The organism is Anaerovibrio sp. (assembly GCF_045637405.1).
In the GTDB taxonomy this organism is placed as follows: domain Bacteria; phylum Bacillota; class Negativicutes; order Selenomonadales; family Selenomonadaceae; genus Anaerovibrio.
This window is the reverse complement of record NZ_JAZTZI010000066.1, coordinates 1-47,638: the sequence shown is the minus strand read 5'-3', so window position 1 is coordinate 47,638 and position 47,638 is coordinate 1. Positions and strand designations below refer to the sequence as shown.

General features: G+C 45.6%; 45 protein-coding genes, 1 tRNA gene, 1 other RNA gene, 3 pseudogenes and 3 riboswitches. Of the genes and pseudogenes, 3 read left to right on the top strand and 47 right to left on the bottom strand.

Translation table 11 applies throughout. The features are described from left to right. The 18 genes from ACKI5G_RS05160 to ACKI5G_RS05075 all read right to left on the bottom strand — a co-directional run. The coding region (locus tag ACKI5G_RS05160; protein ID WP_407398274.1) for a hypothetical protein at positions 1 to 1,074 on the bottom strand (1,074 nt) is incomplete at its 3' end. A gap of 129 nt (positions 1,075 to 1,203) precedes the next feature. After that, positions 1,204 to 1,827, bottom strand: coding sequence for a MotE family protein (locus ACKI5G_RS05155; protein ID WP_407398272.1), 624 nt, complete (start codon positions 1,825 to 1,827; stop codon positions 1,204 to 1,206). Positions 1,828 to 1,848: 21 nt separating this feature from the next. Next, entirely contained in the window at positions 1,849 to 2,415 is a 567-nt protein-coding gene (locus tag ACKI5G_RS05150) for a lytic transglycosylase domain-containing protein (protein ID WP_407398270.1), read from the bottom strand. Positions 2,416 to 2,444: 29 nt separating this feature from the next. Beyond that, on the bottom strand, positions 2,445 to 2,894 hold the full coding sequence (gene fliJ / locus ACKI5G_RS05145) for a flagellar export protein FliJ (RefSeq protein WP_407398269.1): 450 nt from the start codon (positions 2,892 to 2,894) through the stop codon (positions 2,445 to 2,447). A 26-nt stretch (positions 2,895 to 2,920) separates the two neighbouring features. After that, complete coding sequence (gene fliI / locus ACKI5G_RS05140) at positions 2,921 to 4,228, bottom strand: flagellar protein export ATPase FliI (RefSeq protein WP_407398267.1); 1,308 nt, start codon at positions 4,226 to 4,228, stop codon at positions 2,921 to 2,923. Continuing rightward, a complete protein-coding gene (locus tag ACKI5G_RS05135) occupies positions 4,228 to 4,971 on the bottom strand; it encodes a FliH/SctL family protein (RefSeq protein ID WP_407398266.1) in 744 nt (247 codons plus the stop codon). Before ACKI5G_RS05135 ends, fliI begins: the two co-directional genes overlap by 1 nt. Before the next feature lie 40 nt (positions 4,972 to 5,011). Beyond that, complete coding sequence (fliG, locus tag ACKI5G_RS05130) at positions 5,012 to 6,028, bottom strand: flagellar motor switch protein FliG (protein WP_407398278.1); 1,017 nt, start codon at positions 6,026 to 6,028, stop codon at positions 5,012 to 5,014. An 11-nt stretch (positions 6,029 to 6,039) separates the two neighbouring features. Further along, positions 6,040 to 7,629 carry a flagellar basal-body MS-ring/collar protein FliF gene (gene fliF / locus ACKI5G_RS05125; protein WP_407398264.1) on the bottom strand — a complete coding sequence of 530 codons (1,590 nt, stop codon included), beginning with the start codon at positions 7,627 to 7,629 and terminating at the stop codon, positions 6,040 to 6,042. 44 nt (positions 7,630 to 7,673) lie between these two features. Then, entirely contained in the window at positions 7,674 to 7,976 is a 303-nt protein-coding gene (gene fliE, locus ACKI5G_RS05120; protein WP_027397501.1) for a flagellar hook-basal body complex protein FliE, read from the bottom strand. 13 nt (positions 7,977 to 7,989) lie between these two features. Continuing rightward, a complete protein-coding gene (gene flgC / locus ACKI5G_RS05115; protein WP_407398262.1) occupies positions 7,990 to 8,448 on the bottom strand; it encodes a flagellar basal body rod protein FlgC in 459 nt (152 codons plus the stop codon). A gap of 66 nt (positions 8,449 to 8,514) precedes the next feature. After that, complete coding sequence (gene flgB, locus ACKI5G_RS05110; RefSeq protein ID WP_407398260.1) at positions 8,515 to 8,928, bottom strand: flagellar basal body rod protein FlgB; 414 nt, start codon at positions 8,926 to 8,928, stop codon at positions 8,515 to 8,517. Positions 8,929 to 9,234: 306 nt separating this feature from the next. After that, positions 9,235 to 10,026, bottom strand: coding sequence for a GTP-sensing pleiotropic transcriptional regulator CodY (gene codY, locus ACKI5G_RS05105; RefSeq protein ID WP_407398258.1), 792 nt, complete (start codon positions 10,024 to 10,026; stop codon positions 9,235 to 9,237). A 168-nt stretch (positions 10,027 to 10,194) separates the two neighbouring features. Next, positions 10,195 to 11,589, bottom strand: coding sequence for an ATP-dependent protease ATPase subunit HslU (gene hslU / locus ACKI5G_RS05100; RefSeq protein WP_407398256.1), 1,395 nt, complete (start codon positions 11,587 to 11,589; stop codon positions 10,195 to 10,197). 27 nt (positions 11,590 to 11,616) lie between these two features. Further along, the gene (gene hslV / locus ACKI5G_RS05095) at positions 11,617 to 12,159 is read right to left on the bottom strand and encodes an ATP-dependent protease subunit HslV (RefSeq protein ID WP_085022979.1); all 543 of its coding nucleotides are present in this window, start codon (positions 12,157 to 12,159) and stop codon (positions 11,617 to 11,619) included. A 141-nt stretch (positions 12,160 to 12,300) separates the two neighbouring features. Continuing rightward, the gene (trmFO, locus tag ACKI5G_RS05090) at positions 12,301 to 13,611 is read right to left on the bottom strand and encodes a methylenetetrahydrofolate--tRNA-(uracil(54)-C(5))-methyltransferase (FADH(2)-oxidizing) TrmFO (protein ID WP_407398254.1); all 1,311 of its coding nucleotides are present in this window, start codon (positions 13,609 to 13,611) and stop codon (positions 12,301 to 12,303) included. Next, positions 13,604 to 15,901 carry a type I DNA topoisomerase gene (topA, locus tag ACKI5G_RS05085; RefSeq protein WP_407398252.1) on the bottom strand — a complete coding sequence of 766 codons (2,298 nt, stop codon included), beginning with the start codon at positions 15,899 to 15,901 and terminating at the stop codon, positions 13,604 to 13,606. Before topA ends, trmFO begins: the two co-directional genes overlap by 8 nt. 13 nt (positions 15,902 to 15,914) lie before the next feature. Further along, positions 15,915 to 17,018 (bottom strand): DNA-processing protein DprA, encoded by a 1,104-nt coding sequence (gene dprA / locus ACKI5G_RS05080; protein ID WP_407398251.1) that lies wholly within the window; start codon positions 17,016 to 17,018, stop codon positions 15,915 to 15,917. 231 nt (positions 17,019 to 17,249) lie between these two features. Beyond that, positions 17,250 to 18,305 carry a nicotinate phosphoribosyltransferase gene (locus ACKI5G_RS05075; RefSeq protein ID WP_407398249.1) on the bottom strand — a complete coding sequence of 352 codons (1,056 nt, stop codon included), beginning with the start codon at positions 18,303 to 18,305 and terminating at the stop codon, positions 17,250 to 17,252. Positions 18,306 to 18,432: 127 nt separating this feature from the next. On the opposite strand from ACKI5G_RS05075, the gene ACKI5G_RS05070 reads away from it, so the two are divergent. After that, the gene (locus ACKI5G_RS05070; protein WP_407398247.1) at positions 18,433 to 18,786 is read left to right on the top strand and encodes a dihydropteroate synthase; all 354 of its coding nucleotides are present in this window, start codon (positions 18,433 to 18,435) and stop codon (positions 18,784 to 18,786) included. A gap of 94 nt (positions 18,787 to 18,880) precedes the next feature. Then, positions 18,881 to 19,243: a dihydroneopterin aldolase gene (gene folB, locus ACKI5G_RS05065; RefSeq protein WP_407398245.1), complete on the top strand. Its 363-nt coding sequence runs from the start codon at positions 18,881 to 18,883 to the stop codon at positions 19,241 to 19,243. Between the two features lie 130 nt (positions 19,244 to 19,373). Here folB and ACKI5G_RS05060 read toward each other — a convergent pair whose 3' ends face one another. The 9 genes and pseudogenes from ACKI5G_RS05060 to ACKI5G_RS05020 form a co-directional block, all read right to left on the bottom strand. Continuing rightward, a complete protein-coding gene (locus ACKI5G_RS05060; RefSeq protein ID WP_407398276.1) occupies positions 19,374 to 20,024 on the bottom strand; it encodes an NlpC/P60 family protein in 651 nt (216 codons plus the stop codon). Positions 20,025 to 20,041: 17 nt separating this feature from the next. Further along, a riboswitch (cyclic di-AMP (ydaO/yuaA leader) is annotated at positions 20,042 to 20,206 on the bottom strand. A gap of 30 nt (positions 20,207 to 20,236) precedes the next feature. Further along, an RNA gene (rnpB, locus tag ACKI5G_RS05055) (RNase P RNA component class A) lies at positions 20,237 to 20,588 on the bottom strand. Between the two features lie 81 nt (positions 20,589 to 20,669). Beyond that, positions 20,670 to 21,320: a thiamine phosphate synthase gene (gene thiE / locus ACKI5G_RS05050; protein ID WP_407398243.1), complete on the bottom strand. Its 651-nt coding sequence runs from the start codon at positions 21,318 to 21,320 to the stop codon at positions 20,670 to 20,672. A gap of 2 nt (positions 21,321 to 21,322) precedes the next feature. After that, positions 21,323 to 22,144, bottom strand: coding sequence for a Nif3-like dinuclear metal center hexameric protein (locus ACKI5G_RS05045; RefSeq protein ID WP_407398241.1), 822 nt, complete (start codon positions 22,142 to 22,144; stop codon positions 21,323 to 21,325). Then, positions 22,144 to 22,818 (bottom strand): tRNA (adenine(22)-N(1))-methyltransferase, encoded by a 675-nt coding sequence (locus ACKI5G_RS05040; protein ID WP_407398239.1) that lies wholly within the window; start codon positions 22,816 to 22,818, stop codon positions 22,144 to 22,146. The genes ACKI5G_RS05045 and ACKI5G_RS05040 overlap by 1 nt, the downstream gene beginning before the upstream one ends. A gap of 446 nt (positions 22,819 to 23,264) precedes the next feature. After that, positions 23,265 to 23,990 (bottom strand): annotated as a pseudogene (gene rpoD, locus ACKI5G_RS05035) (RNA polymerase sigma factor RpoD); the annotation flags it as partial. Between the two features lie 318 nt (positions 23,991 to 24,308). Next, a pseudogene (locus ACKI5G_RS05030) lies at positions 24,309 to 24,668 on the bottom strand (sigma-70 factor domain-containing protein); the annotation flags it as partial. A gap of 371 nt (positions 24,669 to 25,039) precedes the next feature. Then, positions 25,040 to 26,836, bottom strand: coding sequence for a DNA primase (gene dnaG / locus ACKI5G_RS05025; protein ID WP_407398237.1), 1,797 nt, complete (start codon positions 26,834 to 26,836; stop codon positions 25,040 to 25,042). Between the two features lie 307 nt (positions 26,837 to 27,143). Next, the gene (locus ACKI5G_RS05020; RefSeq protein WP_407398235.1) at positions 27,144 to 28,142 is read right to left on the bottom strand and encodes a deoxyguanosinetriphosphate triphosphohydrolase; all 999 of its coding nucleotides are present in this window, start codon (positions 28,140 to 28,142) and stop codon (positions 27,144 to 27,146) included. A 189-nt stretch (positions 28,143 to 28,331) separates the two neighbouring features. Here ACKI5G_RS05020 and ACKI5G_RS05015 point away from each other — a divergent pair, with 189 nt between their 5' ends. Next, positions 28,332 to 28,544, top strand: coding sequence for a hypothetical protein (locus ACKI5G_RS05015; RefSeq protein WP_027397484.1), 213 nt, complete (start codon positions 28,332 to 28,334; stop codon positions 28,542 to 28,544). 283 nt (positions 28,545 to 28,827) lie between these two features. Here the strand turns inward: ACKI5G_RS05015 and glyS are convergent, their stop codons facing one another. From glyS to ACKI5G_RS04915, 20 genes and pseudogenes are all read right to left on the bottom strand, one after another. Further along, positions 28,828 to 30,891, bottom strand: coding sequence for a glycine--tRNA ligase subunit beta (gene glyS, locus ACKI5G_RS05010; protein ID WP_407398232.1), 2,064 nt, complete (start codon positions 30,889 to 30,891; stop codon positions 28,828 to 28,830). Further along, positions 30,891 to 31,772 carry a glycine--tRNA ligase subunit alpha gene (glyQ, locus tag ACKI5G_RS05005; RefSeq protein ID WP_407398230.1) on the bottom strand — a complete coding sequence of 294 codons (882 nt, stop codon included), beginning with the start codon at positions 31,770 to 31,772 and terminating at the stop codon, positions 30,891 to 30,893. The genes glyS and glyQ overlap by 1 nt, the downstream gene beginning before the upstream one ends. Before the next feature lie 305 nt (positions 31,773 to 32,077). Continuing rightward, on the bottom strand, positions 32,078 to 33,115 hold the full coding sequence (locus ACKI5G_RS05000; protein ID WP_407398228.1) for a virulence RhuM family protein: 1,038 nt from the start codon (positions 33,113 to 33,115) through the stop codon (positions 32,078 to 32,080). Between the two features lie 88 nt (positions 33,116 to 33,203). After that, complete coding sequence (locus ACKI5G_RS04995) at positions 33,204 to 33,731, bottom strand: restriction endonuclease subunit S (RefSeq protein ID WP_407398226.1); 528 nt, start codon at positions 33,729 to 33,731, stop codon at positions 33,204 to 33,206. Continuing rightward, complete coding sequence (locus ACKI5G_RS04990) at positions 33,647 to 33,928, bottom strand: hypothetical protein (protein ID WP_407398224.1); 282 nt, start codon at positions 33,926 to 33,928, stop codon at positions 33,647 to 33,649. The genes ACKI5G_RS04995 and ACKI5G_RS04990 overlap by 85 nt, the downstream gene beginning before the upstream one ends. A gap of 285 nt (positions 33,929 to 34,213) precedes the next feature. Further along, positions 34,214 to 34,351, bottom strand: a complete 138-nt coding sequence (locus tag ACKI5G_RS04985) for a hypothetical protein (protein ID WP_407398222.1) — start codon at positions 34,349 to 34,351, stop codon at positions 34,214 to 34,216. 46 nt (positions 34,352 to 34,397) lie between these two features. Continuing rightward, positions 34,398 to 34,472: transfer RNA gene (locus ACKI5G_RS04980), tRNA-Arg, on the bottom strand. A gap of 123 nt (positions 34,473 to 34,595) precedes the next feature. Further along, a complete protein-coding gene (locus ACKI5G_RS04975; protein ID WP_407398220.1) occupies positions 34,596 to 35,435 on the bottom strand; it encodes a metal ABC transporter permease in 840 nt (279 codons plus the stop codon). Next, positions 35,435 to 36,304 (bottom strand): metal ABC transporter ATP-binding protein, encoded by an 870-nt coding sequence (locus tag ACKI5G_RS04970; RefSeq protein ID WP_407398218.1) that lies wholly within the window; start codon positions 36,302 to 36,304, stop codon positions 35,435 to 35,437. Before ACKI5G_RS04970 ends, ACKI5G_RS04975 begins: the two co-directional genes overlap by 1 nt. Before the next feature lie 11 nt (positions 36,305 to 36,315). Continuing rightward, positions 36,316 to 37,053 carry an ABC transporter permease gene (locus tag ACKI5G_RS04965; protein ID WP_407398216.1) on the bottom strand — a complete coding sequence of 246 codons (738 nt, stop codon included), beginning with the start codon at positions 37,051 to 37,053 and terminating at the stop codon, positions 36,316 to 36,318. Beyond that, the gene (locus ACKI5G_RS04960) at positions 37,053 to 37,919 is read right to left on the bottom strand and encodes an ABC transporter ATP-binding protein (protein WP_407398214.1); all 867 of its coding nucleotides are present in this window, start codon (positions 37,917 to 37,919) and stop codon (positions 37,053 to 37,055) included. The genes ACKI5G_RS04965 and ACKI5G_RS04960 overlap by 1 nt, the downstream gene beginning before the upstream one ends. Positions 37,920 to 37,947: 28 nt before the next feature. Then, the gene (locus ACKI5G_RS04955; protein WP_407398212.1) at positions 37,948 to 38,769 is read right to left on the bottom strand and encodes an energy transducer TonB; all 822 of its coding nucleotides are present in this window, start codon (positions 38,767 to 38,769) and stop codon (positions 37,948 to 37,950) included. A 1-nt stretch (position 38,770) separates the two neighbouring features. After that, positions 38,771 to 39,181, bottom strand: coding sequence for an ExbD/TolR family protein (locus tag ACKI5G_RS04950; RefSeq protein WP_407398210.1), 411 nt, complete (start codon positions 39,179 to 39,181; stop codon positions 38,771 to 38,773). 2 nt (positions 39,182 to 39,183) lie between these two features. Further along, on the bottom strand, positions 39,184 to 39,801 hold the full coding sequence (locus ACKI5G_RS04945) for a MotA/TolQ/ExbB proton channel family protein (protein WP_407398208.1): 618 nt from the start codon (positions 39,799 to 39,801) through the stop codon (positions 39,184 to 39,186). 87 nt (positions 39,802 to 39,888) lie between these two features. Then, on the bottom strand, positions 39,889 to 40,884 hold the full coding sequence (locus tag ACKI5G_RS04940; protein ID WP_407398206.1) for a sirohydrochlorin cobaltochelatase: 996 nt from the start codon (positions 40,882 to 40,884) through the stop codon (positions 39,889 to 39,891). 132 nt (positions 40,885 to 41,016) lie between these two features. Then, positions 41,017 to 41,211: riboswitch (cobalamin riboswitch) on the bottom strand. A gap of 27 nt (positions 41,212 to 41,238) precedes the next feature. Then, entirely contained in the window at positions 41,239 to 42,654 is a 1,416-nt protein-coding gene (locus ACKI5G_RS04935) for a GntP family permease (RefSeq protein ID WP_407398204.1), read from the bottom strand. Positions 42,655 to 43,147: 493 nt separating this feature from the next. Then, positions 43,148 to 43,323: riboswitch (cobalamin riboswitch) on the bottom strand. Positions 43,324 to 43,403: 80 nt separating this feature from the next. After that, entirely contained in the window at positions 43,404 to 44,558 is a 1,155-nt protein-coding gene (locus tag ACKI5G_RS04930; protein WP_407398202.1) for a cation diffusion facilitator family transporter, read from the bottom strand. Then, the gene (locus tag ACKI5G_RS04925; RefSeq protein WP_407398200.1) at positions 44,548 to 46,011 is read right to left on the bottom strand and encodes a protein O-GlcNAcase; all 1,464 of its coding nucleotides are present in this window, start codon (positions 46,009 to 46,011) and stop codon (positions 44,548 to 44,550) included. The genes ACKI5G_RS04930 and ACKI5G_RS04925 overlap by 11 nt, the downstream gene beginning before the upstream one ends. Before the next feature lie 25 nt (positions 46,012 to 46,036). Next, complete coding sequence (locus ACKI5G_RS04920; RefSeq protein ID WP_407398198.1) at positions 46,037 to 47,440, bottom strand: aminopeptidase; 1,404 nt, start codon at positions 47,438 to 47,440, stop codon at positions 46,037 to 46,039. Further along, positions 47,436 to 47,638: pseudogene (locus ACKI5G_RS04915) on the bottom strand (aminopeptidase); the annotation flags it as partial. The gene ACKI5G_RS04920 and the pseudogene ACKI5G_RS04915, both read right to left, overlap by 5 nt.

Sequence of the window (47,638 nt, the reverse complement as noted above, 5' to 3'; positions counted from 1 at the left end):
CGGCGGCATCCTGCTGGCGTGCATGACCGGAAACGTGGGCGTCAGCGGCGGCTGGGCCTGTGGTACTGCCATGTTTTCTGTTTCCGTTGCCTGTGAAAAGCCCTGCTGGGACTGCTGTCCATCCGGATTTAGGCCCTGTTTGGCACCATTGCCAGTCACCACCTGAGTCTGCTGACCAATAAGGTTGTTCATGTCCTCCACAGTAGTTTTCTGAGGAGCCGTTTCAACAGCCTTTGTGTCCTGGGCTACAACTCTGCCGGACAAAACTGCCAGCATCTGCTGCTCCTTGGTCATATCACCTGAATTCACTACCTGAGAGCCATCTGGTGCAGTAACCTTTTCCACTGGCTGTACTGGTTTTAACAGTGCCTCAATGGACTTAGGCTGGTGCATCTCCGGCTGATTAACCTGTGGCTGGGCATTTTCGCTCTGGGCCATTGGCTGTGCCTCTACCTCAGCTACTACAGTGTCATTTACCACTACATTTGTTTTAGCAGTATCCTGAGCCTTTGCCTCAGTCTGAATGGACTGCTGCTGGAGCTGGGTAGCTGCTGTTGGCTGCTGTAATTCCTGGGCTGCTGCACTAATCTCCGGTGCTGTGGTATCCACCTGTGCCATCTGCTGAACTTGCTGTTCTGAAGCTGCCTCAGTCTGTACTGGCTTAACGGAAGCTGTCAGCTCTGCTAACGGAAGCTGAACCACCGTGGTAGCCATGGCTTCGGCTGCTATTTCTTCTGTGGCCTCATCCACCACCTCAGCTACTGCCTCTTTGGCATCAGCATCTGTGTTGGTATCAACCTTTTCAGAGTTTTTCTGCACTGCTTTTTCGTCTACAGGATTCTCTACAGCTTCCTTGACAGCCTGGTCCAGCTTATCATCCTTAATTACATCTTTAGTAGCATCTTTGGTGGCGTCTTTGGTAACGTCCTTCAGCTCAGATGAAAAGTCCTTGCCCTGCCTGCCAGTGGATGCCTTGCGGCCCTCAAAGGCTGTGTTGACATTTTTCTGCTGTACGTTGGCCTGTGGCGCAGCGGGTGCAGCAGTAAAGAGATTTGTATTTACGTTTGTTCCCATGAATTCACCTCCTTAAAAAAATTAATAATATATGGAAGGCACCGTATTGGTGCTTAACCATCAGGATTATTTTATCATAAGAAGATTAAACCATAATTAAGAAAGATTATTAATTGATTAATTATATCCTTATTCAGGATTACCACTCTGCCCCTGTTCGGTCTGTGGTGGATTCTGCATAACCCGCTTTGGTGCGCCATTATACATAATCTTGGTAATATTTGCTGCCCGGTCTGTATCAAATTTAGTCAAAACCTGGGATACCTGGGACTCATCCATACGCTGAAGGATGGAGATAACAATATCATCGTCCATGGTTTCCATAATCTTGGCAGCTTCCTCCGGCTTCATTTCATTGTAGAGACGGGCCAGCTTGGAAACACGTTTCTTTTCTGCAGCCTGTCTTTCCTTGGTCTGCTTTTCAATTTCTTCCTTGGAAAGAACCACCGGTTTAGACTTGGTCTTGGCATCATCCTTCTTTTCATCCTTCTTGGTTTCGGTACGCTTTTCCGCCTCATCCACAGAGGATTCACCATCTTCCACCGGTCTTACAAAATATTCTCCAATAATTGGCAACTCATAAAGACCATACTTTTCATTGGCTTCATTGGTATCAATAATTCTGAAGTAGATGCCTAAAAAGAAGCCGGCAATAATTATTATAAACAGCACCAGGGCTATCAGAAGAAACTTCAATATTTTTTTGAATTTACTTGGCTTTTTCTCAGCTTCGCCATTCTGATTCTCGTCCATTAAATCCACCCTATATATTTATTATCGATAAATATCCAGTACCTTATTTACATAATTTTGGGTCTCAATATAAGGAGGAACCCCACCATAATCCTTGACGGCCTGAGGACCGGCATTGTATGCGGCCACAGCCTTCTTCACATCTCCGTTGAAGGTATCCAGCATTTCCTTTATATACTTGGCACCACCATCAATGTTCTGTTGCTTGTTATATGGATCAACTCCCAAAGAGGCGGCGGTGTCAGGCATAAGCTGCATAATACCAACGGCTCCTGCGGAGGATACGGCCTCCTGATTGCCACCTGATTCAGTCTGGGCAATGGCTGCCACAAGGCGTGGATCAACGTGATACTTGGAGGCGGCTTCATTTATAAGTGCAGAGGTATCTCCCCCAAAGGATGTGGCCTCCACCTTGGTACCACTAAAATCTTTTGTAGGGTCCAGCTTGCCCTCCGCTGCCTTCAGCTCTGCGGCAAAGGAGTTCTTACCTGCAGCATTGGCATTGTAGGCAGGCTTGCTGATACCAAATCTATCATTGAGTTCATTAATGCGCTGGAATACACCTTCCAGCCCTTCTATTCTCATCATATTAAATCACCTTCACATGTACAGATGTGTTAACCCATATTTCGGAAATAGAGCTGACCGCCAATTTCATCCAGCACCTTCTGTTCCTCAAAGAGGACCTCAGCCATGTACTGCTGAAAACGTTTTTCCTTCAGCTGCTCAATGCTCTTCAGCTTGTTCATTATCTTCACCAGTTCTGTCATACGCTTTTGCCTTTCAGCCTGGCATTCCATAATGTGATGCTGCTGTTGCTCTATCTGTTCACGCTTGTAATTGAAGAAGCTGTTATAGGTCATCAGAGTTCCCACAGTAATGGTTCCCTTGCTGGTAAGGGCATCGTAATCCTTATGTCCCTGGGCCATCTGCTCCAGCAATTCCTCCAGATGATGTCTCGCTTTTTCAAGCTTTTTGGTGGCGGTGGCCAGTTCAACCTGGGCCTGGTCCTTATTCATTTTGGTAACCTTCAGCAGGGTTTCCAACTGGAACCGAAACTTTTTCATGTTTCACTGCCTCCACCGTTTTTATACTAAATGGCTTCCAATCTCTCTATGGTTTCATCGAAGCCCTGAACCTCGAATACCCCCTGACATAGGAAGTCATTAATGGCATCTATTTTCTGTATTGCCTCGTCAATTTTCTGGCTGGAGCCCTTGACGTAGGCACCAATGTGTATCAAATCCTCGGCATCCTTATATACTGCCATAAGAGCCCTTAGTTTTCGGTTGGCATCCATGTGTTCATTCGGCACAACGGCTGACATTACACGGGATACACTGGCCAATACATCTATGGCCGGGAAGTGATTCTGGGCCGCAATATTTCTGGAAAGCACTATATGTCCATCAAGAATACTTCGCACCGCATCGGCTATTGGCTCATTCATATCATCACCATCAACCAGTACGGTATAAATCCCAGTTATGGAACCCTTTTCGCTGGTGCCGGCTCTCTCCAAAAGTCTTGGAAGAAGGGCAAATACGGAAGGGGTGTAGCCTCTTGTGGCTGGTGGCTCACCAACTGTAAGCCCCACCTCACGCTGAGCCATGGCAAATCGGGTTACTGAGTCCATCATAAGGATAACCTTGCGTCCTCTGTCACGGAAATACTCCGCTATCGCAGTGGCTGTCATGGCACCTTTAATGCGCACCAAAGCAGGCTTGTCCGAGGTAGCTACTACAACTACAGAACGCTTTAAGCCCTCTTCACCCAAATCGCGCTCGATAAATTCCTTTACCTCACGGCCACGCTCACCCACCAGCGATATTATACTGATGTCGGCTTCAGTATTACGGGCTATCATGGACAAAAGGGTGGATTTACCAACGCCGCTGCCGGCCATAATACCAATTCGCTGACCCTGTCCCATGGTTATAAGGCCATCAATGGCCCTTACGCCAACATAAAGGGACTCCTTGATAACCGGCCTGTCAAGAGGGGCCGGTGGATCAGCCTGAAGGGGATATTCCTCCTTACAAAGGATAGGTCCCTTGCCATCTATAGGGTTTCCCAGACCGTCGATTACCCGTCCCAAAAGCTCCGGGCCAACCTTGACTTGGAGAACCTTCTGGGCTGATACGACCTCACAGCCTGGGCCAATCCCCTTGGAATCCCCCAAGGGCATGAGAAGAACCTTACCATCCCGAAAGCCTACTACTTCAGAAGGAACTGGCTCCACATCGGGAAAATGTGACTTAACATAGCACAATTCCCCCATGCTGACATTTGGTCCCTGGCACTCAATAACCAGACCAACCATCTGTACCACCTTGCCTATCATACGCATAGGCTTGCTGTTTTCAACTGCGTTAGTAAACTTTTTCAGGTTGATTTCCATTATTTCATAACATCCCTAATAGACTGCTCAATTACTTCAAGCTGAGTGCTCAGCTTGGCATCTATAGTTCCATTAGGTGATTCAATAACCACATCACCTAATTTCAAGGTTTCATCGGATTCAATGGTCAGCTCACATTTTCCCTCCATTGTGGTAAGGTAATCGGAGCGGGCCATAAGCACCAATTCATAGGCCTCAGGGCAAACCCGGACCGTAATCTGGGGCTGGTCCTTAACCTTTTCGATGGCATTTTGCACCAACGGCAATACCATCTGTGGTATATCAATAAAATGCTGGGGAATAACCTTATTGGCGATTTCAATAACCATTTCAGCAATGGTATTTTCAGCCTTGGTCACATAATCCAGAGCCTCCTGCTGGGCCACCTTTACGGTGTTCTCAGCTTTGGCATTGGCATCAACAATAATATGATGCTGTTCCTCCTGGATCTGCTCCATGCCCTCCTGACGTCCGGCTTCAATGCCTTCCTGTCTTCCGGCTTCCCTAGCTTCATCTTTTATCTTATCAGCCTGGGTGGTGGCTTCAGAAATAATTTTTTCTGCCTCAACCCGGGCTTCCTGTCTTGTAATCTCACTGGCAATTTCAGCATCCTTGAGCTTCTGAATGGCTGCCTCCTCCTTACGGCGGATGTTGGCCAACATATTTTCACGAGCTTCTTCGCTCATGGCAGATGAATCTTCCTCCACCTGCTCCTTGGGACGCTCAAACTTGGGAGTCTCCACTATATGGGGATCCTCCTTCCAGACTACACCTTTCAGCACCCTAGACAATCATTTCGTCACCCTTTCCACGGGAAATAACAATCTCGCCCTTTTCTTCCAGACGACGGATGACATTTACGATACGCTGCTGAGCTTCCTCAACATCACGAATCTTAACAGGTCCCATGAACTCGATTTCTTCACGCAGCATATCGCCGGCACGTTTGGACATATTCTTGAAAACCTTGCCCTGAACATCGGAGTTGGTAGCCTTGAGGGCCAAGGAAAGGTCCTTGGTATCCACCTCGCGGAGTACCATCTGAAGGGAACGGTCGTCGATCATTACAATGTCCTCGAATACGAACATGAGCTTCTTGATTTCTTCGGTGAGCTCTGGGTTGTCCACTTCCAGGGCATCTACAATGCCCTTCTCTGTAGCACGGTCTACGCGGTTCAGTACCTCTACGATAGCCTTTACACCACCGGCATCGGTGAAGTCCTGAGTTACCAGAGCAGACAGCTTACGCTCCAAAACTCTTTCCACCTCACGGAGTACATCTGGTGATGTACGGTCCATGATGGCAATTCTCTTGGCAACCTCAGCCTGCCGTTCCGTTGGCAATGAAGACAAAATAGTAGCAGCCTGATCCGGGTCAAGATAGGCCATAATCAGAGCTATGGTCTGAGGATGCTCATTCTGAATGAAGTTTAACAGCTGGCTTGGGTCAGTCTTATGCAGGAAGTCAAATGGACGCACCTGAAGGCTGGTAGTAAGACGACTGATAATAGCAGACGCCTTTTCGGAGCCCAATGCTTTTTCCAGTACGTTCTGTGCATATTCCAGACCACCGGAGGACAAGTAGCTCTTGGCCATGGCCATCTGATAAAATTCACTGATTACGGCTCTTTTCTGCTCCGGAGAAATCTGCTTCTGATTGGCAATTTCCAATGTAAGCTTTTCAATTTCTTCATCGTTCATGTGCTTGAACAGCATGGCAGAATACTCTGGGCCGAGGGTTATAAACAAAATCGCAGCTTTTTGCTGATTTGTCATTTCTGGTTCTTTGTCACCATACATATCCATAGTCTTTAGTCCTCCGACAGCCAAGTCTTAACAAGCAAAGCAATCTCGGCAGGTTTGTTGCGGATGAGTTCTTCGATAACCTGGCGCTCGTTGATATGTTCCTGCTCCTCTGGTGTGAGCTCGTCTGGCTCAACAGTACCAGCCTCAATAGCAGCAGCACGTTCTGCTTCCAAACGCAATCTCTCTTCCTCTTCCAGTCTTGCCTGTTCCTCGGCAGCCTCCCTTGCCAAACGCTCCTTTTCCCGCTTTCTTCTAATATAGAAGCCAACAATAAGAGCAATTATCAGGAGTATCAAGCCGATGGCAATATACATATTTCTGGCCTGACGATCCTTTTCTGCCTGTTCCTCAGCTGCACGCTTGTCAGCCAGTTCAGTGCTGAATGGCAACGGCTCAACGGATACGGTATCACCGCGCTCCTGATTGATGCCTACGGCAGAGGATACAGAACGGGAAATGCTTTCCTGCTGGGCAGGAGTGATATCGTCATTTACCAGAACGGCAATATTCACACGCTTAATAGAACCAGGTGAAGCAATTGTCTTCGCCTTGGCTTCGTTAATTTCGTAGTTCTTGGTGGTTTCCTTCTTGGAATACTCAGCATTGGAATTATTCTCAGTAGCCACATAACCTGGTACGTTAGCCTGAGTGCCCGCAGGACCACCTGGAGTATTGGAAGTACCATTATAGGACTCATTGACGGTCTGCTCACTGCGGATAATTCCAGAATCATCTACTACAGGAGTAAAGGTCTGAGTATCAGTCTGACGCTGGTCAAAGTCAAGCTCAACATTGACGCGGACATAGGAACGCCCCTCACCCAAGGCCTGATCCAGCATGGTCTGAACATCCTTCTGCATACGGTCCTGAACCTTGCGGGTCATTTCCAGCTGAGTCATGGTCTTGACGCTTACGCTATTTTCCTCTTCATCATCCGGATCGTTGAGTATTTTACCAGTTTCGTCAACAACAGTAATATTTTCAGGCGAAAGCCCCTGGATACTATTGGAAGCCAGGTTAACAATGCCCTTTATTTCTTTTTTATTTAACTGAGTGTTTGCCTTCAGCTTCAGCATAATAGATGCTGTTGCCGGTTTTTCATTCTTCTTGTAAAGGCTATCCTCCGGGAGTACTATATGTACTCTGGCCTTTTCTACAGCCTCAATTTGTTCAATAGTACGGGTCAGCTCGCCCTGCAACGCCTGAAGATAGTTGACCTTGTTCTGGAACTCAGTAACGCCCAGCTTGCTGTCATCAAAAATCTCAAAGCCCTTGTTTCCATGAGGGAGGCCCTCGGTAGCAAGCTGCAGTCTGGCTTCATGAACATTGGCAGATGGAACCAAAATAGTGGTACCCTGCTTAGTCTCCTGAACCTCGTATTCTATTTTATCTTCCTTGAGCTTTGCCGCTACTTCACCAGCATCCTTTGTTTCCATATTAGTAAACAAAGGAACCATATCAGGCTTGCCGCCATACATGAAGCTGGCACCAATAATCAGAAGCACCAGCAGTACAATACCGCCGATGGCCATATAACGCTGTTTTTTAGTGGTTTTTTCCCAAAGCTGAAGGTATTTTTCTTTCCACTCGCCCATTATCTCAATCCCTTCGCTGTGTTTTGCATGATTTTACCAAAAAATTATACCTGCATGCGCATAATTTCCTGATAAGCTTCCACAGCTTTGTTGCGAACCTGAAGGGTAAGCTGCAATGCGATATCAGCCTTTTCAGCTGCCACTACAACCTGAGATATATCTTCCACCCGGCCGGCTGCCAGCAGGGCATTCATTTTCTCTGATTCTTTTTCAAGGGCATTTACATTACCCAGGGCATCCCCAAGATATTCTCCAAAGGTCTTTACCACGGGAGCTTCCTGAGTTTCGCCCAAATGACTCTCAGCATGCATAGAAACCGGAGTCATTTTTAATGCTTCTATCTGCATCATGTCACCTCATTTATTTACTGATACTCAAGGCCTGTGTAGCCATACTTTTCGCTGCATTAATGGTAGTAACATTGGCCTCATAGGCGCGGGAGGCAGTAATCATATCCACCATCTCATTTACAATATTAACATTTGGCAGCTCAACATAGCCATCTGCATTTGCATCCGGATGGCCTGGATCATATACCAGCTTGCCCTGAGTCGGATCCTCCTGAATAGCAACAGCTCGAACACCATCGCCACTCTTTTTTCCAAACTCAGACTTGGAAATCTCACCAGAGAGAACTCTGGCAAAATTCTTGTTGTGCATTTCTCTAGGTTCAAATACCACGAACTTACGCTTGAACGGTGTACCGTTCTCAGTACGGGTAGTATTAACATTAGCAATGTTGTTGGATATAACATCCATTCTGAGACGCTCAGCTGTCAAACCGGAAGCAGCTGCATCTATGCCACCAAACATACTCATAAGCTGTTCTCCATTCTGTAATATATATAATGAAAGAATTAATTATTTCCTCTGTAATTTACAATCTTATTTGCTGGTAATAGTAGTCTTCAGCTTTTGAATAAAGCTACCCATTTCCTTGGTCATGGCATTATAATAAATCTGGTTTTTGGCCATGTTTGCCATTTCCTTATCAATATCAACATTATTCTTGTCCGTTCTCATTGTGGTACTTTCGTCCATGACAACAGTCGCCTCTGCCCGCTCTCTCATAGGAATAGGTAAATGACGGTCATGGGTACGCACCATCTCAAGACCCAGCTTTTTATCCAGGCCCATTTCCTTGGCCAACAGACTTTCAAATACAACGTCGCTTTTTTTAAACTTAGGAGTATTTACGTTGGCTATATTGTTACTGATTACTTCATGTCTGAGGTTAGCTGCTGACATGCCTCGGGACAGATAATCCATAGTAGAAACATTAAAAATCTGGTCCAACATGGGTTTATATCCTCCTAAAACAATTATCTTATAACGCAATTAGGCGCAATTCGATATACTACTAAAATTCTACATATAATTAAAAAATCCTTGTCTATTCTAACATATTTATTGAGAATCAAGAAGATTTTTTCATACTTTTTCCATAAATCACCAGTAAATGTGACTATTGTCCACTATACTTTATAACCATCTTTGGTTAATTATAATTATATTTTTTTGATTAAAAAAACAAGGAGATTGTAACCTAAAGATAACAAGCTCCTTGCTTTTAAAATCGTCACAAATGATAACAATCCATTATTATCACTCAGATTCCTTTGCCAATTCTTCAATACCCTTCCAAAGATACTCATTCAGTACCTTAATATGAGTTCCCTTCATACCCTGGGATTTCGGTTCAACAACCCCGGCAGACTCCAGCTTGCGAAGGGCATTAACGATAACTGAACGGGTAATATCCAGGTTGGCAGCAATCTTGGAAGCGTTAACAGCGCCGTCCTTGCCGCCCAGTTCACGGAATATTTCAATGGTGGCAAGTGCTTCAGATATGGACAGAGTGCCCAGAGCCATGCGGACATTTTCCTTCTTCTGGGTCTCTTCCTGATTTTTCCTGGAACGATCATGGAGCATTTCCATACCAACTACAGCCGCACTGTACTCAGCCAAGAGAAGGTCATCATTGGTAAAATCCTCATTGTATCGTGCCACCACCAGTGTGCCAATGCGTTCACCTACGCCATAAATAGGAACAATGGTGGTATTCTTTCCATGGAACTTGCACTTGGTTTCGCTGTCATCCACAAAAGCACAAAGGCCGGACTTGGAACGAAGGTTAGCAGAGGTCTCATCGATCTTGTTGAGCCAATTTACATAATGGCGGGGAAATTTGCCAACAGCCACTACATTATCAACCATCAAATCACATTCAAAATCATCCTGAAACGAATAGCCATAAATGCTGCCATCTGTATCTACAATATATACATTTGCATCAATAACATTGCTGAGTACCGTGGCAATTTCCTTATATTCCACATTGTGAAACCGCTGCAATACTCTGTTAATTTTTCTTGTTCTCTCCAAAAGAGTAGCCATACTCTTTTCCCTCCTAGTTATATATTATCTTTCCTTTTTAGTGCAATTTATTCTACCACAAAAAACAAAAATAATCACATAAAATTGTGATTATTTTTGTTTTAATTATTTATATTTTAAATATTCTTCTTTTTTGATACATTTCCTATTTCTGGCTTTTTATCTTTATTAGAGAATAAACTGGCTTACATCCTGATTAACAACAATCTCAGAAAGTGCTTCCTTTACATAGGCCTCATCCACAACCACATGCTTTTCCTCCAGATCAGGTGCATCGAAGGAAAGGTTTTCCAGCAGCTTCTCCAGAATAGTATGGAGGCGGCGGGCACCTATATTTTCATTCTGGTTGTTTACATCGCAGGCCAGCTTTGCCAGACAGTCAATAGCCTCATCGGTAAATTCCAGATCGATGCCTTCAGTTCCCATAAGAGCCTTATACTGCTTAATAAGGGCATTCTGTGGCTCCGTGAGAATACGCTTGAAATCCTCCTTGTCCAGGGAAGTAAGCTCAACGCGAATAGGGAAACGGCCCTGAAGCTCCGGAATCAAATCAGATGGCTTGGAGGTGTGGAAGGCACCGGCGGCAATAAAGAGTATATGATCAGTCTTAACAGGACCATACTTGGTCATTACAGTGGAGCCTTCGACGATTGGCAGAATATCACGCTGTACACCGTCACGGGCCACGTCATGATTACTGCCATGACCACCGCTGGAGGCCACCTTGTCAATTTCATCAAGGAATACAATACCGCTGGTTTCTGCCACCTTTACGGCTTCCTCGGTAACCTCTTCCATATCCACCAGCTTCATAGCTTCTTCCTGCTGGAACAGCTTACGGGCTGCCTCCACGGTGACCTTCCGCTTTTTATGCTTCTTTGGCATCATACTGCCAATAATATCCTGAATATTGTCACCCATTCCCTCTAAGGAAGAACCGGCAAACATACCCACCATTGGCTTATTGTTATCCTCGATATCAATTTCAATCATCTTGTCTTCGTACTCACCGGCCAAGAGCTTTTTACGGCACCATTCACGGCCAGCCTGATACTGCTTTGGTTCCTCATCAGAATTCCCCTCGGCTTCCTCATCATTGGAACCGCCAAAGAGCTGGCCAAACGGATTCACCACGGATTTCTTTGGCTGTGGCACCATAACATCAAGGATGCGTTCCTCTGCCATTTCCGCAGCCTTTTCCTGTACCTCCTCCAGGCGGGAAGAACGTACCATACGCACAGAGGTTTCAGCCAGATCACGGATAATTGATTCCACATCACGGCCCACATAACCTACCTCGGTAAATTTGGTAGCCTCCACCTTAATAAACGGTGCCTTGACCATTTTGGCCAGGCGGCGGGCAATCTCAGTTTTGCCCACACCTGTGGAGCCAATCATCAGGATGTTCTTTGGAATGATATCATCCTTCATGCTTTCACTGTCCAGCTGACGGCTGCGCCAACGATTTCTGAGGGCAATAGCCACAGAGCGCTTGGCTGCCTTCTGCCCAACTATATATTTATCTAATTCCTCAACAATTTGCTTTGGAGTCTGTTCATTCATTTATAAAATCCTCCGTATCTCGTACTGTTAGTCCAATTCTTCAACCTTAATATTGTGGTTGGTATATACACAAATATCTGCGGCAATGGTAAGGGCTTCCTTGGCAATTTCCGCAGCAGAGAGCTCAGTATGCTTTACAAGAGCCCGGGCTGCAGAAAGGGCGTAAAAGCCGCCAGAACCGATAGCACCAACTCCGCCATCCGGCTCAATGACCTCGCCATTACCGGAAATCATTAAGAGATTTTCCTTGTCAGCCACCAAAAGGAGTGCCTCCAGCTTGCGCAGCACCTTATCAGTGCGCCACTGCTTGGCCAGCTCCACAGAGGCTCTTGGCAGATTACCGTTATAGGCCTCCAGGGTTGCCTCAAATTTTTCAAAAAGGGTGAAGGCGTCAGCCACAGAACCGGCAAAGCCGGCCAGTACCTTACCATGGTACAGACGGCGCACCTTTCTGGCACTTGCCTTCATTATGGTATTCTGACCAAAGGTAACCTGGCCATCACCGGCGATGGCGGTTTTGCCATTATGTTTAACTGCAACTATTGTGGTTGCGTGAAATTGTGTTTCCATTTATTTCTCCTCATATTATTACTTTAGAATGAGACTGCTGTCTTTCACGCCGTATCAGTCCCATTCCAAACTATAAGCATTTCGCGAAATCATCTATTATCCCTTGCCTAACATAATCCACGAATAAAAAATCTAATTCCTTTATAAACTCTGCTTAAACTCTTCCAGTGTTGCCAGTGCCCGCTCAGCGATGCGCTGTTTTTTCAGCTTCTTGTCACGGATTTTTTCCTTTATAGGTGACATAATGCCAAAGTTTACGTTCATAGGCTGAAAGTGCTTTGCAGGCGCGGTGGTAATGTAATGGCACAGGGAACCATGGGCGGTTTCCTGCGGGAATACTACCGGCTCCAACCCCTTACAGATACGTGCTGCATTAATACCAGCCACCAAGCCGGAGGAGGCGGATTCCACATATCCCTCAACGCCTGTCATCTGACCTGCAAAGAAAAGATTATCATTGCCCTTGAACTGCATGGTAGGCCGCATAGTTTCCGGGGAATTAATAAAGGTGTTTCTGTGCATTACCCCATAGCGGACAAATTCTGCATTTTCAAGTCCCGGAATCATTCCAAATACGCGACGTTGCTCCGGCCACTTAAGATGTGTCTGAAAGCCTACAATATTATAGAGGGTACCATCTGCATTATCCTGACGAAGCTGTACCACTGCATAAGGCAGCCTGCCATCAGCAGGATTTTCCAGCCCCACCGGCTTCAGTGGCCCAAAAAGCAGGGTATCTTCACCTCGGGAGGCCATTTCCTCCACTGGCATACAGCCCTCAAAAAATTTTTCCTTTTCAAAATTGTGGGTAGGTGCCTTCTCGGAATTAACCAGCTCTGTCCAGAATCTATGGTATTCTTCCTTATTCATTGGGCAATTAATATAAGCCGCTTCACCCTTGCCATAACGGGAAGCCTTCCAGGCCTTGGTCATATCAATAGACTCAAGGGTAACTATTGGCGCAGCAGCATCATAGAAATAGAGATACTCCTGTCCCATAAGCTCCCCAATATTTTCCGCCAGCTTGCCTTCCGTAAGAGGCCCACTGGCAATAATGGTAACGGCATTATCTTCATAAGGAATTTCTTCCAGCTCCTTATGAATGACGTTGATTAATGGATGATTGGAAACCTTTTCAGTTATATAACGGCTGAAGCCCAAACGGTCCACAGCCAACGCCCCACCGGCCGGAACCTTGGTGGCATCAGCAGCTTCCATAATAATGGAGCCAAGACGGCGCATTTCCTCCTTGAGAACACCTACGGCATTTTCCAGACCAGCCCCTCTAAGGGAGTTGCTGCAAACAAGCTCCGCAAACAGGTCAGTCTTATGAGCCGGGGTATTCTTTACCGGGCGCATCTCATATAAATCAACTTTTATACCTCTGCTGGCAGCCTGCCAGGCAGCTTCACTGCCTGCCATTCCGGCTCCAACTACGATTATTTTATCCATTCTGTTCCTCTTTTGCCTTTTGGGCTTCCTCTGCCTTTTGGGCTTTCTTGGCCTGCTTTAAAAGCTCCTTGTTGATTGGATGGTCAATTCTGGTCTTGCAGTCTGCATTATAGCAGTATACCAATCCACGACCATTTCTGTAATAATGCTTAAGCTGCAACGAACCGCACTCAGGGCATGGCTCTGGAATTGGTGCATCCCAGCTTACAAAATCACACTCCGGATATTTGTTGCAACCGTAGAAGCCTTTGCCACGACGGGATTTGCGCTCTACGATATGGCCGTCACACTTAGGGCACTTTACACCGGTATCCTTTAAAATCGCCTTGGTATTGCGACATTCAGGGAAGCCCGGACAAGCCAGGAACTTACCAAAGCGGCCCTGCTTAACCACCATCATGCGGCCGCAGATATCACATGGCACATCGGAAACCTCCACCGGAAGCTCTACATGACCAATGGCCTCATCAGCCTTCTCCAGTGTCTCTGCAAAGGGCTCATAAAATTCGCGAAGGAGATCCGTCTTATTCACCTTGCCCACGGCAACGCTGTCCAGCTTGCCCTCCAAATCAGCGGTGAACTTGGCATCTACTATATCCTTGAAATATTCCTTCAGCATATCCACAACAATATCTCCCAGCTCAGTTGGCTGGAAGGATTTACTGATACGCTGTACATAGCCACGGGCCAATATTGTTTCGATAATTGGGGCATAGGTGCTTGGTCGGCCAATGCCCATTTCCTCCAGGGTTTTAACCAGAGAAGCATCATTATAGCGAGGTGGTGGCTCGGTAAAGTGCTGGACTGGATTTACCTTAAAGAGGTTAATATCATCACCTACGGTCATATCCGGCAGAATTACATCCTTGTCGTTGGTGTCTGCCATGGTATAAACGGCTGTAAAGCCGGCAAATTTCATTTTGGAGCCAGTGGACTTCAGGGTAAACTCTTCCTTAACGTCCTTGGCCTTGCCATCGTTTTTAATGGTAACAGTGAGTCTGTCAAATACAGCTGGAACCATCTGGCTGGCCACAAAGCGCTGCCAAATGAGCTGATACAGCTTAAACTGGTCCTTGCTGAGATATTTTTCAATCTGCTGCGGTACCATCATGGCACTGGTAGGGCGAATAGCCTCATGGGCATCCTGGGCCTTCTTTCCAACGGAATAAATATTGGCTTTGGCAGGATAATACTTATCACCGAAGTTTTCAAGTATATATTCCTTTGCCTCCTGCTGTGCCTGCTCTGAAATACGAACGGAATCAGTACGCATATATGTAATAAGACCCACAGGGCCCTTGCGTCCCAAATCAATACCTTCGTAGAGCTGCTGTGCCACCATCATGGTACGCTTGGAGGTAAAACCAAGCTTTCTGGCAGCATCCTGCTGTAGGCTGGAGGTGGTAAAAGGCGGTGCCGCCTTGCGGGAGGTCTGACGTTCCTTGATGTCGCTAACCTTCCATTTGCAGGCTTCCATTTTCTCCTGAATAGCCCTGGCCTGGTCCCCCTTGCTGATTTCCAGCTTTTTCCCGTTAATCTGGGAAAGCTCCGCCTCAAACTGGGGAGATGTACCCTTTTTCAGCTTGGTGCCGATAGTCCAATACTCTACAGAAACAAAGTCCTGTATTTCCTTTTCACGGTCGCAAATAAGCTTTACAGTTACTGACTGTACACGACCGGCACTAAGGCCCTTTCTGACCTTGCGCCAAAGAAGCGGGCTCAGCTTGTAACCCACTATACGGTCCAGCATACGGCGGGCCTGCTGGGCATCCACCATATCCAAATCGATGGAGTGAGGTTCCTTGACAGCTGCCTGAATAGCTGGTTTGGTTATTTCATTAAATACAATACGACAATCTGAATCACTGTCGATATCAAAGATGTGTGCTAAATGCCAGGCAATGGCCTCGCCCTCGCGGTCAGGGTCGCTTGCCAGATATATTTTATCAGCCTTCTTGGCTTCTTTTTTCAGTTCCTTTATAAGATCACCCTTGCCGCGGATGTTAATATACTTTGGTTCAAAGTTATTGTCCACATCTATGGCAAACTGGCTCTTGGGCAGGTCGCGAAGATGCCCCATGGAGGCCTTAACCACATACCCCTTGCCAAGGTAACGCTCAATGGTCTTAGCCTTGGTAGGCGACTCCACCAACACCAAGGTATTCTTGGTATCCTTGGTCTTCTTGGACTTGGCAGTGGTCTTTTTTGCAGTTTTCTTGGTGGTCTTTTTAGCAGCAGTTTTTTGGGCTGCTGTTTTCTTCTTTACGTCTTCATTTTGCGTTGCAGTCACAAAATGTCCCCCTTTATTTCCTTACATACAAATGAGCCTCATTACTTTTTATTATCCCCCGAATTTCCAACTGGAGCAGCAAAAAGGCTATGCTGGCAGGGTCACCGCCATGCAAATTGTATATAATTTCATCAACTGATAATGGTCTGTCAGGAGTAAGGAGGCTGTATATACGCCTTTCTTCCTCCGATAATGCAAATTTCTTTTCCATATTATCATTTTTTGCTGATAAAGTCTTGTTTTTTATAAAATCACCGTACTCTGATATTATATCGCCAATGTCAAGTACCAGCTTGGCCCCCTGCTGAATCAGCTTATTACACCCAATACTCCCCTGGGTAAAGATGCCACCGGGAATGGCAAAAACATCACGATTTTCCTTAAGGGCATAATCCACAGTAATAAGGGCACCGCTTCTTTGGGCCGCCTCCACCACCAGGGTACCACGGCACATGCCGGCAATAATTCGGTTACGGGCCGGGAACGTATACCTTGTTGGCTGGGTACCGGGTAAGTATTCAGATATAACCGCCCCTATTTCGGAAATTTCTTCCAATAATTTTTTGTTAGAAGGGGGATAGGCCACATCCACTCCACAGCCCAAAACGGCATGCGTAATCCCACCAACGGATAATGCTCCTTTATGGCTTTCAGTATCCACCCCATAGGCTGCACCACTGACAATAGTGATTCCCAAGGACGCAAGGCCGGAGGAAAATCTTTCAGCCACTGCTCTACCATAGGGGCTTATTTTTCGTGAGCCCACCACAGCAATTTGTGGCTGGGTGTTATCCAAGTGACCTCTGTAAAATAAAATGTGGGGTGGCGCGAAGGTTTCCTTCAATAAAATTGGGTAATCCTCATCCTCCTGTGATACCAGCTTGATATGCTGCTTATGGCATATATCCGGCAGTTTCTCCGGATAGGAGGAATTGTCCCGGCGAAATTGCCGTAAGCTATCCAATTTATTATCTGTTAAGAGGTTGGTATGGGCCAACTCACTGTCTGAGGCTTTCCAAATGCCCGAGCCTGTTTTAAAGACATCCAAAAGCTGCGTGAGTATAGCGTTGGTCATGCCTGGAATATTTTGTAAAACTGATAAATAATATTTTTCCATCTTTATCTCCACTTACTATATTTTTGTATTATAGTTATATTTTATTAAATAATTAGTTGGTTGTGAAGTGTTTAATTGTTATATAAGCGCAACTTATAAATTTGGATAAAAAAAGACAGACTACAATAATTGCAGTCTGTCGAAAAATTATTTAATTTGTAAACAGCTTATCCCAATATGCGTAGAGAATCATCAGGAACACCAATATTAAGATGATAACATCACCCATAATCAATCCACATCCTCAAGTCTTGGGTTGTCGCTAAAGGCCCGACCAGCCTTGGCACATGGCTTGCCATTAACCAAAACAATATCAGCGGTGAAATCAGCGTTGGTGGCAAAAATATTACTGCCCACAGCATATACATCCACAGGGACGTTATTAGTCTCAAAGAGACGGATACGCTCAGGATTAAAGCCACCGGAAACCATGATCTTCACATTGTTGAAGCCCTCAGCATCCAATGCCTCACGGACATTTCTTACCAGCTGCTCATTTACACCAGTTGGCTTGAAATGACCCATCTGGCCAATAAGGGACTTATCCACCATCTTGTCCGAGGTATCAAGGCGCACACCGTAGAGCTTATCCCCCAGAGCATGGGCCACCTTCAGGCTGGTGCCTACACAGTCATTGTTGAAATCCACCAGGGCTACACGACCGATTTTAGGGTCGATGTACTTATCAAACATCTCAGTGGCCTTCAGGGTATCACCTTCACAAGCAGCAATAAGAGCATGAGGAATAGTGCCTGCTGCTTCGATTCCCCAGCTAATGGCATTGGCAGGAGTGGAAACATTGGTCATGCCACCGATCTTGGCTGCATAGCCGTCACCCTTTTGAACTGCATAATGGTCAAAACGGGAAGGAAAGAACAATACAGGCTTACCATTGGCTGCCTCCACTGCCTTGGCGCAATTGGTTGCCACCTTGGTCTGGCGGGCAATAATGCCCAGATATACAGTCTCCAAATGGCTGAAGTCAGCCAAATCGCCTTCAATAGTCATAACTGTCTCCCATGGCTCAATTTTGTCGCCATCGTGGAGAGCGCGAATCTTGATTTTTTCCGGATGATAGGCACAACGCTTAATAAGTGCAATGGCCTCATCGATACCGCAGAGGGTGGCATAGTCACGCTGGAAAATCTGCATGGTTACAGTTGGATGATAGTCAGCATGATTGAGAATCTCCTGAGTACGGAGAAAATATATGTCACTATACAGTCCGCTCTTAATCTCGTCTACCGGAAAGTCAAAGCTTTCTGGATTAAGCCGCTTCTTTGTCATAAAATATGCCTCCTAAAAATTAACCAGCTTCAAATTACTCTCGATAAGCTAGTTTTATTTTATCTCGTACTGTCTTATGATACAATGAAAAGGACAACAAACCAAAATAAAATAATGAGATTTTCCCATGGAAAGCCATATTATAACTTTATCCCCCCTATCATCCGATGACATTGAAAAGGAAATGCAAAGCATCAATGTTTCTGCACGGGGTATAGAAATAATGAAGGAAAAGCTGATTTTCCGCTGTTTTAGAATAACCGATGTGGATACCAGAGCAGCCAACATTTTAAAGCAAACCATGCTGAGCCAGGGGGCCGAGGCAGCTGTTTCTGCAGGTACGGTAAATCTAAGTGCCAGCCACACAGATGTAATAGTCGGAGCCACCCTGCACCAGCTCAGACACGCTGTAGCCCGTCTCAAGGAACAGCCCTGGGGACTGAAAGACATCGCCCATAACATCGAAAAAGAGTATTTGTAATTATATCTTTATTTATATCTTTTTAGGCAGGAATTAAAAATCCTTTGGCGAATAAGTACCTATACGACAAAATATTCCAAAGGAGTTGGTTTATGTGGCAAAAATCAGAATAAACAATATGATGTTTTATGGGTTCCACGGTCAGTACGAGTATGAGCGTGAGCAGGGCCAGAAATTCTACTTTGATGTGGAAGTAACCACAAAGAATGACAAGGTTGTGGAAAGTGATGATGTGGCAGACACCATCAACTCCAGTACTATTTATTCCATAGTAAAGGAGGCAGTGGAAAACAAAAAGTTCCACCTGCTACAGGCTCTGGGCGGTCATATTGGCGATAAGCTGATTGCCCACAGTGACGTGGTGGCCGAAGTAAAGGTTACCATCCGCAAACAGTATGTTCCTATCTCCGGTGCCTTGGATTTCGTTGAGATAGAAGTCATCCGTAAGTCTCAATAATTTAATAATTTTTGATGAAATACAAAGAACCTGTACATCACATCAGTACGGGTTCTTTTTATGTACACTTTTGCATTAAATATAAATAAAGAAAAAAAGACGGAGCGTTAAGCTCCGCCAAATAGAAGTTTTAAATTACTCTGCGTGCGCCGATGTAGCATGAACCCCAGTAACCACTGTACAGGGAATCTACAGCAACACCACGGCTGGAAGATGCATTGATGAAGGAACCATCGCCGAGATAGATACCAACATGGGATGCACCATAATCGTAAGTGGAGAAGAATACCAAATCACCTGGGATTAACTCACCACGGGATACTGGCATACCAACCTCATACTGTGCATCTGCAGTGCGTGGAAGATAAATTCCGGCATTTGCAAATACATAGCGTACATAACCAGAACAATCGAAACCACTTGGGGAAGTACCACCGAATACATAAGGTACACCAATGTAGTTCATTGAATTGGAAATGATACGGCGGGAAATGGAGTTGAAGCTACGGCTTACCTGTGGCATCTCTCTACCCATCAATGCAGAATAGGTAGAAGGGCCAACAAGGCCATCAGCGTCAAGGCCCTGATTGCTCTGGAACATCTTAACTGCAGCTACAGTAGCTGGTCCAAAGTCACCATCAGCGGCAACATCATATCCAAGGTTAGCTAACTGACCTTGAATCTCTGCCACCTCACTTCCCTGATCTCCCATACGAAATGCTGTGGCATTGCACACGGAAAAAACGCACACAAACATCATGGATAGCGCGAAAATACGCATAACCTTACCCAAAAAGACACTCCTCTCTCTATGCGCCTACGAGGTTAGCTGTCGGGTTAGGGTTGAGAAAGACTACCCTTTAAGATCCACTTGTGCAGCATCCATACTGCAACAGCTGATTTTCATTCACCCCAAAAATTTGGTTCCCCCGCTCCATGGGCTGGATTAGGCTTTTTATAGATATATATGCCCATTATATTAGATTATAAAATGCTATGAGTGATCAATAAGCCGAGTTCTGTTCCGCCGAAGCGGTGACAATCATTTATCTGGACTGCCAGTTGCCTGACAGCTCTAGCGACACACCCGGAAGGTCAGCGGGCCGCCTCATACCCTTCCCTATTCGGTCTTGCTCCATGTGGGGTTTATCAAGCCAGCCAGTCACCTGACTGCTGGTGCGCTCTTACCGCACCTTTCCACCCTTACCTAGCGAACCAGGCGGTTTCCTTTTCTATGACACTTTCCCTAAGGTCACCCTCGCTGGACGTTATCCAGCACACTGCCCTGTGGAGCCCGGACTTTCCTCAAACGAAGTAAATCGTCAGCGATTGTCTTTCACGCTCATAACACGTTAATTATAACATTCTGAAAAATAGGTGTCAAACGACATAGGACAAAATTGGTCATATAATGAGTATATGTTGATTATCTTTTGATGTCATTGACCAACTCGTGTACTTTTTGTTCGATATTATCAGACTGCGTTATTTCGGTAACCACAGCCATATTTTTAGCTCCATGTTCCCATACATGAAAAATATTTTGAGTTTTTATACCACCAATTGCTACAAAAGGCACAAGAGAATTTTGAGCTGCATACTCCACATAGGAAAAACCAACGGGCTCAGCAGTGGCCTTGGTTTGAGTAGCAAAGACAGGACCAACTCCCACATAATCTATCACGTCTTTTAAGCGGTTTGCTGCCTCTAATTGGTCCGGGTTATGGGTCGAAAGTCCGATAACCATGTCTTTACCCACGATTTGTCTGACAACTTCCACCGGCAAATCATCCTGACCCACATGAATTCCGTCAGCTTCCACCGCCAAGGCCAAATCCACAAAATCATCAATAATAAATGCCGCCCCATATTCACGGGTGAGTTTTCGCAGCTCCACACATTCCCTGTAACGGGCCAAACCGCTTTTTTCCTTTTCCCGGTACTGCACAAAGCGAATACCAGCTTCCAGCATGGCCCTTACTACTTCATAGTTGCTTCTCCCCAATGATGCTTTTTCAGCAGTGATTCCATAAATTGGGAAGCTCTTAAATAGCTCCATGGTTTCCTGTCTTGTCATAATCAGCCTTCTTTCTCGCCAACTACCTTAAAGAAATCTTCGGATATATTATCCTCACAAATCTCCACATCAGTGCCATGCTTCATGGAAGCCAGCTCCTGACGAAGATATTTCGCCACGGCCTCTACCATGGGAAACTCAGTGGCAAAATGACCAGCGTCGATAAGATTAATGCCCTGCTTTACAGCCTGTTGGGCTTCATGGTACTTAATATCACCGGTTACATACACATCTGCTCCCTTAAGCACCGCTTTGCTTATAAATTCAGCACCGGCACCACTGCAAAGGGCCACTTTTTTTACCATATCCTTGCCACCCTTCACAAGGCGCACATGATGACATCTAAGGGTCTTACACAGCATTTTGGAAAATGCTTCTATGGACATCGGCCCGGAAAGATAGCCAATTCGTCCCAAACTATCACCTGTTTCCGGATCTGTAAGGGCAAGTCCTTCTACCTTTTCCAGATTCCATAACTGTGCCAAAATATCATTACATCCGCCCTGAGCAATATCCAGATTTGTGTGGGCAGAATATACGGCAATGTTATGGGTTAGTATTTTTTGGAGCATCTCACCATCATAGGTATCTGTTCTGATGCTAAGGAGTCCTTTAAAGAGCATTACTGGATGATGGGATATTATCATATCTGCTCCCATCTCAATGGCCTTATCCACCACTGGCATACTCACATCAAGGCACACCAAAATCTTACTTATCTCCTGCTCGGGACTTCCCAGCTGAAGGCCAGGGTTATCCCAGTTCTCAGCCAGCTTTTTGGGAGCCAGCTTTTCCATAATTCCCATTATAGTCTGACACTTCATTATAAATACGCCTCCAAAAGCTTTATCCGTCTCTCTATCTCTGCCAACTTGTCCCTGGTGTGACTGCCACCCTTTCGAAGTCCCTGACGAATTTTGTCAAGCTGCTCTATGTTATTTTGAACATGGTCAGCAAACAGTGCAGGGCGTTTTTTTATCAGGATAGGGCCCAAAATAAGCTCCGCCTCCGTAAGGGGTTCTTTCTTCCCCTGAGTGGCCTTTATTATCTGATATACCCTGCCTTCAACCTTGGCCAGCTTCTCATCCTCTATATGCCAATTATGGTCATAAATCCAGCCCCTAAGATACTCAAAGCCATTCTGTGGCTGAAGCACCAGGCATTGCAGCCGGGCCGTTACTTCAGGACGTACCTCCAGGATATCAGCCTCCAGCTTGCCACCCATGCCGGCAATGCAGACAGTGTCCACCTCACCCGGATTAATGGCAGCCAGTCCATCCCCCTGACGGACCTCTATGGAGTCACTGAAGCCAGCCTCAGAAATGGTGCGACGGGCAGCCTGGCAGGGGCCAGCATTTAAATCCGCAGCGATTACTCTACGGGCGTTATTTGTTTTAAAAAGCTCAATGGCCAGATAACCGTGGTCGGTACCGATGTCGGCCACACTTGAGTCATCTTGTACAAAATCCGCCACAGCCTGCAAGCGGTCATCTAACATAAGTTCACCTCTTTTGTTTATTAAGGGCAGTAGGGCTGATGTTTTGAGCAATACGGCACGGTACGTAAAGAAACTTTTTATTGCAAACCTTAATATTAGTGGAAAAAATCATTTGTCTGAGCGACGCGAGTTATGATTTTTTTCGCTATATAAATGCAAGAAAAAGTTTTAGAACCGGGACCGTCGCGAAAAACACAGCCCCACTGCCTAATATAACGAGCTTTAAGATGACCCCCACCTCTTTAGGTGGGGGAAAACAAACTATAACAGCTGGTGAGCATATCTCCCAGCTCGTTGCGACACGAACGAAGTGAGTTAGTCCTTTAGGGAAACTCTAATTGGAAGATTTTTCTTTTAAAGAAGAAAAATTTGAACAATGGCGTTATAAAACATTAAAGGGGACAGCATAAGCAGTCCCCTTTGAATATTAACGATATATGCAGAACTTAGTCAAGGAAATCCTTCAGCTTCTTGCTGCGGGTTGGATGACGCAGCTTTCTCAGGGCCTTGGCCTCAATCTGACGGATACGCTCACGGGTTACACCGAAGCTCTGCCCAACCTCCTCAAGAGTACGGGCACGACCATCCTCAATACCGAAGCGCAGAACCAAAACCTTCCGTTCACGCTCTGTAAGGGTGTCAAGAACCTCTGCCAGCTGCTCCTTCAGCATCATGAAGGATGCCTGCTCTGCAGGTGCCGGTGCATCGTGGTCCTCAATGAAGTCACCAAGATGGGAGTCCTCCTCCTCACCAATAGGAGTTTCCAGGGAAACTGGCTCCTGAGCAATCTTCATGATTTCCCGAACACGCTCAACGCTGATATCCATCTTTTTGGCAATCTCGTTAGGCTTAGGGTCACGGCCCAAATCCTGAACTAATTGTCTGGTAACACGAATCAGCTTGTTGATGGTCTCCACCATGTGAACCGGAATACGGATAGTTCTGGCCTGATCCGCAATGGCTCTGGTAATAGCCTGTCTAATCCACCAGGTAGCATAGGTACTGAACTTATACCCCTTGGTGTGGTCAAACTTCTCCACAGCCTTTATAAGACCCAAATTACCTTCCTGAATCAAATCAAGGAAAAGCATCCCGCGGCCCACGTAACGCTTGGCGATACTTACAACCAGACGAAGGTTAGCCTCTGCCAGACGCTTCTGGGCATCCTCACCAAAGGCCTTGGCGGTATTCATAGCGATAATATCAGTCTTTGAAAGTGGCTCCACCTCAAGCTCAGCATAGCCTAATGCTTCATTATAATTGGTGAAGAGCTCACTATCGAAGTCCTCCAGACCGTCAATATCCTCCTTGTACTGCTCCACAATGGCATTTACGCTGTCATTGTCCACATGAAGATATTTACGGGTAACATCATTGTTGTCCAGCTTCAGCAGCTCCGTCCACTCTGACAGTGGTCTTACACTATCAGTGCCGGCCTCAGCATCCTGCTTAACAACCTCATCGGCAGCCAAACGAATTTCAGCGGATACGCCGTCCTCCATACGCTCTGCCAGTTCCTTTTCCTCAGAGCCTGTGAGAAGTGGCACACGGCCAATCTCCTTCAGATACATACGAACTGGGTCATCTATATTTACACCGTCAGGTATGTTAATACCAACCTCAACGTCGACGTCTTCTTCATCTTCAGGTTTATCAACATCATCATCCGAGTCGTTATCGTCAAAAGAAACTTCCACACCATTCTTACTGAACTTGTCAACGATAATCTCATCCAGCTCTTCTGGAGATATATCCTGTTTCTGTAATGCTTCCATAATCTCCCCTGCTGTTATCCTATTCCCATTATCACGGGCACGTTCCACTAAATCAGCTAAATTGCCAGTCTCCATATCTGTGGCATTGTCCACAGTGTTCTCTGCTTCGACTGAAGCCTTTGGCTTAACACTTTCTTTAGCTTTGGTGCTCTTTGCTGTTTTGCTGTTTTTTGTAGCTTTGGTTGCCGTGGCATCCTTTGCAGCCTTGGCGGTTGACGTTGTCTTCTTTTCTACAGTTTTGGCAGCTGTTTTGGTAGTTGCAGTTTTGGTAGATTTCTTGGCGGTAGTCTTGCCAGACTTCTTCTCCGTAGGCTCAGCTGCCTTGGTGGTTTTTGTTTTTTTCTGGGTTGCTACTGCCTTAGCTTCTTCCTGTTCAGTAGTGGTTGTCTTTTTCTTTTTCTCAGCCATTGATAAACCTCCTTTCTCAGAATTTTGGTAGTTGATTGTCAATTAACACCTTGCAATTCATCCATTTCATTTTTTATTTTCTGACTGGCGGCCAGCTCCTCCAAATACTTTGCATCACCCTGCCGATACAATTCCTCGGCATTTTTTGAATGCACTTCATACTGACTCACCAGATAATTTCTTCGTAATTGGCGCACACAAGCTTCATATAAAACAGAGTGGTCTTCCTCTCCCAAATCCTCGACTACAGCCCGGGATAATTCCTCTACCGCCTCGTCGCCTAAATTGGCCAACCCCATTATGTCGCTTATTTTCTCACCCGCCCTGTACTTTTCATACAGAGCCTCCAATATTCTTTTGTGAATCTCGTCAGGCACTGACTCCATAGGCACCAGACTTACAAAATGATCCAGGATAGCAGGCTCATCCCATACCATGCGAATGATTACCCTGCCAGCCCGACGGCCTGCATCATCAACCTGACGCACCACACTTCTGACTGTCCTGCCAGAGCTGAGCTGGTTCACTGGCCAGCGACTTTTTTTGCCTAACTCTACAAGTATATCATTTTCTGACACACTTAGCAATTGGGCAACCTTAGAAACATAGGCCGACCGTTCAGCGGTATTTTTAATGGTGCCCAAAATCGGAAGCATTTCTGACAAGGCTTTAAGTCTGCCCTCCAAACTGGATACATCACTGTGGGTCATAACGTGTCTTAGGCGGAATTCCACCACAGAAACAGCTTGGCTCACAACCCTTCTGAACTCATCGGCTCCATGCTTTCTGATATATTCATCAGGGTCCTTGCAATCCGGAAGCTGGACTACCTTGACTATGGCAGAGGTTTCAGCAGCTATGCCTATGGCCCTTGCGATGGCTTCCTGTCCGGCACTATCACTGTCATAGCAAAAATAAATTGCAGGAGCATATCGCAACAGCTTTTTGCACTGATCTATGGTAAATGCCGTTCCCAGAGAAGCAACCACATTTTTGATGCCAGCAGCAGCCACGGAAATAACATCCATATAGCCTTCTACCACGAGGGAAAAGCCTTCCTGGCTAATGGCCCTATGGGCCTTGTCCAGTCCAAAGAGGAGTCTGCGCTTGTTAAACAAAGCAGTCTCAGGGGAATTTAAATACTTGGGATTGCCATTATCGATAACACGGCCTCCGAAACCGCATACACGGCCCCGTTCATCCCTAATTGGAATCATGACCCTGTTGCGGAATCTGTCATATTCCCCCTGGCCCTTCTGCCTTTTTACCACCAAACCGCTTTCCAGCAAGAGCCCGGTATCAATACCACGCTTTGCAAAGGCGGTGGTGAGCTTATCCCAAGCATCAGGGGCAAAACCAAGGTTAAATTCTTCTATTATATTGTCGTTTATACCACGATGGTGAAAGTAATCCAAACCGGCGGTTCCATATTTTGTCATGGTAAGACAATTATGGAAGAATTTACCAGCCAGCTCATGGGCCTCACGGAGCTTTTTCAGCTTTTCCTCACGGGCTATTTCCTCAGGAGTCCGCTCTCTTTCAGGAAGGGGAATGTTCAGCTTCTCCGCCTGAAAAATTATGGCCTCCCTGTAGGAAAGGCTTTCAATCATAGATATAAACTTAAAAACATCCCCACCTGCGTGACAGCCAAAGCAGTAAAAAAATCCCTTCTCCGGGGTCACTGCAAAGGAAGGTGTTTTTTCATTGTGAAAAGGGCAGCAGCCCCAAAACTGTTTTCCTTTGCGCTTCAGCGGTACATAAGTGGAGATTACAGATACAAGATCTGATTCTGACCGAACCCTTTCCACGAATTCGTCTGTCAGCCAGGTTGCCATGTATACTCATCCTTTTCAAACGCATAAAAACAGTGCAAAGATTTGTCATACCTTTATACTTGATACCAGAAAGTACACAGTATAATTCGAGGCTAAACATGAAAATCCTGCAAGATTCTACTAAAAAATCGTCTAGCCCTATTCAAATCCCTTGCACTATTAATATTCAATATAAATCCAAAATATCCTTTTTTTATCTTGACAAAATCATATTAGTATCTCGACTAATGATAACAGCCCTTGATTCTGCTACCAAAAGCCTTGCTAATCTGAACAAAAATCACAATGATGAGCCTTGGATATCATCCTACTTCACCATTACGCCCACAGGTGGCATAAAAATATCATTAAAAAGCTGTACGGCATAGCTGTCAGTAATGCCGGCCACATAATCCACCACAGTCTGCTCAAGGCCCCATTGGTCCTGACGGGCCTGAAACTCACTGGGCATATTGGCAGGATTCTCCATAAAATACTTAAAAAGCTGCTCAATAACAAAAACTGCCTGTCCCCGCTCCTTGGCCAGTCGCTCTGAGTGGTATATATTATTGAACATAAACTTTCTGAAAATACTCATGGCTTCAGTCATTTCCTCAGAGAAGGTAATATCTCCTGCCTTTTCCGAGGAACGAATCATATCTGATACCATGGCGGTTATCATCTTTGAGGTATCAGTGCCGATTTTTTCAATGACAATCTTTGGCAAGCCCTCAGGCTTTAATATATCCGCCCGCATACTGTCGTCATAATCATGGCAAAGATAGGCTATGCGGTCCGCCCAATGGATAATTTTTCCTTCCATAGTAAAAGGTATTCCCTTGCCGCTATGATTAAGGATACCATCCATGGTTTCCTTGGTCAAATTAAGTCCCTTACCGCCCTTTTCCAAATATTTTACCACACGCAAGCTCTGCTCATTGTGGGCAAAGTGACCTGTAAGGCGGTCAAGAACAGCTTCCCCGGCGTGTCCGAAGGCTGTATGCCCCACATCATGCCCCAAGGCAATGGCCTCTGTAAGGTCTTCGTTAAGGCGCAGACTTCTGGCAATGGTGCGTCCTATCTGGGACACTTCAAGGCTATGGGTCATGCGGGTGCGGTAATGATCACCGGAGATAATATATACCTGTGTCTTGTGCTTCAAACGGCGAAAGGCCTTGGAATGTATAATCCTATCCCTATCCCGCTGGAATCTGGTACGGAATTCGCAATCCTCCTCAGGGCGTTCCCTTTCCGCATCGCGACTTTTGGCCGCCAACGAAGAAAGCATCTGGTATTCGTTTTCCTCAGTTCGTTCCCTAACCTTCATATATAACACCGCCTTTTGCATAGTCTCTATACGTGTTAAACGAAATCTCATTTTATGGTTTATCATTTTAACCCACTTCTGTCAAGGGTTGCGGTTTTCTTTCATCAAAAACAGTGTACACAAAAGTATTTTTCTATGATATAATATAGCATATTATGTTTATTATGAATTTAGAGGGGAGAGTTTTAAATGACTCAGGAATCTATCGAAGCAATTCTCAAAGCAAAGATTGCTGAAGAGCGCGGCAAGCTGCCAGTTCATGAATATATCGACCTGAACGCTGTTTCTAATGGTCGTGGTGTTGCTGACGGCGGTCTGATGTTCCTCAAGGCTGTTGATACTGCTCTGGACATCATGAGCAAGTCTGTAGCAGCTACCTTGGCTGAGGTTGTAAAAGACTAATTACAAGCACTATCAAAAAAATGCTGTTCCATCAGGAGCAGCATTTTTTATTTACTATTAATAATAAAGCGCAGGAGCTACAGTTTTTCACCTCGGTACCGTCGCTAAAACTTTTTCTTGCTCCTATATAGTGTAAAAAATCATAACTCGCGTCGTCCCGACGGGACTAGCTCAAACAAATGATTTTTTTCCACTAATATATAGGTTTAGCAACAAAAAGTTTCTTAACGCTCCGGACCTAATGGTTCAAACCAGCAGCTCCTGCGCTTATATTATCTAAAAATTATGAAAGTACGATTTTGCTGAAGTCTGCCACCTTGCAGATAAGCTGGTCCACAGCCTTTAAGAGCCCCAGACGATTATTCTTGATTTTTTCGTCCTTATCCATAACCATAACCGCATCAAAGAAGCCGTCAATTGGTGCTGCCAGCTTGGTAAGCTCCGCAATGGCTCCGGCATAATCCTGATTATTAAGGAGGCCCTCCACCTTGGCAGATGCTACCTTAAATTCATCGTTAAGCACACCCTCTGCTGCCTCTACAAACAGGGAAGCGTCACAACCAGGGGCAACGGTTTCATCCTTGCGGGAAATATTGCCGGCACGGTTGAATGCCTGAATATGCTCTTCCATACCATCCTGCTTAACAGCCTCATTTACTGCCTGGGCCCGCAGGGTTACAGAATAAATGTCATCTATATCCACAAATACGGCATCCACTACATCGTAGCGAATCTCAGCATCAGAAAGAACATTCTTCAAACGCAGCTTCATAAAGTCAGCCACATCATCCTGCATCTTGGCCTGATCCTTGGAATCAGTGATATTAAGAAGCTCCATAGCCTTTGCCACAAGACCGGAAAGGGAAATGTGGTACTTGGCCTCCACCAGCATATTTACCATACCTAAAGCCTGACGGCGCAGGGCAAATGGATCCTGGGAGCCTGTTGGAATAAGACCACGGCTAAAGGTTGCCACCAGATTATCAATCTTATCTGCCAAGGAAACGATACGGCCAGCTACAGAAGCAGGCTGTCCATCAGAGGCGCTTCTAGGCATATAATGCTCGTCAATAGCCTGGGCTACTGCTTCGTTCTCACCATCAAGGAGAGCATACTCGCGGCCCATGATGCCCTGCAGCTCAGTGAACTCGGTAACCATACCGGTTACCAAATCAGCCTTACAGAGCTTGGCAGCCCGAACAGCATCCTTCTTGTCCTGCTCAGATACCTTTAACTCGTCGGCGATATAAGCAGACAATTTCTCCAGACGGCCGGCCTTATCATAGATAGAGCCAAGGCCCTCCTGGAATACTACAGTCTTAAGCTTGTCACAATGCTCCTCCAGGGACTTCTTGCGGTCCTCATCGAAGAAGAACTGGGCATCCTCCAGACGGGCACGCAGAACGCGCTCATTGCCGTGCTGAACGATTTCCAAATGTTCACTGCCACCGTTGCGGATAGTAATAAAGAGCGGCATCAGCTTGCCGTCCTTCAATACAGGGAAATAACGCTGATGGTCACGCATTGGGGTAATAACAGCCTCAGCCGGGAGTTTCAGATACTTGTCATCAATAGAACCGCAGAGAGCTGTTGGATATTCTACCAGATAGAGAACCTCCTCCAGCAGACCTTCCTCAATCTGGGCCTTGCCACCCTTGGACTCAGCCAGCTCTACTATCTGCTGACGAATCATCTCACGGCGACGGTTATGGTCAACGATAACGAACTGCTCCTCGCAAGCCTTTTCATAGCTGCAGGCACATTTAATTTCAAAATCTCCCTCAGAGAGGAAACGATGACCACGGGAAACGCGGCCGGACTTTACATTGGCAGTTTCAAAATCAATAACATCCTCACCATAGAGGCCCACCAGCCAACGCAGCGGACGGATGAACTTGTAGTCAAGGTCAGCCCAGTGCATATTGTTTGGGAAATTCAGGCCATCAACCAAACCCTTTAAGGTATCGCTGAGCAGGTCAACGGTCTTGCCGCCCACCTCGTGAACCATGGCATATACATAGCCGTCCTTGGTAACCAGATCCTTTGCATCAATACCCTGACCACGGGCAAAGCCCTGAGCAGCCTTGGTAGGATTGCCATCGGCATCAAAGGCGATATTTACAGCCGGACCACGGTTTTCCTTGGAAAGGTCCTCCTGATTTTCAGCCAGTCCCTCAACGATAAGGGCCAGACGGCGTGGAGTACCCATTGTTTTTACATTGTCATAGGAAAGACGCAGGTCAGCGAAGGTCTTTTCAGCATTTTCCTTAAGCTGAGAGATGATACCAGGCATTGCATAAGCTGGAATTTCCTCAGTACCAATTTCTAATAATAAAGTCTTGCTCATTATGCCTTATTCCCCTTTCCCATCATTGGATAACCCAGCTCCTCACGCTGCTTCAGGTAGCATGCGGCACACATACGGGCGAGCTTACGAACGCGGCCGATGAAGGCAGCACGCTCAGATACGGAAATAGCACCACGGGCATCCAACATGTTGAATGCATGGGAGCACTTTAATACATAGTCATAGGCTGGATGAACATAACCCTTGTCGATTATGCGAACTGCCTCTTTTTCATACTTGTCGAAGAGCTCAAAGAGCAAATCCGAATCAGATAAATCAAATGCATAAGTGGACTGCTCAAACTCATTCTGATGGAATACATCACCATAGGTGTAGTTGCCAACCCACTGAATGTCGTATACGTTTTCCACGCCCTGAATATACATGGCAAGGCGCTCCAAACCATAGGTAATCTCTACAGCCGTTGGCTTGATATCCTGGCTGCCCACCTGCTGGAAATAGGTGAACTGGGTGATTTCCATTCCATCAAGCCAAACCTCCCAGCCAAGGCCCCAGGCACCAAGGGTAGGGGATTCCCAGTTATCCTCTACAAAGCGGATATCATGCTCCTTTGGATTAATGCCAAGGCGCTCCAATGAAGCCAGATACAACTCCTGAATGTTGTCAGGGGATGGCTTCATGATTACCTGGAACTGATGATGCTGATACAAACGGTTTGGATTGTCACCGTAACGGCCATCAGCCGGACGGCGGGAAGGCTCTACATAAGCCACATTCCAAGGCTCAGGCCCAAGAACTCTGAGGAAGGTGAAAGGGTTCATAGTACCGGCACCCTTTTCCACGTCATAAGGTTCGCCCAGAATACAGCCCTGCTCGGACCAGAACTGCTGAAGGGCCAGGATTATTTCCTGATATTTCATAAGAGTATGCCTCCTTCTAATTTGTTACAGCTGCATATAAAAACGCCCCTGTAACATTGGTTAATAATGTTACAGGGACGAGATAACCCGCGGTTCCACCCTGCTTGAATGCCGAAGCATTCCGCCTCAATGGATATTTACTTTATGCTCCAAAGTGCCTTTCATCCCAATAGCAGGCTCACACCATCCCTGCATCGCTTGCGGAGAGACTACTTTTCTTCTTCATCGCTAGGCTGAATTTTAGCAAAAATATGGACATGTGTCAATGTTACATCTACAAAACTACTTGCAATATGGCAGAAGTCTTAGTTCTTCTTGTCGTTTTCCAATTCCAATAAATATTTATCAAAATCGGACATAAACTGCCTATCCTGAATTATCCTATATTTTTCAAATTCCGCTTCTGCCTTTGACTTGGAGATTTCAGCAGTTATCTTGCCGGCATCTTTGAGCACCTCTCTATCATCTGCCATTAAAAATAAATCGAGACGCTTCGACCAGTCCTGCATGGTCATCGGGATATGGCGCTCTGCACGATCCTCTGCCAAATCCAGATAGGCTGATACTATACGCTCCAGCGAACGCATTTCCTGTTGAGAAAGATAGTTCTTTGCAATACTGACATCACTTTTTACAATTTTACCTTCCGGTGCCGCTGCCCAAGTCGTAAGCCCCATGTGTGGTTTTTGGGCATTTGCCCGTTCATATATCAATTCTGCTGCGGTATGACCATGAACCGCGTAGTGCATTTTATTTTGTACTTTAGCAAAAAACACCTTTGTTGTTTTTGCTGTACGGTCATAATCGAGTGCTGTCGCATAAATATCCGTAATTTTCTGATAAAATCTACGTTCTGAAATGCGAATTTCCCGTATCTGTTCAAGCAGACGATCAAAATATTCCTTAGTCAGCGCAGAACCACCATTTTTCATGCGTTCATTATCTATAGCCCAGCCTTTAATGGTATAATCCTTTGCTATTTCATTAATCCATTTTCTAAACTGAACTGCACGGACAGAATTTACTTTAAATCCTACCGCAATAATCATCTCTAATGAATAATGATTTGTATGGTATTTTTTTCCATCCGAAGCAGTTATCCAAAATTTTCGGATAACTGCCTGCTCCTGTAATTCACTATCAACAAAAATCTTCTTTATGTGATAATTTATTGTGCGTACATCAACATCATACAATGTTGCCATCATCTTCTGTGTTAGCCAGATATTTTCATCCTCGTAGCGCATTTCAACGCTTTCCTGCTGTTCACCAATAGAGGCCACATAAGTTAGATATTCAGCCGCACTGGAACGGATATTAATTTCTTCTTTTTTTTCTCGCAAAACCTGTACCTCCTTTGCTACATTATCCAGCTACTCAAAAAATGGCAGGAGCTGTTACAGCTTGGCTACAATTCGCGTTTCCGATATCTCAGTTCAATACTGCCAATTTATAGCATAATGGCAATAGCTCCTCTAGCTTGCCCACAATGCGTTTTTGCTCGGATAATGGTGGGAGAGGAATTGGATAATTTCCTAATTTTTGAGCATTAACATTGGATTGATTTATACCATCTGACTTAACACATTTACAATAATTTCTACCATATTCAGAGTTCATAATGAAATTTACAAAAGAACTATCTGATAATATAGGTTTTACTTGTATCAAATAACCAGCAAATATAGCCGGCCACTCAGCACGATAAATAGCTGTTTTGCCAACTAATTCACGACTATTAGTTCTATTAAAGAGCAAATCGTATTTTTCAAGAATATATTTTTCAATTTCACTCTCATCGCTTGTATATACAAGATTAGACCAGTCAATTTCACCATTTTGAATATTACCCATTCTTAAAACAGGTACTTTCCCTACTTTAGCAGATTTGGCTGATGTTCCATAACGAAATGGTTGACATACATCCCCAAGCCGTACCCATTCCCAGCTTTCCGGCACATCGAAGGGTATTTTCTCCTCGCTGATAGGTGGCAATGGTTGGGATTTTTTTTCCCGTCCTTTATGAGCTGGGCTTTTTCTGCCTTGATGGCTTTTAAAAGCTCCTTGGCTGTTCCTTCCTCTGGGCGCTGTTCCACCAGCTTTCCCTCAATAGCCCGCTGGAGTATGCTGTTCTTTAGTTGCTGTGGTGTCATCATTTACTTTATATCCTTTATTATAATTGGTATATTTCTTGATAAAATAAAGAATTACGTCAACTATTATACTATAATTAAAAGTGCAAGACCCTCGAAGATGAGTAGTTTTCCAGGCCATTCATCTATCGAGGGTCTTTTTTCGTGTTAATATGTCCTTAACATATTCTCTAAGGTCATTATAGTTTTTTTAAAACAATACGTCAAGAACCCCCACAACGAGAGTTTACCAGACCACTCATCGCAAGGGTTCATATACTTACCGTGATGAAATATGAAAACAAGTTATCACCCATGCAATTTTGCCGTTATTGCCTCCAACACCTTATCAATCTTTGCATTTAGTGCTTGGCGGTGCTCCTGATAGCTCTTTATCAGTTCCATTGGCTCCAGTATTTCTTCCTCCTCATGGGGGAAGCCGCACAATTAAAATAGCCTGCCACAAAAAAGTGACAGGCTCAAATTTTAATAATGGTGCGCTCGGCGGGAGTCGAACCCACGCTTTCAGCTCCGGAGGCTAACGTCCTATCCACTGGACTACGAGCGCAAAAACATATTTCGTTGTGAAATGAAAATTCTCACAAGGGACATTATACCATCCAGTGGTACAATCCGCAAGAATATACAGTTCAGAATTATTTTATTTCGCAGGGCTGCACCACTGTGAAGTCTAGCGGACAAAACGTGGCTTTAACAGCAGGGTAATAAAGAAAATCACGGCGGCTATTACCACAATGGTGGCACCGGCAGCCATATTGAAATAGTATGCCAGTATAAGTCCAGCAACACCGGAAATCATGGCACTGCCAATGGATACAGCGTGATATTGCTTTACGCTGTTGGACACGTTGCGGGCGGCAGCAGCAGGGAGTACAAGCAGGGAGTTAATAATCAAAAGCCCTACCCACTGAATACTAATGGCCACCACCACCGCTACCATGGCGGCAAAGATCCCTTCAGTAAGCATCACATCAATACCGCGGCTACGGGCAAATGACTGATTTATGCTAAGCACCAACAGCTTATTGAACATCAGCCCCCAGAGGACAAAAACCAGCACCAGCACCAATAGCAGGGAGACCAGCTCCTGAGTGGTAATGCTCAGCACATCACCAATAAGGTAATTGCTGAACTTATTAAAGCCGCCACCATAAGACATCATCATAAGGCCAAGAGCAATGCCAGTAGATGAAAATACACCAATAATGGTATCTGTGGAGGCTGAGCTTTTATTCTTAATCCATGTAATAAGCAGGGCAAAGACCACAGAAAACAATATCAGTGACTGCATGGGTGAAATAATCCCCACAACAGCACCAATTGCCAGTCCGGTAAAAGCACCATGACCCAAGGAATCCGAGAAGAAGGCCATGCGGTTTGATACCACCATGGTACTTAGCAGGCCAAACAGGGGAGTTATAAGGAGAACTGCCAGGAAGGCATTTTTCATAAAGTCATATTCCAACCATTCAAAGGGTATTAAGTTCAGGAGGTCATAAATGTATTCCATTATTTTTCCTCCTTTGATGCACATGCTGCACAGCCACAATCCTGACCATGCCGTTTTCCCTTATGCTCCACCCAGACAAAGCCGGTACCGCCCTTGGCGTGGCCGCCTTCCGTCAGCATACCGAAAATTTTTCTTGTCCGTTGGTCATTAAACACATCCTCCGGGGTGCCGCTACACACCACGCCTTTATTCATGAGTACCACCTGATCTGCGTGACGGGCCACCATATTAAGATCATGGGAAATAAGGATAATAGCCATATCCTCGTTGTTCTGCAAATCCTCCAAAATATTATAGAAGATTTCCAGACCGTTCTGGTCCACACCGGATACAGGCTCATCCAAAAGGAGAATGTCCGGCATTGGATTAAGGGCCAGGGCCAAAAGCACTCTCTGAAGCTCACCACCGGAAAGCGCCCCCAAACGGCGATCAATGAGATCAGCCGCCTTAACCCGTTTCAGGCTCTTCTCCACCTCCTTGCGAATACTGGAGGGCATAAGCCAGATAGGACGGCGGGAACGACAGGCAGAAAACAAGTCCAGCACCGTAATTGGAGCACTGACATCAAATTTCAGATATTGGGGAACATAGCCAATAATCGGCTTTCCCGTATGCTTCCCTTTGGCATCGGCATATTTTAAGGTTCCAGTGTGACTAACCTCGCCCAAAATAGCTCTAAGAAGGGTACTTTTCCCAGCTCCATTTGGTCCAATAACAGCCGTAAGCTGACCGCAATGGACATGAAGATTCACATCCTCAAATATAGTCAGCTTACCAACCTTTACGGTAAAATTTTCAATTTTCGTACAGCACAGCCTGGAACAGTCGTTTTCTTCGCCCTTGGAGTGCCTAAATAGTCTTTTCAGCATAATGTTCCTTCTTATTTTAACTGGTCGCGAAAGGCCTTATTGCCTAATATAAACCCTATTATAGCATAAAGTGCAAGGACCGCAACTGACTCCATGGCCACAGGTGATTGGGTGGAAATACCTCTTAAAAGATATGATGTATGGGTTAGTGGCAATACATCGATGAACCAGCGAAAAACCTCCGGCAAGGTCCGTGTACTGAAAAACGTTCCGCACAAGAAGGACATGGGCAGCAGTACATAGGTATTCACCTGGGACAGCTCCTCATAGCTGTCCATTTTCATGGCGGCAAAAAATCCCACCTCTGCAAATATTACACAATTTAATATGAGAATCCCCACAAACAACGGCGTAATATTAAGATTTGCCCCAAAGGCCAGGGCCAAAATCATAATAATGGCGGAGGAAATAAGTCCCCGCAACACAGCTGCCAAAATTTTGCCGATAATGAAGGCATTAAAACGCATAGGAGCAATAATATATTCGCCTATGCTTCTGTGATAAATACGCTCAGTGCAAAGGGGAGTGAGGCTGTTATAGCTGATATTCATGGAATTCAGTGCCATTATACCAGGTACCAAAAAATCCAGATATGAGCCGGAGCCCACCTGAATATTTCTTCCCAAGCCCCAACCAAAGGCCACCAGATACAGCATAGGGGCCACCATGCGGCTTAGAATAAACTTTGGCAGACGGCGCTTCAATACCACCCAGTCACGCCAAAATACGGTGCAAATATCCTGCAGCATTATACCCCCTCCTTTCTGCCGGTGAGCTCAATGAAGGCATCCTCCAGATTTGTTCTTCTGATATGTGCCCCATGCTCCAGCGTTCCTGCAAAGGCTGCTGCCTCCTGACGGCTTTCAAAGAACTGATATTGATGCCCATCCGCATCATCCCACTCCACTGTAATACGTCCCAGACTTTTGCAAAAAGCCTCAGGGGTATCAATGGCAATAAGCTTGCCCTTATTTACAATGGCCACCCGATTGCAGAGAGCCTCCGCCTCCTCAATATAATGGGTTGTGATAATAACCGTGGTGCCCTTGGCTGCCAAGGCCCTGATAAGCTCCCATATACGACGGCGCACCTGGGGATCCAAGGCCACTGTTGGCTCATCCATAAAGAGAATCTTTGGCTCATGGATAAGGGAACGGGCAATAAGCAGACGACGCTTCATCCCGCCGGAAAGGGAACGGGGCATACGGTTAATGGTATCTCCCAGCTCCACAAATTCCAGCATTTCCTGAATCCGCTGCTTGCGCTTTTCCGAGCTCATGTGATGAAGACGGCCGTGAAGCTCCATATTCTCCCCCACAGTAAGGTCATTATCGAAATTAATATGCTGTGGCACTACACCAATAAGCTTTTTTATTTCCAAAGGATTTTTTTTGATGGATTCCCCATTATAATAAATCTCACCCAAAGTTGGCTGAGTTTCCATGGTCAGCATACGAATAGTGGTAGTTTTTCCGGCGCCATTTGGCCCCAGTATACCAAAAATCTCCCCTGGCTTTACATGAAGGGAAAGATTATCCACTGCCCGCTTGGTAACTGTTTTTTTCTCTTTATTTTTTACTTGAAATTCCTTTATCAGGCCCTGAATCTTTATCATAAATGGGTACTCCATAAAATATGTTAAACTATCTCAACTTGAAGGTAATCCTTATCCTCTTCTGGAAGGGAACCGCCTGTCCATATTCATTGTAGGCCACAGTATAACGATATTCCCAGGCCGCATTAAGGGCTGACTGGTCCATTTCCCCATAACCGGAGGATGACTCAATATCCGCGCTCATTACACTGCCGTCAGTGCCCACCACAATACGGACAACCACCTGGCCCCGTACATTACGCTGGCGAAGGCTTTCAGGATACACTGGTTCCGGTGCCGCTATAAGGGTAGGAGCTATAGCTGGACGCTTGCCGTTACCATCTCCATTACCGGTACCATCTCCGTTGCCGTTACCACTGCCACCGTTGCCATTCCCTGCCGGGCCACTGCCGGTGCCGTTTCCTTCACCACCACTGCCATTGCCACCATTGGACGATAGGCTTTCTCCAGTACCATTTCCCTCACCATTTGGAGAAGTAACTGCCGCCGCAGCCACTGGAGCATTGTGTTCCTTTTTAAACTGCTCCTGCTTTTCCGGCTCCTTGGTGAAGGATTCTTCTATTTTAGGCAGAAGCTCCTCCTTCTTTTTGTCCAGCACCACATCGTCAATAGCCGGAGCTGATGGTGCAGATGGTGCGGGAGCCGCCGCAGCTGCCCCTCCACCCTGATGTCCGCCTCCGGCATCTGCATCATATAGACTTACATCCACGGGCTGCTCCGGTGGAGGTGATACTACCACAAATAGCCCCGTAAAGCATACTATGGCAAATATAACCACATGAATAGCCAATGACCCCAACCAGGCCTGGTATTCACGCTTTTCGTCTGAATCATTTTTGTCCGGATTCATATTAATTACCTCCAGACTCCGCCGCCAAACCAAATTTGGTAATACCAGCGGCCTTAAACTTATCCAAAAGGCCAATAACCATACCATAATCAAGGTTCTGGTCAGCCCTTACCACCACTGCAAACCGCGGATTTTTGGCATTTTCCGCCTTGGCCCTGGCAATAAGCTCCTTTTCCCCGATAAGCTTATCCTCCAGCCACAGGGAACCATCGCTTTTCATGGTTACAAGATAATTGACACTCATCTGAGTTTCCACACTTTGGGCCTTGGGCATATTAACGGGAACCGTCTTAAGATTAACCATGTAAAGGGTGCTGAGCATAAAGAACACCAACAAAAAGAACATAATATCTATCATTGGTATTATCATGACCTCAGGCTTATCAAAATCATGACGATCACGGATGCGCATAATCAATCACGCTCCTCTGCCATACCCTCCACCAGGGAGAAGCACTGCTCCATATCGGAAACTATGCTGTCGATGCGCTGAGTAAAATAAGCGTGAACAGCCAAAGCGATAATAGCGGTGCAAAGACCCATGGCAGTGGCAATAAGTGCCTCGCCTACGCCGCCGGTAATTGCTCCAGCCTGACCAGACTCCAGATTAAACACGCTAAAAGCGGAAATCATGCCGCTGATGGTACCTAAAAGTCCAAGGAGTGGTGCCATGGTCACAATGACATTTAAATAATAGAGTCGCTTACGAAAACGGGTAAGAGCGATACCGGACTGTACCTCAAAAAAAGTGGTGAGAGGCACATGCTCGTCACCTGTAAAGGCCATTCCCTTGGATAAAAGGGAAGGAATTATCCCCTTGGTGGACCTCGCCAGCTCAGCAGCCCCGTCCCTATTTCCCTGACTTAGCATATCCGCAAAATTGCGGGCAAAGCTACGGCCAGGATCCTTGGCCTTAAAATACATACTGCGCTCAATGGCAATAGCCACCACAAACATTGAGCAAAGCAACAATAAATACATTACAGGGCCACCCTTATGGAAAAAATCTATTCCAGTCATTATCAGTTCCACGAAAAAATCCTCCTTGCACAAAAACATTACCCCCTTAGTATATCACAACCAAGGGGGTACTGCTTTAATCATGAAATTTAAACCAAATTATTTTGCCTGCAAAGCATCCCAGGCTTCATTTGTTCTTTCAACATAGATATCACGAATTGCCTTGTTCTCGCCAAGACCATGGATGTAGGTATCAACGTTGAAGCCCTCAGCCTTCAGAATAGACTTATGGGAATCTGGCTCATCGCCTGCCATATCGTTGTTGGCATGGTCACCGGCTACCATCATCATTGGCATGAGGGTTACGTTCTTGATGCCCTTTGCCTTCAGCTGTGGAATGATGTCACCTAATGCAGGCCAGCCCTCTACAGTGTAAATATACGCATTGTCGCAGCCCAACTGATTCAGGCGGTTCTGCATAACGCTATAATAAGCATTGGCAGGATGTGGAGTACCATGCTCCAGAATAAGAACAGCATCCTCCTTGCCCAGCTTAGGGAACTGGGTTGCAAAGGCCTTCATAGTTTCAGTAATATCGTCACGCTGCTCCTCCTGGCCCATCCAGTACATCAGAGAAGTACCCATGGTCATCTTCTTGAAGTCGTTCTTATACTGATGGAATACAGCCACATCATAGGAATACTCCATACCAGGAATTACATCCAGGGTAGTAAGAGCTACACGGGTGTAGCCTTCCTTCTTCAGCTGCTCCAGAGCCTCCTCAGGAGTTGGATAGGTAATACCCTCGTTGGCCTTGATGCGGTCAATGATGATATGAGAAGTAAAAGCAGTAACTACCTTTACACCAGGATGAGCTGCCTGAATGTCAGCAACAGTCTGAGTAATGGTCTTGTCGCGGTTATCCTTATAGGTAGTACCGAAGCTCATTACTACGATAGCATCCTTGTTAGCCTTGTTAGCCAATGCCTTGTTTTCGTTTACCATTACGCCAATCTGGGAAGCGTTTTTCAAGGCAGTAGTTGCAGTGGTAACCTCTGGATTCAGAGAATAAGCAGCCTCAGAGCTGTTTACGTTAACTGCAAACAATGCGGCACAAGCCAGGGAGCATGCTACCATTTTCTTTAAATTCTTCATGATTTAATTACCTCTCTTTTTATAAATTTTTAAAAGATAAAAAGCTCTTCCGCGAATACTCGCGAAAGAGCTTAATACTCACAAATCCATGAGAACCTGTAAATAATCCCCTTCCTATCTCTCGCAGGTAATAACGGTGATTGTTCAACAGGCAGTTCTCCTGACTCCAGATCATAACCACGGCGTTGCCTTCCCAGAATATTCCAGTGACAATTAGTAACACCTGATTCCCTGATACAGTGGCGGGACCGTACCGGCCTTTAACCGGTTTCTCATGTTAGGCCAGCCTAATAACTAGGCATTGGCACCTGTTCCAATTATTTAGTTAGGTATAGTATATTGCAATTTTGCTTATTAAGCAATACCCGTAATCATATAGAACAGTATACATAGGAAAGGTACGAGGAACTTCATACCCATCAGTACAATAATATCCGCATAGGATTCCTTGTGGCTGAGACCGCAGATTGCCAACAGGGTAACAAGAGCTCCTGCATGAGGAACTGGGTCAATACCGATGGAAGCAACTGCCACAATACGGTGAAGAGCCTCCAGAGGAATACCGGCTGCAGTGGCCATCTGTGCCCACTGGTCACCCAACATAGAAAGGGCAATGGTCAAACCGGAGGAGGCGGAACCGGTAATACCGCACATTACGTTGGTGGTAAGCACTGCAGAGAACAGTGGACCGCCACCGAAGTCAAGATTCAAAAGGAAATCCTTGATAACAGCGAATCCGCCGAGGCTTACAACTACGCAACCGAAAGCGTAACCGGAAGCAACATTCAGTACAGCACTACAGGAGGATACTGCGGAACCATTAATAGTAGGAAGCATACCATCCTGAAGGCGGAGATGACGACGGGCAATAAATGCAGCCACAACAGAGCTGAGAATCAGGGAAATACTGATGGACCAACCAGCAGAAATCTTGGCTACAGACTGTGCCAAGAGGGACAGCTTAAGTCCACCCAGGGACTCCAGAGAATTCTGATTCCAGTGGAAGCCCCATTCCCAACCGAATGGATTGGAAAGAATAACATTAAGAACAATAACCATCAAAAGGGGAATACAGGAAACCTTCCAATTTGGATTAGGGAGCTTGTGGCGTCTCTGACCGAACTCAATGTGACGACCATAGCCCTCGCCAGCAGCCTTAAGGCGCTTTGCACGGAAGGAAATCCAGCCCCAGCCCATAAGCAGGAATACCAGGGAGGCGAACACACCAATGCCCACGCCGGACCAGGTTGAAGTACCGAAGTAGGAAGAAGGAATAATATTCTGAATCTGTGGAGTACCAGGTAAAGCAACCATTGCAAAGGAGAAGATACCCATCCACAATGCAGCCGGTAACAGACGCTTTGGAATATCAGCCCGCTTGAATACTACAGCACCAAAAGGATACATAACGAATGCAACTACGAATACGGAAAGACCACCATAGGTCAAAGCACCGCAACCTAAAAGCACTGCCAGTACCGCACGCTTTTCACCTAAAATTTCAATAATCTTACCTGCAACAGATGCTGCCATGCCTCCCTTTTCCATAAGACGGGCGAAAACAGCACCAAACAGAAAGATTGGATAGTAATTCTTTACATATTCAGCGGCTTTTGTCATATAAAGCTCACTGAAAATTGGTAAAACTGCATGCTCACTTCCTAGTGCAGCAACTACGGCAAACAGGGGAGCAACCAGAATTACGGAAGCACCACGATATGCCATGTACATAAGACCGATAAGCGCAATAAGAATTATTGTTGTGTCCATTACAAAATCTCCTCCTAAATTGTTAGATAATTGTATTTAACGACCCCTTGTTTTAGAGTCAGCTTCTATATTAAAACAGTCTGAAAGTTAAATGTCAAGATAAACTTAACAGTAGGTATTAATTATTTAGAAATTATGTATTTTTTTCATGTCTAGGCACCAATTATAACTAAAGGTTATTATAATTATGCTTTTAAACTTTTGTTCAAACTATTGTTTACATTTTTTCAATTATCCACATCTAAAAGAAAGATAGCTTTCGGACAGCTCCACCTATCCGAAAGCTAGTGTTGCACCAGGCAACCAATGAATGAAATGAAATGTATGAGCAATGCTTTTCCTTGCAGCGCTGAAACCACAAGAAAAAACCTTTCGACTTATTCAGTAACCTGAAAGCGAAAGGTTTTGGCAATACTAATAAAAAATCCTGACACTCAGTCAGGATTTAAACAATCTACGTTGCTAAATCCCCATCCCCATCACTCGCAGGTCAATCGGTGATTGTTAAACAGGCAGTTCTCCTGACTCCAGATCATCGCTTATCACGCCTTCCCAGATAAAATCCAGTGACATAATTGTGACTCGCTCCCTGATACAGTGGCGGGACCGTGCTGGCATCTAACCAGCTTCTCTATTAGGCCTTTCGGCACCTGTTCCAATCTTTATTAAATTCATCTTACGAATACGATATTAGCACTTATGGTAAAAACTGTCAACAGCAAATATCACATTTTTTCATTTAATTCATATCATAATCTGTCAATCTGTATGGTTACTTCCTTATCCGGATATTCCTTATGTATATCCTCCTCCACCATTTCAATTATACGCTCATCGGTGAAGGTACAATTATATGGCACTGCCAGATCAAAAAGGATTCTCCCGGAGGATGTAAGCCGGAAATCATGAAAAGTAATCAGTGGATCCACACAGGCCACAATATGATAGAGCTTTTCCTTGATTTCATTTTGCAACGGGTCACCCACCACCATAGGATCCACATGAACAGTCATGGAAACCTTAAATTCATCCCTAATGGATTCCTCCAGGCTGTCTATGATGTTATGGGCCTCCATAAGACTCATATCCGAAGGAACCTCCGCATGAAGGGACACGAATATTCGTCCCGGTCCATAGTTATGCACTATAACATCATGGACTCCCAATATTTGCTTTTCCTCCAAGGTTCGGCGGGTAATAGCCCGAACGAATTCAGGATCAGGTGGTTCCCCCAAAAGGGGTTGCAGGGTATCCTTGGCTGCCCCCCAGCCGCTGTGGATAATAAAGAGCGCCACTACAATACCGGCCATACCATCAAAATCGTGGCCTGTGGTAAGGTCCACAATAAGGCAGATAATAACCACGAAGGTGGCAACACAGTCGCTGAGGCTGTCCGTGGCTGCTGCCAGCATGGCAGGTGAGTCTATCCGCTTGCCCAGCCCCCTGTTAAACAGCCCCAGCCAAAGCTGGAGCATAAGGGACATGGCTAAAATCGCAATTACGGTTACAGATGTATCCATCGGTTCCGGATTCAGCATCTTTTCCACAGAGGAATGCAGAAGCTCAATGCCAATTACCAAAATAGCTCCCGCTATTATCAGCCCCGCAATGTATTCTATACGGCCATGACCAAAGGGATGCTCCGGATCAGCTGGCTTGGCGGACATCCGATAACCCAAAATTGTTATGACAGAAGCTCCCGCATCAGCCAAATTGTGTATGGCATCACCAATGATAGCAATAGAGCCGGAAACAAAACCAATAAACAGCTTTATCAGGCAGAGAATTACATTCACCATTATGCCAACGCCACCGCTGAGATAGCCATAGCTGGTACGCACCTCAGTATCCTTAATCTGTTCACTGTTTTTGACAAATCTTTTTACAAGAACATCAGTCAGCACTAATATCATCCCCTACACTGGTCACATACCAAACATCAAAATCCTTCACAAACTTCCAGACGGCTTCGTCAGAAATTCTGGCATAGGCTTCATATTGTTTATATTTTGCTTTTGCAGCCTTGAATTTTTTATACAGCTCCGGTTGTTTAAGCTCAGATGGTTTTTTATCCAATATCATTAAAGCGTATTTTTCAGCCTCAGTTAAGGTCTGAAGCTGCTCCAACTGAAGCTTGCATTCTTTGAGGTACTTTTTGGGCAGCTCATCCTGGAGCTCCTTCAGGGCCCTTTCCCTTTTACGGTTGTCCTTTTTCAGGGCATCCATGGTCTTTCTTTTCGGAATGGTATCCTTGCCCGTTACTGTCCCCCAAAGATTCTTATACAGCACCTGCAAGTTAATGGCATCAGGACGGCCAATATGGGCCCATTTATTTTCCAGACGCTGGGAATGGCTGGCAAATATTCTCATGGGCTCATACAAATCCCCAAACTGCTCCTTAAGGGCCATGTCCCAGGATTTGCTTTCATTGTACTTGCCGGGATTCTTGGCAAAATCTGCTCCCGTGGCAATGGCAATCTTAGATAGCTCGGCTTTTTCCATAGGATTGATAAAAAAGGCGGGAACCTCCTTTGAGTCCATAGCCTTGTCCATTTTATCCAGAGGCCCCAGAGCCAGCTTTTCCTTTTGGTAATCTGTCACCGGATAATTCCACCAGATTCCCATAGGCTTTCTGTATATTTTATTGGTCTGATGAATAGTATTCTCCGTAAGACCGTCAGGACAAACCTCCTCGCCGGTATAAAGCACCAGTACGTCCTTTTCCAGCTCATCAGCCAATATTCTGGTGTAGTCGGAAACATAGCCGCTCTTTACCATATCCCGAAGATAATACTCCGTAGGCACCAAAATAAGCTGTTTACAATCGGGACGGGCTTTAACGAAGTTATCATTTACCCAATTGACGAATTCTGCCTGACCATGGGCATCCTTAGTGGGAATATCGTCGAAAAACAACGCAAAATGTCTGATTCCAATATCATACATGGCCTGCATCTTGTTAATCATGGCGTAACGGTCTTCATACATATCCTGGCCGGAAAAGGCAATATCATTCCCCGGAGACACGGCAAAAATAATATCTATATTCAGTTTCTTGGCTTTTTGGGTAAGCTCCTGCAGCTCCTTGTACTTATCCTCCGGATATGGCTGACGCCAATATTTACGATGATATTCATCATCCTTGGGAGCATAAATATAGGCATTGAGATCCTTGGATGCCATGAATTTAAGCATATCAAGACGATGCTCATGGGTCCAGGGCACACCATAAAAGCCCTCCACCACGCCTCGCAGCGGAATTGCCTTGCTGTTCCCCCTGTCCGCCTGAGCATTTATGGGAAGCTGTGATAATACAATCAAGCATACCACCAATAAAAATATGAATTTCATTTTCATATACCATTCACCTGGAAAAACAAATTTAAATTTCCTGTAAGAAGGCCTTATATCCCTTCATTGTTTCGTAAACGTCAACCTTGCTTACGGCCTCCCAAGGAGCATGCATACTGAGAACAGCCACACCGCTATCAATTACATTCATGCCATAAAGAGCCATAATGTAAGCGATGGTGCCGCCTCCACCCAGATCCACACGACCTAATTCAGCTGTCTGAAAGGTAACCTTGTGCTTGTTCATAATGGCACGAATTCTGCCAAGGTATTCTGCACTGGCATCATTGGAGCCGGACTTGCCGCCACGTCCTGTGAATTTATTGAATACCATACCCTTTCCCAGATATGCAACATTCTTCTTGTCAAAGGCAGAAGCATAAAGGGAATCATAAGCGGAGCTTACATCAGAGGACAGCATCCAGGAGTTGGCCAGACAACGACGCAGGGAAATGGCATTATATCCCCCCAAGGCATGAAGCAGCTCTGCCACAGTGTTTTCAAAGAAACGGGACTGCATTCCGGTGGCACCGACGGAGCCGATTTCCTCCTTGTCCACCAGCAGACAGCAGGATGTACGCTTAACCTTCTTGGTTTCCAGCATGGCTACCAATGAGGTATAGGCACACACTCTGTCATCATGGCCATAGGCCAGTACCATACTGCGGTCAAGCCCCAAATCCCTTGCCTTGCCGGCAGGAACCATGGTAAGCTCAGCGGATATAAAATCATCCTCCTCAATATTGTACTTATCCTTAAGGAGCTTAAGAATACCAGCCTTCACTGCATCCTTTTCCTCACCCTTTAATGGATAGCTGCCAATGAGGATGTCCAGATTTTCACCAGTTACCACCTTGCTGGCCTTCTTTTCCATCTGCTCCTGGGATAAGTGAATAAGAAGATCAGTCACGCAGAATACAGGATCTCCCTCATCCTCGCCAATAACGATTTCCTGTACACTGCCATCCAGCCGTGCCACCACGCCATGAAGGGCCAATGGCAGAGTTACCCACTGGTATTTCTTGATACCGCCGTAATAGTGGGTATCAAAATAAGCCATACCATCGGATTCATAGAGAGGATGCTGCTTTAAATCAAGACGGCAGGTGTCAATATGAGCACCCAAAATGGCCATACCATCCTCCAGGGATTCGGTTCCGATATTGAACATTGCAATGGCCTTGCCCATGCACACTGAATAAACCTTGTCCCCTGCAGAGAGCTTCTTGCCGGACTTGATGATATCATCAAGATTTTTGTAGCCTGCCTTTTCAGCCTGCTTTACAGCCTCAACCACGCTTTCACGCTCAGTCTTGCACTGGCTCAAAAAGGCTTTGTAGCCTTCATTCAGCTTGTGCAGGGCCTTTTTCTCTGCTTCAGTGTATTTATTCCAAACAGGAACCTTCTTAGGATCCTTTTTCTGTTCTTTAGCCATAATAATGGGTACCAAAATAAGCCATGCCGCCAGCTTCATATAAAGGCTTTTGCTTTAAATCCAGACGGCAGGTGTCAATATGCGCCCCCAAAATGGCCATCCCCTGCTCCAAAGAGTCAGTACCAATATTAAACAGCACCATGGCCTTCCCCATACAGGTAGCATAAACCTTGTCACCAGCCTTAAGCTTTTTCCCTT

Bases quoted from the DNA above. Each gene is read 5' to 3' on its own strand.
- ACKI5G_RS05155 (WP_407398272.1), bottom strand. From the start codon at position 1,827: ATGGACGAGAATCAGAATGGCGAAGCTGAGAAAAAGCCAAGTAAATTC.
- ACKI5G_RS05150 (WP_407398270.1), bottom strand. From the start codon at position 2,415: ATGATGAGAATAGAAGGGCTGGAAGGTGTATTCCAGCGCATTAATGAA.
- fliJ (WP_407398269.1), bottom strand. From the start codon at position 2,894: ATGAAAAAGTTTCGGTTCCAGTTGGAAACCCTGCTGAAGGTTACCAAA.
- fliI (WP_407398267.1), bottom strand. From the start codon at position 4,228: ATGGAAATCAACCTGAAAAAGTTTACTAACGCAGTTGAAAACAGCAAG.
- fliG (WP_407398278.1), bottom strand. From the start codon at position 6,028: ATGTATGGTGACAAAGAACCAGAAATGACAAATCAGCAAAAAGCTGCG.
- fliF (WP_407398264.1), bottom strand. From the start codon at position 7,629: ATGGGCGAGTGGAAAGAAAAATACCTTCAGCTTTGGGAAAAAACCACT.
- fliE (WP_027397501.1), bottom strand. From the start codon at position 7,976: ATGCAGATAGAAGCATTAAAAATGACTCCGGTTTCTATGCATGCTGAG.
- flgC (WP_407398262.1), bottom strand. From the start codon at position 8,448: ATGAGTATGTTTGGTGGCATAGATGCAGCTGCTTCCGGTTTGACAGCT.
- flgB (WP_407398260.1), bottom strand. From the start codon at position 8,928: ATGTTGGACCAGATTTTTAATGTTTCTACTATGGATTATCTGTCCCGA.
- codY (WP_407398258.1), bottom strand. From the start codon at position 10,026: ATGGCTACTCTTTTGGAGAGAACAAGAAAAATTAACAGAGTATTGCAG.
- hslU (WP_407398256.1), bottom strand. From the start codon at position 11,589: ATGAATGAACAGACTCCAAAGCAAATTGTTGAGGAATTAGATAAATAT.
- hslV (WP_085022979.1), bottom strand. From the start codon at position 12,159: ATGGAAACACAATTTCACGCAACCACAATAGTTGCAGTTAAACATAAT.
- trmFO (WP_407398254.1), bottom strand. From the start codon at position 13,611: ATGGATAAAATAATCGTAGTTGGAGCCGGAATGGCAGGCAGTGAAGCT.
- dprA (WP_407398251.1), bottom strand. From the start codon at position 17,018: ATGGAAAAATATTATTTATCAGTTTTACAAAATATTCCAGGCATGACC.
- ACKI5G_RS05075 (WP_407398249.1), bottom strand. From the start codon at position 18,305: ATGACAAAGAAGCGGCTTAATCCAGAAAGCTTTGACTTTCCGGTAGAC.
- ACKI5G_RS05070 (WP_407398247.1), top strand. From the start codon at position 18,433: ATGGAAAGCCATATTATAACTTTATCCCCCCTATCATCCGATGACATT.
- ACKI5G_RS05060 (WP_407398276.1), bottom strand. From the start codon at position 20,024: ATGCGTATTTTCGCGCTATCCATGATGTTTGTGTGCGTTTTTTCCGTG.
- thiE (WP_407398243.1), bottom strand. From the start codon at position 21,320: ATGACAAGACAGGAAACCATGGAGCTATTTAAGAGCTTCCCAATTTAT.
- ACKI5G_RS05045 (WP_407398241.1), bottom strand. From the start codon at position 22,144: ATGAAGTGTCAGACTATAATGGGAATTATGGAAAAGCTGGCTCCCAAA.
- ACKI5G_RS05040 (WP_407398239.1), bottom strand. From the start codon at position 22,818: ATGTTAGATGACCGCTTGCAGGCTGTGGCGGATTTTGTACAAGATGAC.
- dnaG (WP_407398237.1), bottom strand. From the start codon at position 26,836: ATGGCAACCTGGCTGACAGACGAATTCGTGGAAAGGGTTCGGTCAGAA.
- ACKI5G_RS05020 (WP_407398235.1), bottom strand. From the start codon at position 28,142: ATGAAGGTTAGGGAACGAACTGAGGAAAACGAATACCAGATGCTTTCT.
- ACKI5G_RS05015 (WP_027397484.1), top strand. From the start codon at position 28,332: ATGACTCAGGAATCTATCGAAGCAATTCTCAAAGCAAAGATTGCTGAA.
- glyS (WP_407398232.1), bottom strand. From the start codon at position 30,891: ATGAGCAAGACTTTATTATTAGAAATTGGTACTGAGGAAATTCCAGCT.
- glyQ (WP_407398230.1), bottom strand. From the start codon at position 31,772: ATGAAATATCAGGAAATAATCCTGGCCCTTCAGCAGTTCTGGTCCGAG.
- ACKI5G_RS04990 (WP_407398224.1), bottom strand. From the start codon at position 33,928: ATGATGACACCACAGCAACTAAAGAACAGCATACTCCAGCGGGCTATT.
- ACKI5G_RS04975 (WP_407398220.1), bottom strand. From the start codon at position 35,435: ATGGAATACATTTATGACCTCCTGAACTTAATACCCTTTGAATGGTTG.
- ACKI5G_RS04970 (WP_407398218.1), bottom strand. From the start codon at position 36,304: ATGCTGAAAAGACTATTTAGGCACTCCAAGGGCGAAGAAAACGACTGT.
- ACKI5G_RS04965 (WP_407398216.1), bottom strand. From the start codon at position 37,053: ATGCTGCAGGATATTTGCACCGTATTTTGGCGTGACTGGGTGGTATTG.
- ACKI5G_RS04960 (WP_407398214.1), bottom strand. From the start codon at position 37,919: ATGATAAAGATTCAGGGCCTGATAAAGGAATTTCAAGTAAAAAATAAA.
- ACKI5G_RS04955 (WP_407398212.1), bottom strand. From the start codon at position 38,769: ATGAATCCGGACAAAAATGATTCAGACGAAAAGCGTGAATACCAGGCC.
- ACKI5G_RS04950 (WP_407398210.1), bottom strand. From the start codon at position 39,181: ATGCGCATCCGTGATCGTCATGATTTTGATAAGCCTGAGGTCATGATA.
- ACKI5G_RS04940 (WP_407398206.1), bottom strand. From the start codon at position 40,884: ATGAAGAATTTAAAGAAAATGGTAGCATGCTCCCTGGCTTGTGCCGCA.
- ACKI5G_RS04935 (WP_407398204.1), bottom strand. From the start codon at position 42,654: ATGGACACAACAATAATTCTTATTGCGCTTATCGGTCTTATGTACATG.
- ACKI5G_RS04925 (WP_407398200.1), bottom strand. From the start codon at position 46,011: ATGAAAATGAAATTCATATTTTTATTGGTGGTATGCTTGATTGTATTA.
- ACKI5G_RS04920 (WP_407398198.1), bottom strand. From the start codon at position 47,440: ATGGCTAAAGAACAGAAAAAGGATCCTAAGAAGGTTCCTGTTTGGAAT.